General features: G+C 72.7%; 58 protein-coding genes and 1 pseudogene (2 of these 59 only partly in view). 38 read left to right on the top strand and 21 right to left on the bottom strand.

The window, feature by feature from the left end; all coding sequences use genetic code 11:
- On the top strand, nt 1-301 hold the end of the coding sequence (locus AB0K35_RS14095) for a thiamine pyrophosphate-binding protein (protein ID WP_238672127.1). It extends 1,454 nt beyond the left edge of the window; the window shows 301 of its 1,755 coding nt (coding positions 1,455-1,755); the start codon falls outside the window, past its left edge; the stop codon is at nt 299-301.
- 49 nt (nt 302-350) lie between these two features.
- Complete coding sequence (locus AB0K35_RS14090) at nt 351-1,454, top strand: iron-containing redox enzyme family protein (protein ID WP_363885499.1); 1,104 nt, start codon at nt 351-353, stop codon at nt 1,452-1,454.
- A 201-nt stretch (nt 1,455-1,655) separates the two neighbouring features.
- Here AB0K35_RS14090 and AB0K35_RS14085 read toward each other — a convergent pair whose 3' ends face one another.
- Nucleotides 1,656-1,886 (bottom strand): CDGSH iron-sulfur domain-containing protein, encoded by a 231-nt coding sequence (locus AB0K35_RS14085; protein ID WP_238672129.1) that lies wholly within the window; start codon nt 1,884-1,886, stop codon nt 1,656-1,658.
- A gap of 145 nt (nt 1,887-2,031) precedes the next feature.
- Between AB0K35_RS14085 and AB0K35_RS14080 the strand changes: the two genes are divergently transcribed.
- Both AB0K35_RS14080 and AB0K35_RS14075 read left to right on the top strand, forming a co-directional pair.
- Nucleotides 2,032-3,474, top strand: a complete 1,443-nt coding sequence (locus AB0K35_RS14080) for a hypothetical protein (protein WP_363885497.1) — start codon at nt 2,032-2,034, stop codon at nt 3,472-3,474.
- A gap of 222 nt (nt 3,475-3,696) precedes the next feature.
- Nucleotides 3,697-4,845, top strand: coding sequence for a SigB/SigF/SigG family RNA polymerase sigma factor (locus tag AB0K35_RS14075; protein ID WP_238672131.1), 1,149 nt, complete (start codon nt 3,697-3,699; stop codon nt 4,843-4,845).
- Between the two features lie 64 nt (nt 4,846-4,909).
- Here AB0K35_RS14075 and ctaD read toward each other — a convergent pair whose 3' ends face one another.
- The 5 genes from ctaD to AB0K35_RS14050 all read right to left on the bottom strand — a co-directional run bounded on the left by ctaD (nt 4,910) and on the right by AB0K35_RS14050 (nt 10,592).
- The gene (gene ctaD, locus AB0K35_RS14070; protein WP_363885495.1) at nt 4,910-6,901 is read right to left on the bottom strand and encodes a cytochrome c oxidase subunit I; all 1,992 of its coding nucleotides are present in this window, start codon (nt 6,899-6,901) and stop codon (nt 4,910-4,912) included.
- A gap of 125 nt (nt 6,902-7,026) precedes the next feature.
- Nucleotides 7,027-7,755: an STAS domain-containing protein gene (locus AB0K35_RS14065; protein WP_238672133.1), complete on the bottom strand. Its 729-nt coding sequence runs from the start codon at nt 7,753-7,755 to the stop codon at nt 7,027-7,029.
- A gap of 147 nt (nt 7,756-7,902) precedes the next feature.
- Nucleotides 7,903-8,349, bottom strand: a complete 447-nt coding sequence (locus AB0K35_RS14060; protein ID WP_238672191.1) for a DUF4383 domain-containing protein — start codon at nt 8,347-8,349, stop codon at nt 7,903-7,905.
- A gap of 96 nt (nt 8,350-8,445) precedes the next feature.
- A complete protein-coding gene (locus tag AB0K35_RS14055) occupies nt 8,446-9,585 on the bottom strand; it encodes a glycosyltransferase (protein ID WP_238672192.1) in 1,140 nt (379 codons plus the stop codon).
- 23 nt (nt 9,586-9,608) lie between these two features.
- On the bottom strand, nt 9,609-10,592 hold the full coding sequence (locus tag AB0K35_RS14050) for a glucosyl-3-phosphoglycerate synthase (RefSeq protein WP_238672193.1): 984 nt from the start codon (nt 10,590-10,592) through the stop codon (nt 9,609-9,611).
- 228 nt (nt 10,593-10,820) lie between these two features.
- On the opposite strand from AB0K35_RS14050, the gene AB0K35_RS14045 reads away from it, so the two are divergent.
- The 8 genes from AB0K35_RS14045 to AB0K35_RS14010 all read left to right on the top strand — a co-directional run bounded on the left by AB0K35_RS14045 (nt 10,821) and on the right by AB0K35_RS14010 (nt 20,059).
- Complete coding sequence (locus AB0K35_RS14045; RefSeq protein ID WP_363885493.1) at nt 10,821-11,831, top strand: Gfo/Idh/MocA family oxidoreductase; 1,011 nt, start codon at nt 10,821-10,823, stop codon at nt 11,829-11,831.
- Nucleotides 11,824-12,912 carry a zinc-binding alcohol dehydrogenase gene (locus AB0K35_RS14040; RefSeq protein ID WP_363885491.1) on the top strand — a complete coding sequence of 363 codons (1,089 nt, stop codon included), beginning with the start codon at nt 11,824-11,826 and terminating at the stop codon, nt 12,910-12,912. Before AB0K35_RS14045 ends, AB0K35_RS14040 begins: the two co-directional genes overlap by 8 nt.
- A 41-nt stretch (nt 12,913-12,953) precedes the next feature.
- Complete coding sequence (locus AB0K35_RS14035) at nt 12,954-14,756, top strand: ABC transporter ATP-binding protein (protein ID WP_363885489.1); 1,803 nt, start codon at nt 12,954-12,956, stop codon at nt 14,754-14,756.
- Between the two features lie 75 nt (nt 14,757-14,831).
- On the top strand, nt 14,832-17,123 hold the full coding sequence (secA2, locus tag AB0K35_RS14030) for an accessory Sec system translocase SecA2 (RefSeq protein ID WP_238672137.1): 2,292 nt from the start codon (nt 14,832-14,834) through the stop codon (nt 17,121-17,123).
- A 181-nt stretch (nt 17,124-17,304) separates the two neighbouring features.
- Complete coding sequence (locus AB0K35_RS14025) at nt 17,305-18,045, top strand: GAF and ANTAR domain-containing protein (RefSeq protein ID WP_238672138.1); 741 nt, start codon at nt 17,305-17,307, stop codon at nt 18,043-18,045.
- Nucleotides 18,046-18,313: 268 nt separating this feature from the next.
- Entirely contained in the window at nt 18,314-18,799 is a 486-nt protein-coding gene (locus AB0K35_RS14020; protein WP_238672139.1) for a DUF2231 domain-containing protein, read from the top strand.
- 231 nt (nt 18,800-19,030) lie between these two features.
- A complete protein-coding gene (locus tag AB0K35_RS14015; RefSeq protein ID WP_238672140.1) occupies nt 19,031-19,225 on the top strand; it encodes a DNA-binding protein in 195 nt (64 codons plus the stop codon).
- A gap of 75 nt (nt 19,226-19,300) precedes the next feature.
- On the top strand, nt 19,301-20,059 hold the full coding sequence (locus AB0K35_RS14010) for a methyltransferase domain-containing protein (protein ID WP_363885486.1): 759 nt from the start codon (nt 19,301-19,303) through the stop codon (nt 20,057-20,059).
- Nucleotides 20,060-20,240: 181 nt separating this feature from the next.
- On the opposite strand, the gene AB0K35_RS14005 is transcribed toward AB0K35_RS14010, so the two are convergent.
- Complete coding sequence (locus AB0K35_RS14005) at nt 20,241-21,191, bottom strand: DUF3500 domain-containing protein (protein ID WP_363885484.1); 951 nt, start codon at nt 21,189-21,191, stop codon at nt 20,241-20,243.
- Nucleotides 21,192-21,222: 31 nt separating this feature from the next.
- Complete coding sequence (locus tag AB0K35_RS14000) at nt 21,223-21,615, bottom strand: ankyrin repeat domain-containing protein (protein WP_091408367.1); 393 nt, start codon at nt 21,613-21,615, stop codon at nt 21,223-21,225.
- 64 nt (nt 21,616-21,679) lie between these two features.
- Between AB0K35_RS14000 and AB0K35_RS13995 the strand changes: the two genes are divergently transcribed.
- The 10 genes from AB0K35_RS13995 to AB0K35_RS13950 all read left to right on the top strand — a co-directional run bounded on the left by AB0K35_RS13995 (nt 21,680) and on the right by AB0K35_RS13950 (nt 27,498).
- Nucleotides 21,680-22,057, top strand: coding sequence for a signal peptidase I (locus AB0K35_RS13995; RefSeq protein WP_030490949.1), 378 nt, complete (start codon nt 21,680-21,682; stop codon nt 22,055-22,057).
- 111 nt (nt 22,058-22,168) lie between these two features.
- The gene (locus tag AB0K35_RS13990; protein ID WP_363885482.1) at nt 22,169-22,624 is read left to right on the top strand and encodes a cysteine dioxygenase family protein; all 456 of its coding nucleotides are present in this window, start codon (nt 22,169-22,171) and stop codon (nt 22,622-22,624) included.
- Nucleotides 22,625-22,665: 41 nt separating this feature from the next.
- The gene (locus AB0K35_RS13985; RefSeq protein ID WP_363885480.1) at nt 22,666-23,154 is read left to right on the top strand and encodes a rhodanese-like domain-containing protein; all 489 of its coding nucleotides are present in this window, start codon (nt 22,666-22,668) and stop codon (nt 23,152-23,154) included.
- 50 nt (nt 23,155-23,204) lie between these two features.
- Nucleotides 23,205-23,738 (top strand): winged helix-turn-helix domain-containing protein, encoded by a 534-nt coding sequence (locus tag AB0K35_RS13980; RefSeq protein WP_363885478.1) that lies wholly within the window; start codon nt 23,205-23,207, stop codon nt 23,736-23,738.
- 247 nt (nt 23,739-23,985) lie between these two features.
- On the top strand, nt 23,986-24,591 hold the full coding sequence (locus AB0K35_RS13975; RefSeq protein WP_238672145.1) for a winged helix-turn-helix domain-containing protein: 606 nt from the start codon (nt 23,986-23,988) through the stop codon (nt 24,589-24,591).
- A 41-nt stretch (nt 24,592-24,632) separates the two neighbouring features.
- Nucleotides 24,633-25,295, top strand: a complete 663-nt coding sequence (locus AB0K35_RS13970) for a uridine kinase (RefSeq protein WP_238672146.1) — start codon at nt 24,633-24,635, stop codon at nt 25,293-25,295.
- Nucleotides 25,296-25,459: 164 nt separating this feature from the next.
- Nucleotides 25,460-25,858, top strand: a complete 399-nt coding sequence (locus AB0K35_RS13965; protein WP_091408390.1) for a TraR/DksA C4-type zinc finger protein — start codon at nt 25,460-25,462, stop codon at nt 25,856-25,858.
- A gap of 48 nt (nt 25,859-25,906) precedes the next feature.
- Nucleotides 25,907-26,779, top strand: a complete 873-nt coding sequence (locus AB0K35_RS13960) for a DUF72 domain-containing protein (protein WP_363885476.1) — start codon at nt 25,907-25,909, stop codon at nt 26,777-26,779.
- Between the two features lie 112 nt (nt 26,780-26,891).
- Complete coding sequence (locus AB0K35_RS13955; RefSeq protein WP_238672149.1) at nt 26,892-27,077, top strand: hypothetical protein; 186 nt, start codon at nt 26,892-26,894, stop codon at nt 27,075-27,077.
- Entirely contained in the window at nt 27,070-27,498 is a 429-nt protein-coding gene (locus AB0K35_RS13950) for a DUF2267 domain-containing protein (protein ID WP_238672150.1), read from the top strand. The genes AB0K35_RS13955 and AB0K35_RS13950 overlap by 8 nt, the downstream gene beginning before the upstream one ends.
- Nucleotides 27,499-27,540: 42 nt before the next feature.
- Here AB0K35_RS13950 and AB0K35_RS13945 read toward each other — a convergent pair whose 3' ends face one another.
- Nucleotides 27,541-28,320 (bottom strand): DUF72 domain-containing protein, encoded by a 780-nt coding sequence (locus AB0K35_RS13945; protein WP_238672151.1) that lies wholly within the window; start codon nt 28,318-28,320, stop codon nt 27,541-27,543.
- Between the two features lie 157 nt (nt 28,321-28,477).
- Here AB0K35_RS13945 and AB0K35_RS13940 point away from each other — a divergent pair, with 157 nt between their 5' ends.
- Together AB0K35_RS13940 and AB0K35_RS13935 are read left to right on the top strand one after the other, a co-directional pair.
- Entirely contained in the window at nt 28,478-28,783 is a 306-nt protein-coding gene (locus AB0K35_RS13940; protein ID WP_238672152.1) for a hypothetical protein, read from the top strand.
- A 9-nt stretch (nt 28,784-28,792) separates the two neighbouring features.
- A complete protein-coding gene (locus AB0K35_RS13935; protein WP_363885473.1) occupies nt 28,793-30,070 on the top strand; it encodes a cupin domain-containing protein in 1,278 nt (425 codons plus the stop codon).
- Nucleotides 30,071-30,226: 156 nt separating this feature from the next.
- Here AB0K35_RS13935 and AB0K35_RS13930 read toward each other — a convergent pair whose 3' ends face one another.
- The 5 genes from AB0K35_RS13930 to AB0K35_RS13910 form a co-directional block, all read right to left on the bottom strand.
- Nucleotides 30,227-30,889, bottom strand: a complete 663-nt coding sequence (locus tag AB0K35_RS13930; RefSeq protein WP_238672154.1) for a hypothetical protein — start codon at nt 30,887-30,889, stop codon at nt 30,227-30,229.
- A complete protein-coding gene (locus AB0K35_RS13925; RefSeq protein ID WP_363885471.1) occupies nt 30,886-33,561 on the bottom strand; it encodes an FtsK/SpoIIIE domain-containing protein in 2,676 nt (891 codons plus the stop codon). The genes AB0K35_RS13930 and AB0K35_RS13925 overlap by 4 nt, the downstream gene beginning before the upstream one ends.
- Nucleotides 33,554-34,690, bottom strand: a complete 1,137-nt coding sequence (locus AB0K35_RS13920; protein ID WP_363885469.1) for a hypothetical protein — start codon at nt 34,688-34,690, stop codon at nt 33,554-33,556. The genes AB0K35_RS13925 and AB0K35_RS13920 overlap by 8 nt, the downstream gene beginning before the upstream one ends.
- 6 nt (nt 34,691-34,696) lie before the next feature.
- Complete coding sequence (locus AB0K35_RS13915; RefSeq protein WP_030332749.1) at nt 34,697-34,957, bottom strand: hypothetical protein; 261 nt, start codon at nt 34,955-34,957, stop codon at nt 34,697-34,699.
- A gap of 152 nt (nt 34,958-35,109) precedes the next feature.
- Entirely contained in the window at nt 35,110-35,502 is a 393-nt protein-coding gene (locus AB0K35_RS13910) for a hypothetical protein (RefSeq protein WP_363885467.1), read from the bottom strand.
- Nucleotides 35,503-35,641: 139 nt separating this feature from the next.
- Between AB0K35_RS13910 and AB0K35_RS13905 the strand changes: the two genes are divergently transcribed.
- From AB0K35_RS13905 to AB0K35_RS13895, 3 genes are read left to right on the top strand one after another with little or no spacing between them, the layout of a single operon-like run.
- Nucleotides 35,642-38,200, top strand: a complete 2,559-nt coding sequence (locus tag AB0K35_RS13905; RefSeq protein ID WP_238672158.1) for an ATP-dependent Clp protease ATP-binding subunit — start codon at nt 35,642-35,644, stop codon at nt 38,198-38,200.
- Nucleotides 38,197-38,409 carry a hypothetical protein gene (locus AB0K35_RS13900; RefSeq protein WP_238672159.1) on the top strand — a complete coding sequence of 71 codons (213 nt, stop codon included), beginning with the start codon at nt 38,197-38,199 and terminating at the stop codon, nt 38,407-38,409. Before AB0K35_RS13905 ends, AB0K35_RS13900 begins: the two co-directional genes overlap by 4 nt.
- Nucleotides 38,409-38,759, top strand: coding sequence for a DUF3140 domain-containing protein (locus AB0K35_RS13895; protein ID WP_238672160.1), 351 nt, complete (start codon nt 38,409-38,411; stop codon nt 38,757-38,759). Before AB0K35_RS13900 ends, AB0K35_RS13895 begins: the two co-directional genes overlap by 1 nt.
- A 57-nt stretch (nt 38,760-38,816) precedes the next feature.
- Here the strand turns inward: AB0K35_RS13895 and AB0K35_RS13890 are convergent, their stop codons facing one another.
- From AB0K35_RS13890 to AB0K35_RS13880, 3 genes are all read right to left on the bottom strand, one after another.
- Nucleotides 38,817-39,062: a hypothetical protein gene (locus AB0K35_RS13890; RefSeq protein WP_238672161.1), complete on the bottom strand. Its 246-nt coding sequence runs from the start codon at nt 39,060-39,062 to the stop codon at nt 38,817-38,819.
- 60 nt (nt 39,063-39,122) lie between these two features.
- The gene (locus tag AB0K35_RS13885) at nt 39,123-40,103 is read right to left on the bottom strand and encodes a LysR family transcriptional regulator (protein ID WP_238672162.1); all 981 of its coding nucleotides are present in this window, start codon (nt 40,101-40,103) and stop codon (nt 39,123-39,125) included.
- Nucleotides 40,104-40,186: 83 nt separating this feature from the next.
- Entirely contained in the window at nt 40,187-40,798 is a 612-nt protein-coding gene (locus AB0K35_RS13880) for a hemerythrin domain-containing protein (RefSeq protein WP_357363982.1), read from the bottom strand.
- A gap of 148 nt (nt 40,799-40,946) precedes the next feature.
- Here AB0K35_RS13880 and AB0K35_RS13875 point away from each other — a divergent pair, with 148 nt between their 5' ends.
- Nucleotides 40,947-42,275 carry a M20/M25/M40 family metallo-hydrolase gene (locus AB0K35_RS13875; RefSeq protein ID WP_124854659.1) on the top strand — a complete coding sequence of 443 codons (1,329 nt, stop codon included), beginning with the start codon at nt 40,947-40,949 and terminating at the stop codon, nt 42,273-42,275.
- Nucleotides 42,276-42,333: 58 nt separating this feature from the next.
- Complete coding sequence (locus AB0K35_RS13870; RefSeq protein ID WP_091408864.1) at nt 42,334-42,996, top strand: hypothetical protein; 663 nt, start codon at nt 42,334-42,336, stop codon at nt 42,994-42,996.
- Between the two features lie 69 nt (nt 42,997-43,065).
- On the opposite strand, the gene AB0K35_RS13865 is transcribed toward AB0K35_RS13870, so the two are convergent.
- The 3 genes from AB0K35_RS13865 to AB0K35_RS13855 all read right to left on the bottom strand — a co-directional run bounded on the left by AB0K35_RS13865 (nt 43,066) and on the right by AB0K35_RS13855 (nt 44,985).
- Nucleotides 43,066-43,257: a DUF5703 family protein gene (locus tag AB0K35_RS13865; protein WP_013734349.1), complete on the bottom strand. Its 192-nt coding sequence runs from the start codon at nt 43,255-43,257 to the stop codon at nt 43,066-43,068.
- 241 nt (nt 43,258-43,498) lie between these two features.
- Complete coding sequence (locus AB0K35_RS13860) at nt 43,499-44,569, bottom strand: SseB family protein (protein ID WP_363885463.1); 1,071 nt, start codon at nt 44,567-44,569, stop codon at nt 43,499-43,501.
- The gene (locus tag AB0K35_RS13855; protein WP_158629563.1) at nt 44,566-44,985 is read right to left on the bottom strand and encodes a YbaB/EbfC family nucleoid-associated protein; all 420 of its coding nucleotides are present in this window, start codon (nt 44,983-44,985) and stop codon (nt 44,566-44,568) included. The genes AB0K35_RS13860 and AB0K35_RS13855 overlap by 4 nt, the downstream gene beginning before the upstream one ends.
- A 92-nt stretch (nt 44,986-45,077) precedes the next feature.
- Here AB0K35_RS13855 and AB0K35_RS13850 point away from each other — a divergent pair, with 92 nt between their 5' ends.
- Genes AB0K35_RS13850 through AB0K35_RS13840 form a run of 3 tightly spaced genes read left to right on the top strand, consistent with a single transcriptional unit; the run spans nt 45,078 to nt 47,387 of the window.
- Nucleotides 45,078-45,410 carry a hypothetical protein gene (locus AB0K35_RS13850; RefSeq protein ID WP_238672166.1) on the top strand — a complete coding sequence of 111 codons (333 nt, stop codon included), beginning with the start codon at nt 45,078-45,080 and terminating at the stop codon, nt 45,408-45,410.
- A complete protein-coding gene (locus AB0K35_RS13845) occupies nt 45,407-46,468 on the top strand; it encodes a WXG100 family type VII secretion target (protein ID WP_238672167.1) in 1,062 nt (353 codons plus the stop codon). The genes AB0K35_RS13850 and AB0K35_RS13845 overlap by 4 nt, the downstream gene beginning before the upstream one ends.
- Nucleotides 46,469-46,481: 13 nt before the next feature.
- Nucleotides 46,482-47,387, top strand: coding sequence for a hypothetical protein (locus tag AB0K35_RS13840; protein WP_363885460.1), 906 nt, complete (start codon nt 46,482-46,484; stop codon nt 47,385-47,387).
- A gap of 13 nt (nt 47,388-47,400) precedes the next feature.
- Here the strand turns inward: AB0K35_RS13840 and AB0K35_RS13835 are convergent, their stop codons facing one another.
- On the bottom strand, nt 47,401-48,372 hold the full coding sequence (locus tag AB0K35_RS13835) for an aldo/keto reductase (RefSeq protein ID WP_238672169.1): 972 nt from the start codon (nt 48,370-48,372) through the stop codon (nt 47,401-47,403).
- 186 nt (nt 48,373-48,558) lie between these two features.
- Here AB0K35_RS13835 and AB0K35_RS13830 point away from each other — a divergent pair, with 186 nt between their 5' ends.
- The 6 genes and pseudogenes from AB0K35_RS13830 to AB0K35_RS13805 all read left to right on the top strand — a co-directional run.
- Nucleotides 48,559-49,611 carry an LLM class F420-dependent oxidoreductase gene (locus AB0K35_RS13830; protein WP_363885458.1) on the top strand — a complete coding sequence of 351 codons (1,053 nt, stop codon included), beginning with the start codon at nt 48,559-48,561 and terminating at the stop codon, nt 49,609-49,611.
- A complete protein-coding gene (locus AB0K35_RS13825) occupies nt 49,608-50,444 on the top strand; it encodes an undecaprenyl-diphosphate phosphatase (RefSeq protein ID WP_238672170.1) in 837 nt (278 codons plus the stop codon). Before AB0K35_RS13830 ends, AB0K35_RS13825 begins: the two co-directional genes overlap by 4 nt.
- A 179-nt stretch (nt 50,445-50,623) precedes the next feature.
- Nucleotides 50,624-52,069 carry a sugar porter family MFS transporter gene (locus AB0K35_RS13820; RefSeq protein ID WP_363885456.1) on the top strand — a complete coding sequence of 482 codons (1,446 nt, stop codon included), beginning with the start codon at nt 50,624-50,626 and terminating at the stop codon, nt 52,067-52,069.
- Nucleotides 52,070-52,244: 175 nt separating this feature from the next.
- A complete protein-coding gene (locus tag AB0K35_RS13815) occupies nt 52,245-52,547 on the top strand; it encodes an urease subunit gamma (RefSeq protein WP_238672172.1) in 303 nt (100 codons plus the stop codon).
- Nucleotides 52,548-52,557: 10 nt separating this feature from the next.
- Nucleotides 52,558-52,893, top strand: a pseudogene (locus tag AB0K35_RS13810) (urease subunit beta); the annotation flags it as partial.
- A 174-nt stretch (nt 52,894-53,067) separates the two neighbouring features.
- Nucleotides 53,068-54,624: the 5' portion of an urease subunit alpha gene (locus AB0K35_RS13805; protein ID WP_238672174.1), read on the top strand. The gene runs 162 nt beyond the window's last position; 1,557 of the gene's 1,719 nt are visible here — the first part of the coding sequence; its start codon is at nt 53,068-53,070; the stop codon falls past the right edge of the window.

Raw genomic sequence — 54,624 nt, 5'->3', positions numbered from 1 at the left:
GCGACAACCGTCGTCCGACCCGACCCACCGCCGCCCCGACGTGCCGTACGCCGGGTGGGCCCGGCTGCTGGGGCTGCACGGGGTGCGGGTGGACCGTCCGGAGCTGGTCGGCGCGGCCTGGGACGAGGCCCTCGCCGCGGACCGCCCCTGCGTACTGGAGGCGGTCGTCGACCCGGCGGTGTCGCTGGCGCCGCCGGAGCCCGCCTTCGCCGACCTGCGCGGCCTGTACGCCGAGGGCGCTCCGGCCCGGAAGGTCCGCGAGCAGGTGGAGGTCACCGCGAACGCCGACGACCTCGTTTAGCCACCCCGGACCAGGGCATGAGTAGCGGCCCGACGACGCTGGAGGTCCCATGTCCGAGCCCGCCGACCGCCGCTATGGTCCCGCGACCCTGCCGACGGCACGGGGTCCGCTCTCCGCAGCGGTCGTGGAGGCTCTGCGGCACCCGCCGCACGACCTGCCGGTCGATCTCGGCGTCGACGTCTACCCGCCGGACCCGTTCACCGACGAGGACCTGCAGCTCACGCTGTTCCTCTGCTACGAGCTGCACTACCGGGGCTGGGCCGGGGTGGACGAGTCGTGGGAGTGGCAGCCGACGCTACTGGCGCTGCGTGCCCGCTGCGAACGGGTCTTCGAGGCGGCGCTGCGCCGGCTGGTCGGCGCGCCGCCGGTGCCCGCCGCCGGGGTGGCGGCCGGCCTGGCCGAGCTGGTCGCGGAAGACGACGGTCCGGCGCTGGCGGCGACGCTGCAACGCCGCGCCGATCTCACCCAGTTCCGCGAGTTCGCCGCCCACCGCTCCGTCTACCACCTGCGGGAGGCGGACCCGCACAGCTGGGCGCTGCCCCGCCTCGGTGGCCCGGCCAAGGCAGCGCTCGTGGAGATCCAGACCGACGAGTACGGCAGCGGGCGGCTGGACCGGATGCACGCCGAGCTGTTCCGGAGCACCCTCGAGCGGCTGGGCCTGGACACCGGCTACGGGGCCCACATCGACGTGGCGCCGGCGGTGACGTTGGCGACCAACAACCTGATGTCGCTGTTCGGGCTGCACCGACGGTTGCGCGGCGCGCTGCTCGGGCACCTGGCGGCGTTCGAGATGACCTCCTCGCTGCCCAACCGTCGCTACGGCAACGGGTTACGCCGGCTCGGCTTCGACGAGGTGGCCACCCGCTTCTACGACGAGCACGTCGAGGCCGACGCGGTGCACGAGCAGATCGCCGCGCACGACATGTGCGGCGGCCTGGTCCGCGTCGAGCCGGCCCTCGCCTCCGATGTGCTCTTCGGTGCGGCGGCCGGGCTCGCTGTGGACCGGCTGTTCGCCGCGCACCTGCTGGACAGCTGGGCCGCCGGCCGCAGCTCGCTGCGCCCGCCGGCCCCGCCGGCCGTGCCGCCGACCGTCTCGCTCGCCGTGGCCGCGTGCGCCGCGGTGGCCCCGCCGGTCCGGACCGTCGTCGGCTGACGGCCGCGACGGGGATGCCGCGCCGCGGCCGGGCCGGGCGCGGTGCCCCGCCGACCCTGCGTGCCACCTTTGCTCTGCTTCAACCCGCGCAACGCTATGGACCTGGAACTGTTGCGTTCGTTGAAGCAGAGCAAAGGACGTGGGTCGGGGACGGCCTCTCGTCCCCACTCCTTCGTCACGAGGCGTGGCGAAGGAGCGGGGTCAGCCCTCGCGAGCGGTGCCCGCGCGGAAGTTGATCGCCTTGTGAGTGCCGTCGCAGAACGGCTTGAGCGCCGACTTGCCGCACCGGCACAACGCCACGGTGCCCCGCCGCGCGTCGATGCGCTCGCCGTCCGGGGTGACCAATGCGAAGTCGCCACGGACCAGCAGCGGTCCGTCCTCGTACGGGGTGATCGTGGCTGCGGCTGGCTCGCTGGTGTCGTCGGTGCGCATGGCCCCGGAAGTGCCCGTCCTGGCCCTGGCGAAACCCGAGCCGCCGAACGCCGGTGATGACCGGGGCACCCCGCTGACCAGCAGAATGTGCCGCCGGGTGGGTGATGCCCCGTTTGAACCCCATCGGGACGGGAAGCCGGGCCGCGTGGTGAGCGAACGAGGCAAGGTGGGGCCGGTGCACAAGGTGCACAAGGGGCTCACGGCCGATGGCGCCGGTCTCGCCGGCGACCGGGTCGTGGCCGTGGGCAGCTCCGCCCGGGTGCTGGTCGCCGCCACCGCCCGGGCACTGCGCGGAGTCGACTGCGCCGACCTCGGGCAGACCGGGCCGACGTCGCGGTTCCCCGGCGCCCCCGAGCCGGTACGCCGTGCCGCGGTCACCCGCGCCGCCGGCCGGGTCGCGCTCACCGTGGCCCAGACCGACGAGGTGGACGCCGCCCGGGTGGCCCGCTGGTTCGTCGACCAGTACCCCCGTCGGCGCTACCCCGGGGTGCTGATCGGCTCTCCGCACGGCGCGGCCGCTCACCTCGCGGTGGCCCTCGGCGTGCCGTGGCTACCGGCGGGCTTCGAGATGACGGTGCACTGGTCCGACGGCGGGGTGGACCGCCCGGCGGACGCCGCGGAGCATGGCGCCGCACTCGCCACCCGGTTGCTCGCCGGCAACGCCGACCTGCACCTGCGCCAGGTGCACTGCCCGGCGAGCCGTGGCGCGCTGACCGGGGCGACGGTCTCGCTGACCGCCGCGTGGAGGGCCCTACCGGCCGCGTACACGCGGTTCCTGGCCGACCTGCTGGTGCCGGGTGCCCCAGTGCTGCTGGTCAGCGACGCGCGCACCTGGCCGGTGCTGGAGCGCGGAGCGGCGCACAGCTTCCAGGTCGGCTGCCCGGGAAGCGGGCTGGACCCTGTCGACTTCCACCCCGACAGCCACGCGTTGCGACAGGTGCTGCGCTCCGTCGGCGGCGACGCGACCCGGTGGGAGCCGCCGGAGGTGTCAGTGCCGTCGGCGTACGCCGAGCACGGCGTCGACTCGGGCTTCGAGCTGGCCGCGCGGGACTGGTCCACCCGGCACCAGCACCCCCTGCACCGGGTGCTGGTGCCCCGGCCGTCGGCGCTGAGCGCGGGCGTGGCCGACCTGTACCGGCGATGGCTGCGGCGCGCCGGCAAGACCGGTGACCGGTTGGTGGTGGAGTGCGGTCGACTGCTTGACCCGTGGCAGGTGGTGCGGGCGGGGCTGGTGCCGTACTGGTGTGAGAACGCCACCCGACGCAGCGTCGACGAGGCCGAGTGGTGGCTGGCCGGCAGCGAGGCGTTCAGCTCGGTGGACGTGTTGCCCGAGCCGCCCGGGGTGCGCTCACCCGCGCTGGCCGGGCTGCCGCAGTGGCTGGCCGTCGCCGGGTTCGGTCGGCGGCGTCGGGCGTTGGACCGCACCACCGCGCGGGGGTACCCGGTCACCTCGGTGCCCACCCGCCGGGCCACCGAGGTGCTGCGCGCCCAGCCGTACGACCTGCCCGCGCCGCCCCCGCTGGCTGTCGCCGAGGCCCTCGCGGTGCTCCGCGACAGCGGCGGCCACCAGGGGTTGTTGGTCTCCTGAGACGGAGGACGCCGAAACATCCTCGCGAACCCGGGGTCCCGTGATTGAGTACCTACGGAGCGGGAACATCGCTGGCTGCGACGGCCTGATTGCGCTGCGTAGAGGCGGTGTCGCCCGCTGGCATCCCAGTCACTGACCCACTTTCCGGCCCGGTGCGTGGCTCGACCACGCGCACGACCGGTTTCCCGATCCGGGCGGGGGACCTTCCTGAGGGAGGCGCGGATGTTCGGACAGACGAGCACGACCACGACCACGACCCCACCACCACCCAACGATCGAGGGCTGGAGGATCTCGACGCGGCGGCGATGGCGTACGCGGCCCGGATCGCCGGGCTGCCGCCGGAGCGGCGCGGGGAGGCCCGGGACGACCTGGTGCGCTTCGCGCTGCCGTTCGCCGGTCGGCTGGCCCGCCGGTACCGGGGGCGGGGGGAGCCGCTGGAGGACCTGGAGCAGGTGGCCCGACTGGGGCTGGTCAACGCCGTCGACCGCTATGACCCGGAACGGGGCTCGTTCACCGCCTACGCCGCCATCACCATCGTTGGCGAGATCAAACGGCACTTCCGGGACCGAACCTGGGGCGTGCACGTGCCCCGTCGGCTCCGGGACCTGATCCTCGAGGTGGGGCAGGCCACCGCCGCGCTCACCAGCGAGCTGTCCCGGGCCCCGTCGGTGGCCGAGCTGTCCGCCCGGCTGGAGACCCCGGAGGAGGAGATCCTCGCCGCCCTGGAGTCGGCGGCCGGCTACAGCCCGGCCTCGCTGAACGCGCCGGTGGGTGGGGAGAGCTCCGCCGAGTTCGGGGACCTGGTCGGCGAATCCGACAATGCGCTGGAGTCCGTCGACGACCGGGTGACGGTGAGCGGCCTGCTGCACCGACTGCCCTGGCGTGAGCGACGGATCCTCGCGATGCGCTTCTACGGCAACCAGACCCAGGCGGAGATCGCCGCCCGGTTCGGCATCTCACAGATGCACGTGTCCCGGCTGCTGTCGCGGGCGCTCACCTGGCTGCGCCAGGCGATGCTCGCCGACGCGCCGCCGCCGTGGCAGAACGGCGCCGCCGAACCCGACCCTGGCAAGACCCGGATCTCGGTCAAGCAGGACGGCGACTCGGTGGTGGTCGAGGTCGGCGGCGAGATCGACCGCGACGGCGCGGACCAGCTGCGCCGGGCCATGCTGGAGGCGGTCACCGGCCAGCCCAGCGAGGTGGTCGTCGACCTGGTCGGCGCGGGTGGCTTCGACGCCGGTGGGATCGCCGCGCTGATGGCCGGCCGGGACGCGGCGGAGCGGACCGGGGTGCCGCTGCGGCTGACCCGGGTCCAGCCCGCGGTACGCCGCTCGCTCACCGCCGCCGGCCTGTCGCCCGCCCGGGACTGACGCACGCTGACAAGCGAAGGGCCGACACCCCGCTGGGTGTCGGCCCTTCTGCGCGTACCCCTGATCAGTGCTCTTCGGGGTTGCCGTCGCTGTGCGGGTGCCGCCAGCGCTCGTGCGGCTTCGGCGCGTCCTCGGCGTCCTGCGGCGGGTCGCTCTGCTCGAAGCTCGGCCGACGGACGCCCTCGGGCTCCGGCACGTCCACCGGCCGGGCGCCGGAGCGTGGCGCCGGCTGGTAGTCGACGGCGTCGCGGGCGCCGTGCGCGCCCTCGGCGGCCGGCGACTCCGGGACGTGGTGCTCCAACCGCAGTTCCTCGGCGAACTGCTGCGGCGGCTTGGTGGTGCGCTGCGGCAGGTCGCGGCCCAGGTCGGCGACGAGCGGGCCGTACTTCAGGTCGAAGGCGGGGCGCTCGGAGCGGATCCGGGGCATCCGGTCGAAGTTGCGCAGCGGCGGCGGGCAGCTGGTTGCCCATTCGAGGGAGTTGCCGAAGCCCCACGGGTCGTCCACAGTCACCATCGCCCCGTACCGCCAGGACTTCCAGGCGTTGTACATGAAGAAGAGGGTGGAGAGGCCGAGGATGAACGCGAAGATGCTGGAGATCGTGTTCAGCGTGGTGAAGCCGTCGGTGGGCAGGTAGTCGGCGTACCGGCGCGGCATGCCCTCGTTACCCAGCCAGTGGTGCACCAGGAAGGTGCCGTGGAAGCCGATGAACATGGTCCAGAAGTGCGCCTTGCCGAGCCGTTCGTCGAGCAGCCGCCCGGTCATCTTCGGCCACCAGAAGTAGTAGCCGCCGAAGAGGGCGAAGACCACGGTGCCGAACACCACGTAGTGGAAGTGCGCCACCACGAAGTAGCTGTCGTGGGTGTGCCAGTCGACCGGCGGGCTGGCCAGCAGCACGCCGGTGAGGCCGCCGAGCAGGAAGGTGACTAGGAAGCCGATGGCGAACAGCATCGGCGTCTCGAAGGTGAGCTGGCCCTTCCACATGGTGCCGATCCAGTTGAAGAACTTCACACCGGTGGGCACCGCGATCAGGTAACTCAGGATGCTGAAGAACGGCAGCAGCACCTGGCCGGTGGCGAACATGTGGTGCGCCCAGACTGTCATCGACAGCACGGTGATGGCGGCGGTGGCCAGCACGATGCCGGTGTAGCCGAAGAGCGGCTTGCGGGAGAAGACCGGAATGATCTCGGTGATGATGCCGAAGAACGGCAACGCGATGATGTAGACCTCGGGGTGGCCGAAGAACCAGAACAGATGCTGCCAGAGCATCGGGCCACCCGTGGCCGCGTCGTACACGTGCGCGTTGAGCAACCGGTCGGCGGAGAGCGCCAGCAGCGCGGCGGCCAGCAGTGGGAAGACGAGGATCACCAGCAAGCTGGTGAACAGCATGTTCCAGGTGAAGACCGGCATCCGGAACATGGTCATGCCCGGCGCGCGCAGGGTGAGGATCGTGGTGATCAGGTTGACCGCGCCGAGGATGGTGCCGAGCCCGGAGACGACCAGGCCGAGCACCCACATGTTCGCGCCCACGCCGGGGCTGTTGTCCACGTCGCTGAGTGGGCTGTACGCGGTCCAGCCGAAGTCCGCCGAACCCCCCGGGGTGACGAACCCGCCGACCACCATCAGCCCGCCGAACAGGTACAGCCAGTAGGCCAGCGCGTTGAGGCGGGGGAACGACACGTCCGGCGAGCCGATCTGGATCGGCACGATGTAGTTGGCGAACCCGAACGCCGCGGGCGTGGCGAACAGCAGCAGCATCACCGCGCCGTGCGAGGTGAAGAGCTGGTTGTACTGCTCGGGGGAGAGGAACTGCATCCCCGGTCGAGCCAGCTCGGCGCGCATCACCATCGCCTGCAGCCCCGCCAGCAGGAAGAACCCGAAGGAGGTCAGCAGATACAGCAGGCCGATCTGCTTGTGGTCGGTAGTGGCGAGGAACTTGATCAGGGAGTTGCCCGGGATCGGTGCCCGTACCGCTCCCGGGAACCCGCCGAAACGGGCCGGTGCCAGGATTGCCGGGCCCTGATCGCGACCGGGTTCCGTGGTTACCCGCTTGGGCATGGCTGCTCACCCCGTCGTGACGGCAGAAAGGACGGGCGTGCCTACCCGACCCTCGCACCATGTAACCAGGCCAGAGCGGTAAATTCGGTCAGAACGCTGGTACCGGGTGCAAGCGCCTCGAACGCTCAGGTTGCCGGCAGCATCGCCCAGACGGCCTTGCCCGGCCCGGTCGGCACGCTGCCCCACCGCTGGGTCAGCTCCCGGACCAGCATCAACCCTCGTCCACCCTCGGCGTGCAGGTCCGTCCCGCCCGCGCGGGCCTGGGCGCTGCTGCCGTCCACCACCGCCAGGTGCAGATACGGCCGGCGCAGGGTCACCGTCACCTGCATCGGTGTGCCGGCGTGGCGCACCACGTTGCCGACCAGTTCGCTGAGGACCAAAGCGGCCGGGCCGGACGCGTCGGGCAGGTTCCACCGCGTGCACGCCTCGGTGACCAGCTCCCGGGCCCGCCGGCAGGCCCCGGCGACCGGCTCCAGCCGGGTCCGCATCCGCAACGGGGACGTCGTGCCGGCCAACCGGGTCGCCTCAGCGCAGTCCGCGGAGACCGGAAGCACCCGGCACGTGGTCGACTCGGCCAGCCATCGTGCGGCGACCGGCGACGGGGAGCAGAGCAGCACCGGCACGGCCGGCCACTCCTCGGCCCGGCGGGCCGTCGCGGCGAACACGGACAGCGCCAGTCGGTCCTCCACGTTCACCCCGGCCATGTCGACCACCAGCGCCTCCGGCTGGTCGACCAGCGCGTCGCTGAGCGCCCGGTGCACCGAGCGCATCGTGCCCAGGTGCAGCGGACCGGTGAGCCGGACGACCGCCACCGGTGCCGTGGTACGCACCTCGCAGGTGATCCCGCTCGACATCGGCGCCTCAATTCGCTGCTGGGTCGGGATCTGCCAACTACCCGAGGCCGTTCCCGATCAAACCGGACCGACGTCGGGGCGAGGCAGGTCACGTCCCGCAACCCGCAGGTCAGGGACGGGCGCAACCGTTCGAGCCGGGGTCGGCGGTCAACGACGGGGCCGACCGGTCAGGACGCCCAGCGCGATCATGCCGACGCCGAGCCCCAGGTGCAGCCAGTCGTCGGCGTCGTTGACCGGCAGCACGTTCGCCCCGGTGTCGTGGTCCACCGCCAGCCCGTACAGCCAGAGCACCAGGTAGATCGCCCCGCCGCCGATCAGGAACGCCCGAGCGCCGGTGACCGTCCGGGCCAGCAGCAGGCCCGCCACCCCGTACGCCAGGTGCACCAGGTTGTGCAGCACCGACACCTGGAAGACGCCGAACAGGAACGCGCCCGAGTCGTGGCCGGCGAAGCGCAGCGCGTCCATGCCGGTGGTGATCCCCGGCACGAAGCCGAGCGCGCCGATCAGCAGGAACAGCACCCCCACCGTCGCCGCCGCGCGACGGACCGGCGGTTTGCCGTCGGCCGGGTTGGGTCGGGCCCGGGAGTGCGCCATCGGTCCGACCATTCCCGGCTCCTCGTCGCGCGGCGGGCATGAGCGCTGCCGGCTACCCGCTGACGCGACAGGCAAACCGTCCCGCCCCGCCGTCGGTCAGGCCGGCAGCAACCTCGGCGCGCTCGCCGACTGCCGGACCCGCTCGTACAGCTCGACGTAACGCTGCGCCATCACCGCGGGCGTGAAGCGCTGCGCTGCCACCCGCCGGCACTCGTCGGGGTCGAGCAACTCGGCGGCGAGGACGAGGTCGTCCAACTCCTCCTCGTCGGTGGTGAGCAGCCCGGTACGGCCGTGCTCGATCAGCTCCGGCAGGCAACCCCGGGCGGTGGCCACCACCGGCGTACCCAGGGCGAGCGACTCGACGACCGCCGTGCCGCCCGGCTCCTCCCACCGCAGCGGGAACAGCGACGCACGGGCGCTGGCGAGCAGGTCGTCGCGTTCCTGGCCGGCCACGGTGCCGACCCAGCGGACCAGGTCGCCGTCGACGTGCGGCGCCACCTCGTCGAGGAAGAACCGCACGTCCGGGTTCTGCCGGGCCTCGTCGCCGGCCGCGGCCAGGTCGGCCGGCCGATGGTACGGGCCGACGGGGCCGGCCAGCACCAGCGGAACACCGACCCGGTGCGCGAGCCGGGCACCCACGTCCTGCCCCTTGCCCGGGTTGATCCGGCCCAGGATGAGCAGGTGCTCGCCCTTGTCCGGTCGGGGCCGCCGGTCGGCGTCGACGGCGAGCGGCGTGGACAGGTGCACGTGCCCTACCGAGTGCTCCCGCAGCGCCAGCGGGGCGCGGGCCAGCTGCGACGCGGAGACGCCGTTGACCCGGACCCGGTCGCCGCCGTCCAGGCTGCCGTAGAGCGCCGGGTGCTTGGCCAGGTCCCAGTGCAGGGTGTGCAGGGTCGGCGGTCCGGCCGGCCCCATCGCGGCGAGGGTGGCCAGCCCGACCGCCTCGACGTGATCGTGCACCAGGTCGATGTCGTCGCGGGAGTGCAGCTCCCGGACCACCCCGGCCAGGTGCGCCTGGGCGATCCCGCAGACCTGGTTGTACGGCCGCTGCAACGCGGCGAACTGCCCGTCGGCGAAGACCGAGATCTGCTCGTCCACCGGCAGGGTGCTGCTGCCCACCGAGGCGAGCACCACCCGTACGCCGAGTCGTCGCAGCTCCGGCACCAGCGTGGCGATGACGTTCTCGATGCCGCCGTAGCCGGGCGGTGGCACCGACAGCCACGGGCCGGCGTTCATCAGCACGGTGAGGCTCCTCGCGCTCACGCGGCGGCCACCCTTCGGCGGGGCACCCGGTGGCGCAGTTCGGCCAACGGCGGGCGTTCCTCGATGGACACGTCGCTGACCACGATCTCGCGGTCCAGGTTCGGCAGGGTGTCCGAACCGCCGCGACGGAACTGGGTCAGCAACGCCTCCGGCGCCAGCCCGGGGGTGGCCCAGCCGCGCCGTTGCAGCCGGGACCAGGCGGTCAACATGATCTGCGCGGACATCCGGCCGAGGGCGGCGGTGTCCTGGTGGCGGTGCTTGCGCTCACCGAGGTCGACCTGCGCCAGCGCGTCCAGGCCGACCAGGTCGAGCAGGTCGATCATCATGGCCGTCTCCACCCCGTATCCGGAGACGAACGGCACCTGGGCCAGCACGTCCCGGCGACCCGCGTACTCGCCGGCCAGCGGCTGCACGAAGCCCGCCAGCTCGGGCCAGAAGAGGTTGAGCAGCGGCCGTGCCATCAACTCGGTCACCCGGCCCCCGCCGTCCTGCTCCACGCTGGCGGTGCCCACCAGGGGCCGGTGGTAGAAGCCCTTCACGAAGTCGACCGACGGGTCGGTCAACAGCGGGCCGAGCAGCCCACTCACGAAGTGCGGCCGGAACTCCCGCAGGTCGGCGTCGATGAACGCCACCACGTCTCCCTCGGCGGCGGCCAGTCCGGCCCAGAGCGCGTCGCCCTTGCCGGTGAGCCGCGGCAACCCCCGGGTCATCGCGTCCTGACTGACCACCTCCGCGCCGGCGGCCCGGGCCACCTGCGCGGTCCGGTCCGTCGAGCGGGAATCCACCACGATCAGCTCGTCGACCAGGGCCACCCGATCCATCAGGTGCTCCCGGATGGTCGACACGATCGCGCCGACGGTGGCCTCCTCGTTGCGGGCCGGCAGCACCACGCTGACCCGGGTCTCACCCTTGGCACGCAACAGCCGGCGGGCTGGCCAGTCCGCCGCGGACGTCGTCCGGTACGTAGCCCACGCCTCCACCACCGGCGACACGTTCGATGTCGTATCCCGCACGGGCACCCCTCCGTTCGTGCGTGGAAAAACCGAAATTGGTTGTTCCCATTCCTCATCACGCGCTAACCGCATTCTCGGCAACAGCTTGATCACAAAGGTGACGACAATTCGTTCCCGGGGGATGAACGTTTGATTGCGCACACCCCAGGGGACTGCTCCCATCGCACATGAAACGTCTTCGAAGGGGTGTGGGGGATGCGGAACTGTCGGGTGGGGCTGGTCGGGGCCGGCGGCGTGGCACAGCGTCACGCGCGGGTGCTGGCCGGGTTCGACGACGTCGAGCTGGTCGGCGTCACCGACGTGGCGCCGGAGGCGGCGTCCGCGCTGGCCGCACAGCACGGCGGGAGGGCCTGCGCCGACGTCGCCGAGCTGCTGGCCACCGATCTGGACGCCGTGTACGTCTGCGTGCCACCGTTCGCGCACGGCCCCGCCGAGGAAGCGGTGATCGAAGCCGGGGTGCCGATGTTCGTGGAGAAGCCCGTCGCTGTCGACCTGAGCACCGCCGAGCGGATCGCCGACCTGGTCGCGCGGCGTGGGCTGCGTACCGCCGTCGGCCACCACTGGCGTTATCTGAGCGTGCTCGACCAGGCCCGCGACCTGCTCGCCGACCGTCCGGTGCGGATGGTCAGCGGCGCCTGGCTGGACAAGGTGCCGCCGGTGGCGTGGTGGTCGCGGCGGGACCGCTCCGGCGGGCCGGTGGTCGAACAGGCCGCCCACGTGCTCGACCTGATCCGTGTGCTGGCCGGCGAGGTCACCGAGGTCACCGCGTACGGCAACGGCACCCCACCGCCGGTCGACGGCGCCGACATCGACTCGGTGACCACCGCCGCGCTGCGCTTCGCCGACGGCGCGGTCGGCACGCTCAGCGCCGCCTGCGTCCTCGGCTGGAAGCACCGCGCCGGCCTGGAGATCCTCGCCGACGGGCTGGTCCTCGCGATCACCGAGGAAGGGCTGTCGGTGCGCGACGCCAACGGCGAACGACACGTCCCCGCCGACCCGGAAGCCGCCCGGGTGGCGGTGGACCGCGCCTTCGTCGACGCCGTCCGCGGCATCGGCGACGACGTGCGCGTCCCGTACGCCGAGGCCCTCGCGACGCAGCGCCTGGCGCTCGCGGTGGCCGACTCGGCCCGTACCGGCGCCACAGTGCGGCTCGGCGCAGCGACCGCGCCGGCGGTGCTCGCCAGCGGGGTGACAGTCGATGCGTGACAAGGTCGTGGTGGTCACCGGCCCCGGCCGGGTCGACCTCGTCGAGCAGGACGCCGCCCCGCTGCGCCCCGGAACGTTCCGGGTCGAGACGCTGTTCAGCGGTGTCTCCGCCGGCACCGAGCTGAGCTACGTCAAGGGCACGAACCCCTACCTGAACGTCACCTGGAACGCCGACCTGGGCCTGTTCCAGCCGGGCGCGGCCAGCACGCCCTACCCGGTGAACCGCCTCGGCTACATGCAGGTCGGCCGGGTGGTGGAGAGCGAGACCCCGGCGGTCGCGGTGGGCACTGTCGGCGCGATGACGTACGGGCACCGCACCGGCTGGCTGGCCGACCCGGTCGCCGAGCGGTTCGTGGCGCTGCCCGACGACCTGGACCCGCTGCTCGGCGTCTACGTCGCGCACATGGGCCCGATCTGCGCCAACGGTCTGCTGCACGCCGCCGCCGACCTGCACGGCACCGATGTCCGCGCGCTCGGCGACGGGGTTCGCGGCCGACGGGTCGCCGTCGTCGGCGCCGGCGTCGTGGCGCTGCTGACCGCGTTGTTCGCCAGGCGCAACGGCGCAGCGTCGGTGGTGGTGCTCGACCCCACCCCGCAACGCCGCCAGGTGGCCGAGGCGCTCGGTCTGGAAACCCTCGACCCCGACGCGGACGACCCGGCGGTGGTGCTCAAGACCCGGTGGGCGCACACCGCCGGCGACCGGGGCGCCGACGTGGTGTTCCAGTGCCGGGGGCAGGCGTGGGCGCTGCACCTCGCCCTGCGTCTGCTGCGGCCCCAGGGCACCGTCATCGACCTCGCCTTCTATCAGGGCGGCGCGGACGCGGTCCGCCTCGGTGAGGAGTTCCACCACAACGGGTTGTCGCTGCGGTGTGCCCAGATCGGCCGGGTGCCGCGCGGGCTCGCGCCCACCTGGGACCGCGAGCGGCTCTCCGCCGAGACCGTCGACCTGCTCAGGACGTACGGCGACGCGATCCGCAAGCACCTCGTCTCGGCGGTGGTGCCGTTCGACGAGGCACCAGCCCTCCTCACCGACCTGGCCGACCGTCGCCGCCAGGAGCTTCAGGTGGTGCTCGCCGCCTGACCCGCCGTCGCCGCGTGCCCGGGGCGGCTACCGTTCGCGACATGAGCACCGTGCAGGACCGGCCGGTTCCCGGCGACACCTCGTACGACCCGCCGGCCGGCGGCAGCCCTGCGGGCCGGTCGGTCGGCCTGGCCGCGTTGCTGCCCTACCTGCGGGAACACCGCGGCACCCTGGTGGTGGTGGGCGCGCTGTCGCTGGTCGGCTCGGCGGCGTCGTTGGCGCAGCCGCTGCTCACCCGGTCGGTGCTCGAGCGGATCGGCGCCGAGCAGGGCGTGGCCCGGCTGGTGGCGGTGCTGGTGGCCCTCGTGGTGCTCGGCGCGGCGATCGGCGGGTTGCGTGACTACCTGCTGCAACGCACCGCCGAGGGAGTGGTGCTGGGCACCCGGCGCCGTCTGGCGGGTCACCTGCTGCGGCTGCCCATCGCCGAGTACGACAGCCGACGCACCGGTGACCTGCTCTCCCGGGTCGGCTCGGACACCACGCTGCTGCGGGCGGTCGTCACCTCCGGGCTGTTCGAGACGGTCACCGGGGCGGTGACGGTGGTCGGCGCCGGCACGGCGATGGTGCTGCTCGACCCGCTGCTGTTCGGCGTCACACTGCTCGGGGTGGCGCTGGGGTTGGCCTTCGCCGCCACCTTCGCCCGCCGGGTCCGGGCGCTGGCCCGGGTGGCCCAGGAGCGGATCGGCGAGATGACCTCGGCGGTGGAGCGGGCCATCTCGGCGGCCCGGACCATCCGGGCCAGCCGCGCCGAGACCCGGGAGACGGAGACCGTCACCGGCAGCGCGCGGGAGGCGTACGCGGCGGGGCTGCGGGTCGCCCGGGTGCAGGCGTTGGTCGGTCCGATCGGCTCGGTCACCGTGCAGGGGGCGTTCCTGCTGGTGCTCGGCATCGGTGGGGCGCGGGTCGCCGCCGGGGCGATCTCCGTCGGCGACCTGGTCGCGTTCGTCATGTACCTGTTCCTGCTGGCGCTGCCGCTGGGTCAGGTGCTGCGGGCGTACACCCAGTTGCAGTCCGGCCTCGGCGCGCTGCAGCGGATCGAGGAGATCCTCGCGGTGCCCGCCGAGGGCGCGGACGACCGGCCGACGCCCGCCGTCGCGACCCCGCGCCGTCCGACCCCGATGATCGAGTTCGACCGGGTGGGCTTCGGCTACCCCGGCGGCGAGCCGGTGCTGCACGAGGTCAGCTTCGCGGTCCCCGCCGGCACCCGGACCGCCCTCGTCGGCCCGTCCGGCGCCGGCAAGTCCACACTGCTGGCCCTGGTCGAGCGGTTCTACGAGGTGAGCGCCGGCGCGGTCCGCCTCGACGGCACCGACGTGCGGAACCTGCCCCGCGACGCGCTGCGGGCCCGGCTCGGCTACGTCGAGCAGGAGGCTCCCGTGCTGGCCGGCACGCTGCGGGAGAACCTGCTGATCACCACCCCGGACGCCACCGACGACCGGTTGCGCGACGTCCTCGACGAGGTCAACCTGGGCCACCTGGCGCAGCGCACCCCGCTGGGCCTCGACGTGCAGGTGGGCGAGGGTGGCGTGCTGCTCTCCGGAGGTGAGCGGCAGCGCCTGGCCATCGCCCGCGCGCTGCTCGCCGGCCCGCCGGTGCTGCTGCTCGACGAGCCGACCAGCAACCTCGACTCCCGCAACGAGGTCGCGCTGCGCCGCGCCATCGACGCCGTGGCCGTCCGCCGGACCCTGTTGATCGTGGCGCACCGGCTCGCCACAGTTGTCGACGCCGACCAGATCGTCGTCCTCGACGGCGGCCGGGTGGTGGCCGTGGGCACCCACGCCGAACTGACCGCCACCGACCCGCTGTACCGGGAACTCGCCAGCCACCAGCTGCTGGTCGGCTGACTGCGCCCCAGGAAGGCAGACTTGCCGGGCGGCCGGGCCGCGCGCGCCGCCCGGAATCGCGTACCGTTGCCGCTCATGGGTGTGTCGCAACGGTTCAAGAGCAAGTTCCGGCGGTTCCTCCAGCGCCCCGGCTCGACCGTGGATCTTGCTCCGCTGGAGAAACTGCTCCCGGCGATCGAGGCGCGCGAGGCTGAGCTCACCGCGCTCGACGACGCCGAGCTGACCGCGGCCGCGGGTGCCGCCGCCGGTTACGAGGAGATCTGCGCCGTCGGCCGTGAGGCCGCCCGCCGCGGCCTCGACCAGCGGCCGTACGACGTGCAGCTGCTCGGCGCGATGTCGCTGCTCTCCGGCAAGGTCGCCGAGATGGCCACCGGTGAGGGCAAGACACTGACCGCCACGGTCGCCGCGTACGGGCACGTCCGGCTCGGCAACGGCCCGGTGCACGTGCTCACCATCAACGACTATCTGGCCCGGCGCGACGCCCAGTGGATGGAGCCGGTCTACACCCTGCTCGGCCTCACCGTCGGCTGGGTCAACGAGGCCTCCACCCCGCAGGAGCGGCGCGACGCGTACGCCTGCGACGTCACCTACGTCTCGGTCAGCGAGGCGGGCTTCGACTACCTGCGCGACCAGCTCGTCACCGACGTGGAAGACCGGGTTCAGCCCGCGCTGACCACCGCCATCGTCGACGAGGCCGACTCGATCATGATCGACGAGGCCCGGGTGCCGATGGTCCTGGCCGGCGCGGTGCCGGGCGAGCAGGACCCGGTGCACGCCGCCGCCGCGCTGGTGCGTGGCCTGCGCAAGGGCAAGCACTACACGGTCGCCGAGGACGGGCGCAGCGTGGCGTTCACCTCCGCCGGCCTGGCCGCCATCGAGGCCAAGCTCGGCATCGACCTGTACGACGAGGAACACGTCGCGCAGCTCTCCGCTGTCAACGTGGCGCTGCACGCGCACGCCCTGCTGCACCGTGACGTGGATTACATCGTCCGGGACGGCTCCGTCGAGCTGGTCGACGAGATGCGCGGCCGGGTGGCCCAGCGCCGCCGCTGGCCGGACGGTCTCCAGGCCGCGGTCGAGGCCAAGGAGGGGCTGGACGCCACCGCCGAGGGTGAGGTGCTCGGCACCATCGCCATGCAGGCGTACATCGCGCTCTACCCCAAGGTCTGCGGGATGACCGCCACCGCGGTGCTGGTCGGCGACCAACTGCGGGAGTTCTTCGACCTTGAGGTCGCGGTGATCCCGCCGAACACCCCGTGCATCCGCGAGGACGAGCCGGACCGCATCTACGCCACCCGGGCGGAGAAGGACGAGGCGCTGATCGACGAGATCCAGCGCTGGCACGCCAAGGGGCGTCCGATGCTGGTCGGCACCCTGGACGTCAAGGAGTCCGAGGGCCTGGCCGCCGGGCTGAACGCCGCCGGGGTGCCCTGCGTCGTACTGAACGCCAAGAACGACGACGAAGAGGCCGCGATCATCGCCGAGGCCGGCGCGTACGGCGCGGTGACCGTCTCCACCCAGATGGCCGGCCGAGGCGTCGACATCCGCCTCGGCGGCAGCGACCAGACCGACCAGGAGCGGGTCGCCGAGCTGGGCGGGCTCTACGTGATCGGCAGCGGCCGGCACGACAGCCGCCGGGTGGACGACCAGCTGCGCGGTCGGGCCGGCCGGCAGGGCGACCCGGGTGGCTCGGTCTTCTTCGTCAGCCTGGAGGACGACCTCGTCGTCCGGCACGCCGCCGACTCGGTGCCGGCCTCGCCGCGGATGAACGCCGACGGTCTGGTGACCGACGAGCAGGTCGACTACGCGGTGGAGCACGCCCAGCGGGTCGCCGAGGGCGTCAACCACGAGATCCACCGCAACACCTGGCGCTACAGCGTGGTGATCGAGCAGCAGCGCAAGGCCCTGGCCGCGCGCCGGGAGCGGCTGCTGACCAGCGACGTGGCCGCGGTCATGCTGCTGGAGAAGGAGCCCGAGAAGGCCGGCGAGATGGACGAGGACCTCCTCGCCCGTGCCGCCCGGTCGATCGCGCTGTACCACCTGGACCGGCTCTGGGCCGAGCACCTTGCCGAGCTGTCGGAGGTCCGCGAGGGCGTGCACCTGCGCGCGCTGGGCCGGCTCGACCCGCTGGACGAGTTCCACCGGGCCGCGGTGCCGGCGTTCAACGACCTGATCCCCGAGATCGAGGCCCGCACCATCGCCACCTTCACCGAGACCGAATTCGATGAGGACTGGCAGCCCGACGACGGCACCCTTGTCCGGCCCACCGCCACCTGGACGTACCTGGTGCACGACAACCCGTTCGGGTCCGAGCTCGACCGCCTGATCGCGTCGATCGGGCGGCGACTCAGCGGCGCCTCGCGCTGACGTACCGACAGTCGGGGCCCCGATCGCGCCTCCGCGCGCGACCGGGGCTCCGATTTACGCCGTTTCGACCCAGGTTTCTCAGGGTAGTAGGGCTGGTCGGTCGAGTCGGGAGAGAGCAGACGATGACACAGGTGACGATGCTTGCCGGGCAGGCACGAGACGGCACGGAGGCTGCGAACCGGTGAACCTCGACACGCGGGAACCGGTGACGCACACCCTCGGCGTCCTGGAAGCAGCCGCACTCTTACGGGAGCTGACCGCCGGGCTGATCGCCCTGACCGACTTCGATGAGGCGCTGCTGGCCCTGGTCCGGGTCACCCGGGACGCCGTCGCCGGAGTGCGCTGGTGCGGGTTCACCGCCCTACGGGCCGGCGAGCCGGCCGGGGTGGCCGCCTCCGACGAGGGGCTGGCCGGGCTGGACGACCTGCGACACGGGCCGGACACACCGGCGATGAGCGCGATCCACCGGCGCGAGATGATCCTCGCCGCCGACCTGACCGGTGAGCCCCGCTGGCCGGCCTGGACGGCGCACGCCCGCGACCTCGGCGTACGCGGGGTGATCTCCGCACCGGTCGACATCGACGACCAGGTCATCGGGGCGATCAACCTGTACGCCGCCGCGCCGGACCTCTTGACCCCGCAACACCAGTTGACCGCCATGCTGCTCGCCGAACACGCAGGTCTGCTGCTCGCCGCCGTCCGCGACCGCAACCGACAACTCACCCTCGCCGGTGAACGGGACACCTCACTCCTGAACGACGGGGTGGTCGGCCAGGCCGTCGGCGTGATCATGACGCAGCGCGGGTGCCCGCCGGCCGAGGCCCTCGACGTGCTGCGCACCGCCGCCACGTCGCTGGACATCCCGCTGCGCGAGGTGGCCGAGCGCCTGGTCCGGACGGTCTCCCGCCAACGCGACAACTGACCCGGTCCGCTGGGCCGCGTGGGTCGCTGGGCCGCGCGGGCCGCGTGATCCACTCGGGTTTCTGGAAATCGGGGTGTCATGGGCCGACGGATGCCCCGACTTCCTGAAAGCCGAGTGGATCACCGCCAGTCTGGCCGTCCGGCCTCGGCGAGCGCGGCCACGGTGCCCGTTCTCCCTGCCGGCGGCGAGTCGGGCGGCATCGTTTCGCCTCGACCGACCCCGGGTAGCACTCTGGTCAGGTGAGCTGCGCCGACCTGGGGGAGGACCGATGCAGAGCCGGCTGCGGGTGCAGGGGCACCCGATCCAACCGATGCTGGTGACGTTCCCGCTCGGGCTGTTCGTCAGCGCCACCGTCTTCGACCTCACCGACGTGATCGGGGGGCCCGCGTTCCTCGGCGAGGTCGGCTACTGGACCGGCGTCGCCGCCCTCGTCGCCGCCGCGCTGACCGCAGTGGCCGGCATGGTCGACCTGTGGGACGTGCCGGGCGACCGGACCCGCCGCACCGCCGTCGCCTTCAACCTGGTGAACGCGGTGATGGCCGCCATGTTCCTGCTCACCTGCCTGGTCCGGTCACACTCCCCGCAGCGCGGCGCGTCGGTCGCGATCCTGGTCACCGAACTGGTCGCGCTGGCCGTCGGCGGGGTCGGCGTGCACCTGGGCGCCCGGCTGATGCGTCAGTTCGACAGCGGCCGCGCCGAGGCCGGCGGCCTGGACGCGCTCGCCGGCTCCACCGGCGAGATCGCCCGCCCCTGACCCGACCTGCCGGCGGTCTCGTCGCTGACCCCACCCACCGAGCGGGCCCGCTCACCGGACCCGCTGGACTCGCCATTGACGCCACCCGTGAGACCGTCCGCCATGCGCCGGCCCGCCGGGCGCGCCGGGCGCGCCGGACGAGCCTGATCCGCCGGGCGCGGCGTCTGGCCGGTAAGTGGGCCTGGTGCGCGGGGCCGGTATCCGTGCGACTGGTCGGTCTACCATCCCCGGATGACCTCCTCTCCGGACACGCTTCCGAAGATCGGCGCGCCCGCCACCCGGGCCCTGCATGATGCCGGCTACACCGCGCTGCGCCAGCTCGCGGGCGTTCCCCGGGCGGACCTGGCCAAGCTGCACGGCCTGGGCCCCAAGGCGCTCGGGATCCTCCAGGCCGCCCTTGAGGAGCACGGGCTCAGCCTCGGGTGAGTTCCACCGCGGGCACCCGACCGGGCGGCGGCAAATGGGTTGCCGGCCGGGTGACCGTCCGCGAGGCTGACCGCCATGACCGCTGAGCGTGACGCCGAAGACTTGATCGCGGAGGCCGCCGCTGCGCCCGTCGATGGTTGGGGCTTCGGTTGGCTGGCCGGGCGGGCCACTGAGGAGCGTCCACCCTGGGGGTACGCCAGGCTGGTCGCCGAGCGGATGGCGCGGGCCGATGCGGCGCTGGACGTGGACACCGGCGGCGGGGAGGTGCTCGCCGAGGTGCCGTGTCCACCGAAGCTGCTGGCGGCGACTGAGGCGTGGCCGCCGAACGTGGAGGTCGCCCGCCGGACCCTGCGTCGGGTCGGCGCGTCGGTGGTCGCGGTCGCGTCGGACGGGCCGCTACCGTTTCGCGACGCCTCGTTCGACCTGGTGGTCAGTCGGCATCCGGTGCGTACCGACTGGGTTCAGACGGCGCGGGTGCTGCGGCCGGGTGGGACGTTCCTGTCGCAGCAGATCGGGGCCGGCACGATGCGGGAGCTGAGTGAGGCGATCCTCGGGCCGTTGCCGTCGCCGACCCAGCGGCACCCCGAGCACGCGGTCGCCGCCGCCGAGGCAGCTGGCCTGCGGGTGGTCGACCTGCGTCGGGCCACGCTGCGGGCGACCTTCGCCGACATCGGCGCGGTGGTCTGGTTCCTACGGAAGGTGATCTGGACGGTGCCCGGGTTCACGGTCGACCGCTACCGCGCGCAACTGCGCGCCCTGCACCACCGCATCGCCACCGAAGGCCCTTTCGTCGCCCACGCCCAACGCTTCCTCGTCGAGGCCCTCCGCCCCTGACCAAGCCCCCAAGCCCTCCGCCCCTGACGAACACCCCACCCCCGCCGATCTTGCACTTTCGGTGCCCGCGAAAGCCGCCTACCCGGGCAATTCGACCGCCGAAACTGCAAGATCGGCGAGGGCGGGGGGCGGGGGGCGAGGGGCGAGGGGCGAGGGCGAGGGCGAGGGCGCGGGGTGCGGGTTAGTGGTGGTGGGTTTGGTGGTGGGTTGCCAGGACGTCGGCGCCGAAGTCGCTGGCGGGGCGGCGTAGGACGGTGTGCGCGTGGTTGCCGTCCGCTGTGGTGTTGTCGTACTCGATCAGCAGGTCGTCGCCCTGCACCCGGTAGTAGTGTCGCCGCCCGGGGTGGGTCGGGCCGGCCCAGGCGAAGTGCAGCGGGCCGGCGTCCAGGCGGGTCGCCTCCCGGATGGCCAGCTCGGGCGGAAGCCGGTCGAGGTAGAGGGCGACCACCTGGTCGAGCAGCGCGCGGCCGGTCGGTCCGAGTCGCTGCGCCGGTACGCCGAGGGGCTCCAGTGGCGCGTCGACCCGCCCACGGGTGGCGCTGATGATGTCCGCCGGTGCCTCGTCGGCGATGATCGCGGCGGCCCGCTCGGCCGGGCCCAGCGCGTCGAGCAGGGCGCGGGCCAGGTCCTCCTCCACGCCGAGTGGGCGGGAGACCGGCCGGCCGGCGTAGCGGACCGCGGCAGGGTTGGCGCCGAAGAAGATCGGCGCGGGGGAGACCTGACCGTCCACCACTGTCATGTTCACCGACAGGTGGTGCCCTTCGAGTCGCCACGCCCAACGGTCGTCGCGCGCCGGGTCGCCGAACACGGCCACCCAGTAGTCGGCGCTGTGCCGCCCGCGCTGCCAGCCCTCGGCCCGGTCCAGCACCTCCTCCAGCGAGATGATCGCCATCGCCTGTGCGTACGCCGAGGGGCTGAGCGCGGTGGCCAGCAACCGGTGCGCGGCCTTGCGGGCGGTGACGTCGAGTTCGGCGAGGCAGACGCCCGGTCGGGGTCGGGGCCGGTATTCCAGCCAGCGTCGGGCCGCCTCGTCGTCGAACGAGTGCATGGCGCTCTCGCGGGCGGCGGGGTCGAGCGCGGTCAGCAGCGCGGTGCCGGCGGACCGCATCTGCTCCGGTAGAGGATCTTCCACCGACCCTGTATACCGGCCGGCCGTGCCGGTGTCAGCCGACGCGCAGCAGCTCGGTCATCTCCGGTAGGTCGAAGAAGCGCGCGGTCTCGACGGCCGAGGGGTTGCCGTGTGCCGGATCGGCGCCGGCGGCGAGGAGCGCGCGGACCGCCTCGGTGCTGCTGCGGAAGACCGCCGCGGCCAACGCGGTCTGACCTCGGTCGTTGGCCCGGGTGTGGTCGGCGCCGCGGCTGAGCAGGGCGGCCACCGTGTCCGGGTGGGCGTGGTACGCGGCCAGGATGAGCAGCGTGTCGCCCTTGTCGTTGGTGAGGTTGACCGGCAGTCCGGCGTCGATCTGCGCCGCCAGCTCGTCGGTGGCGCCGGCTCGGGCCAGGTCGAACATCCGGTGCGCGAACGCCAGCGTCTCGGCGTCGAGGTTCTCGGTCACCGGTCCAGGTTAGCCACACCTGTCCTGATAGGTTGCTCGGCCGGCGCGCTGGGGGAGAGGTCCGATGGGTGAGACGGTGTACGTGGGCAACGCGGGAGTTGACGGCGCCACCAACGCCGGTTGGCTGCTCGGGCACTTCGCGCCGCCGGGGGAGATCCGGCACAGCACCGACGTCGAGGTGAAGTGGGGCGTGCATCCGCCTGGGCAGGCCCGGTCGCGGTGGGCGACCGGCGAGGTGCGCACCACTCTGCTCGTACTCGTCGAGGGGTGTTTCCGGGTGGAGTTGCCGGACCGGACGGTTCGGCTGGCCGCGCCGGGCGACTACGTGGTGTGGGCCCGTGGGGTGGACCATTCCTGGTTCGCCGAGCGCGCGTCGGTGGTGTTGACGGTGCGCTGGCCCTCGTTGCCGGGCTACCGCGCGGACCCGCCCGTGCTGCGTTGATTCACCCGGGCGGCTGACCTGCGTCCCACCAGGCGGAATTACCTACTAAACCTATAGGCTTTACCGCCTAGAGTACGAGGGCACCCCGCCGAACGACCGCGAGGAACCGCCATGACGCAGCACCGTCCGGAGCCCGACCTGCTCACCGTTGCCCGCGGCTGGGCCGACCCGGCCGGTTGGCCGGTCGCGCTGCGTTTCGACAGCGCCGAGCGCTGGTACGCCCGCCTCGCCGTCAGCGACGAGCACGAGGTGTGGGCGCTGAGCTGGCTGCCCGGGCAGGGCACCGACCTGCACGACCACGGCGGCTCCTCCGGGGCGTTCCGGGTGGTCAGCGGCGTGCTCACCGAGGTGACGGTCAGCGCCGGTCGACTACGCCCCCGACTGCTGCCGGCCGGCACGGGCCGCCGCTTCGGCGCCCGGCACGTGCACCAGGTGACAAACCGAGGTGTCGACCCGGCGGTCAGCGTGCACGTCTACCGGCCGGCGCTGCTGCGGATGACCCGCTACCACCTCCTCGACGGGCGGCTGCGGGTCTCCGAGGTCGCCGAGGCCGGCCGGTCCTGGTAGCCGCGCGCACCGAGAAACCCTGTCACCGGAAGGAACCGAGAATGCAGACAACCGCCGAGCACTGTCCCGCCCCCGTGCCGCCACCGGGCTCCCGGGGCGTCGACGAGATCCTGGCCGCCGCGCGGGCCCGGCTGCGCCGGCTGGACCCGGAGCGGGCGCACCTGGCGTACCGGAGCGGGGCGCTACTCGTCGACATCCGCCCGGCCGCGCAGCGGGCCGCGCACGGCGTGGTGCCGGGCTCGCTCATCGTCGAACGCAACGTGCTGGAGTGGCGCTTTGACCCACGCTGCGCGGCCCGGCTGCCACAGGCCGTCGACTACGACGTGCCGGTGGTGATCCTCTGTCAGGAGGGCTACACCTCGTCGCTGGCCGCCGCCGCGTTGCAGGACGTCGGCCTGCACCGGGCCACCGATGTGGTCGGTGGGTTCGCGGCCTGGCGGATCGCCGGCCTGCCGGCCCTCGGCCCGACCCCGCTGCACCACCCCTCTCCCCTCGCGCCCCCGGTCAACGCCGGCTGGGCGCGCCGCTGACCGTCGCGCCACACCCGGCGTGGCGCGCGTACCGCCACTCAGGAGGCACCATGTCCGTCGTCGCCATCCCCACGCGCCGCCACCCCGGCGTGCGCCCGCCGGCCCGTCCGCGCACCAGCCCGACCCTGACCATCACCCTCGACCTCGTCCCCGGGCCGCTGAGCCCCCGGCTGGCCCGGCTGGTGCAGCTGCTCGGCGAGCTGGCCGAGTCGGGGGAGGGTCGACTGCGTGCCGTGGAGGACCCCGCGCCGGTGCCACCACCGGCCCCGCGCCCCGCCGCGCCGGACCACGTCCGCATCCTGGCCGGCTCGCGGATGGTCCGCCAGGGCGACCGGGTCATCGCGCTGACCCGCATCGAGTACGAGCTGCTGCTGTTCCTGGCCGAGCGGCCGCGCCGGGTCTTCACCCGCCTGCAACTGCTCTCCAGCGTCTGGGGCTACGAGCACGCGGTGGCCCGGACGGTGGACGTGCACGTCCGGCGGCTGCGCGCCAAGCTGGACGGCTCGGAGGTGGTCACCACCGTCTACGGCGTCGGCTACCGGCTGGCCGACGAGGCCCCGATCAGCGTGGATCACAGCAGCTGAGCCCTGGTCCGGCGGCGATGTGACCGCCTGGTGAACCGGTCGGGGACCCCCGTAACGGGGCATCTCGACGACTCTGCTGTAATCATCAGGCCTCGTACGCAGAGCGAGCATTTGGCTCCGATGTGTTCGTCAATTGTCACATTCATGCAACGCAGCCGCCTCTTGACCCTCGCCCAGGCGCCGGGAAGCATCGATGAAGCGGCGTCCCGGGCCGTGGGGAGATACCCGGACCAGCCCAAGGAGGACCATGTCGGTCAGCCCCGCCTCGTCGCGCGCCGGATGGCATACGTCCCAGCCCGCGGTGCCCGGTCGACCCCCCGGCGGCCAGCGTCGCCCGGCGAACACCGCCGCGCCCGTGCTCACCGTGACGCTGTCCATCCCGCTGGCCTGTGAGGAGTCGCTGACCCCGGCGGCGCGTCGGCTGTTGGAGGCCGCTCGCGAGATGCTGGAACGGGGCGAAGGGGTGATCATCGGCTCGGTTCCGGCCGAACGCCGCCCCGACCAGGCGCCCGCCAGCCGGTCGCCGGCCCGCCCGATCAGCTCGACCATTCCGGCCCTGCACATCCTCGCCTCGTCGCGCTCGGTGCTGCGCGACGAGGAGCCGCTGCCGCTGACCCGGCTGGAGTTCGACCTGCTGCTGCACCTGGTCGCCCACCCACGCCGGGTGTTCACCAGGCTGCAACTGCTCAACGCCGTGTGGGGCTACGAGCACGCCGGCGTGCGCACCGTCGACGTGCACGTGCGTCGGCTGCGCGGCAAGGTCGGCGTGGACGTCCCGCTGGTCACCACCGTCTACGGCGTGGGCTACCGGCTGGCCGACGACGCCCGGGTCACCATCGACCGCAGCGGCTGACCGGCGGCACCGACGTACCCGGCGCGGGGCAGGATGGTCCGGTGCGCATCCGCCCCATCTCGCCCGACCTGCTCGTCACCGAGCTGACCGGCCGGCTGGCCGACGCGGCTACCCGCGCCGCGAACGCCGCCGCCGGGCCCGCGCGGCTGCGGGTGGCAGTGGACGGCGCACCCGCCGCCCGCGTCGACGAACTGGCCGCGGCGCTGGTCGACCCGCTGCGTGCCCAGGGCCATCCGGTGCTGCACGTCCGCGCCACCGACTTCCTGCGCCCCGCGTCGCTGCGCTTCGAGTTGGGGCGCACCAACCCGGACTCCTTCTACGAGGCATGGGTCGACGAGGCCGGGCTGCGCCGGGAGGTGCTCGACCCGGCCGGTCCGGGTGGCAACGGCCGGCTGCTTCCGTCGCTCTGGGACGCCGACGCCGACCGGGCCAGTCGCGCCCCTTACGTCGACCTGGCACCCGGCGGCGTCGTCCTGGTCAGCGGCTCGCTGCTGCTCGGCGGCGGCCTGCCCTTCGACGTGACAGTCCACCTGGAGCTGTCCCCGGCGGCGCTGCGTCGGCGTACCGAACCGGCCCAGCAGTGGGCGCTGCCGGCCTTCGACCGGTACGCCGAGGAGGTCGTCCCGGCGAGCTTCGCCGACGTCGTGGTACGCGCCGACGACCCCCGCCGACCGGCGCTCGTGCAGCCCGGGGCGAACGACTGACGACAACCGAGAATTTGTCGGTTTGTACGGCTGGTCCGGCGGGTACTCGCCCGGCTCACAGAGCGCGGGTGATCGCTCGCGCACCGAACGCGACCGTGACCGGGGCCCCGCGCCGCCGGCACCCGGTTCACCTTGAGCCACAGGCCCAGGAAAGGCAGGCAGCGATGCTCGTCCACGACACGGTCGGTACGACCCGGTCCCAGACGGAGATCGACCAGATCCGACAGTCGCTCCAGGCGCGCTACGACGAGCTGACCGCGGAGTACGACCAGGCGGTGCTCCAGAGCCAGGTGCTGCGGCTGGTGGAGGTCGGCGACACCGCCGGCGACGACCAGGCCGACAGCGGCACCAAGACGGCCGAGCGGGACACCGCCCAGTCCCTGTTGCGTACCATCCTCGACCGCCGCGCCCAGTACGAGCACGCCCTCGGCCGGCTCGAGGAGGGCACCTACGGCTGGTGCGAGGGCTGCTCGGCGGCGATCCCGGTGGAGCGGCTGGAGATCTTCCCGTCCGCCACCACCTGTGTGACGTGCAAGCAGACTCGCGAGCGGCGGGCGGCCTGAGCCACCCCAGCGGTTGCCGGTCGGTCCGCGACGCGATGGACTTCCACAATGGGTGACATCCTCGTGGGCACCGCGTCCTGGACCGACCGCACACTGCTGGACTCGGGGTGGTATCCGCAGACCGCCGACACCCCGGAGAAGCGGCTGGCCTACTACGCCCGGCAGTTCCCGCTGGTCGAAGTGGACGCCACCTACTACTCGCCGCCCGCCGAGGCGACAGCGCGGCTGTGGGCCGAGCGCACCCCGGCCGGCTTCACCTTCAACATCAAGGCGTTCAGCCTGCTGACCGGGCACCCCACCCGGGTCAGCGCGCTCTACAAGGACCTGCGCCCGGAGACCGACAAGAAGAACGTCTACCCCGACGACCTGCCCGCGCAGTCGTACGAGGAGGTCTGGACGCGCTTCCTGTCCGCGCTGGACCCGTTGGTCGAGGCCGGCAAGCTTGGCGCGCTGCTGTTCCAGTTCCCACCCTGGTTCACCATCAAGCGGGCCAACAAGCAGTACCTGCTGGAGGTGGCGAAGCGCTGCGCGCCACTGCGCCCGGTGTACGAGTTCCGGCACGCCTCCTGGTTCGACGGCGACAACGCCGACGAGACCCTGGCCTTCCTGCGCGAGCACAAACTGCCGTACGTCTGCGTGGACATGCCGCAGGGCCACCGCTCGTCGCTGCCTCCGGTGCTGGCCGCCACCGCTGACCTCGCGGTCGTGCGCTTCCACGGGCACAGCGACAAGTGGACAAGTAAGGACATTCACGAGAAGTTCGGCTACCACTACTCCAAGCGGGAGCTGGCGGACTGGGCGCCGAAGCTGCGCGAACTGGCCGACGAGGCCGGGCAGACCCACGTGCTCATGAACAACTGCTATCGCGACTACGCGCAGACCAACGCGACGACCCTCGCGGGCCTCCTCGACGCCGGGTGACCTCACCCGATCCGGGTGGGGACGACTCACCCCACCCACAGGGAGGGTGGACGCGGTGGGTACGGCCGCCCCGTGGACGGCCGACGCCGGAGACGACACGGAGGTGACGGGGATGACGGTTCGAGTGGTGACGGATCGACGGCGTGGTGCCGTCCTGCACGTGGTCGGCACGCCCGACAACGCCCGGCGCGCCCCGCAGGGCAGCCCGGTGCGGGCCCGCCGCGGCCCGGTGGGGCCGCCGCGTCGCGCCGACGACCGACGGTGGGACAGCACGGAACGGGGGTCGACCGATGGCTGACGCGATGATCTCAGCGTTCGAGTCCTCGCTGGACAAGACGAACCTCATTCTCAAGGACATCGAGAACGCCTACGGCTGGCCGAAGGACCGGCGCAACCAGTCGTACGCGGCCCTGCGCACTGTGCTGCACCTGCTGCGAGACCGGCTGCCGGTGAACGAGAGCGTGGAGTTCGCCCAGCAGTTGCCGGTGCTGGTGCGGGGGATCTACTTCGACGGCTGGGTGCCGTCCGACGTGCCGATCAAACTCAACCGCGACGACTTCCTCTACGAGGTCCGGCAGGGCTTCCCGTACGACGCGGAGGGCGGCGCGGAGCGGGTGACGCAGGTGGTGCTGGACACGCTGCGCCGTCATGTCACCCAGGGTGAGTGGCAGGACGTGAAGGACACAATGCCCAAGGACCTTGCCACGATGATGCCGTGACGGCCTGACAGCGCGAGCCCGCCCGACCGTTGTCGGGCGGGCTCAGTCGTCGGCAGCGGCCGCCTCGGCGGCGGTCGGTACCCGGGACACCGGGTGCCCGGCCCTTCGGGCCAGCGCGGCGAACGCGACGGCGTCCACGATCGCGGCCCCGCCCGGATCGTTGTTGAAGTAGACGTACGCCGGCTCGTCCGGCCCGAAGGCGTCGGCCAGCCGGCCCACCCAGGATCGCAGCGCGGCCCGACCGTAGCGGGGCCACGGCCGCGCCCGCCCCTCGTGCAGCCGCAGGTAGCCGAAGTCGGTGGTGCGCCAGCGGGGAGCGACCGGGCGTCCCAGTCGGTCCGCCCAGACCAGCGCGGCCCGACGCCGTTCCAGCACCGCCCGGGTGGCGTCGGTCCACCAGGAGGGGTGCCGGGGTTCGACAGCGACCCGCACCTCCGCCGGAAACAGTCGCAGCGTCGCGTCCAGCGCCTCGACGTCCGCCCGCAGGTTCGGTGGGAGTTGCAGCAGCACCGGGCCGAGCCGGTCACCGAGCGCGGTGGCGCGGCCGAGGAACCGGGCCACCGGCTCCGCCGGGTCGCGCAGCCGCTTGATGTGGGTGAGGTAGCGGCTCATCTTCACCGCGATGCAGAAGTCCGCCGGGGTCCGTGCCCGCCAGGCGGCGAAGGTGTCCCGTTCGGGCAGCCGGTAGAAGGCGTTGTTGACCTCGACAGTGGCGAACCCGGCAGCGAAGTGCTCCAGCCAGAGTCGCTGCGGCAGCCGCTGCGGGTAGAAGCGGCCGCGCCAGTCCCGGTACTGCCAACCGGACGTGCCCACCAGGATCACCACCCCATCCTGGCACTCTGCGCCGCCGCTCGTGAACTGCCCGTGTCGCAGTGGTTCGGCGTCTACGGTGAGGGTTAGAGAAGATCGCGCGTGGGGTACCACCCGCAGCACGACGGACCCCGGCGTATGGCGGGGCGGCACACCCGAGGGAGTACCGATGGCACTCAACGATGACGACATGCAGACCACCGGCGGCGGCGGCGCGGAGGGTCCCGCTGACGGCGGTGCGACCCCCGGTCAGCACGACGGTGGTGCCGATGGCGGCGCGGAGGGTCCCGCCGATGGTGGTGCCACCCCGGGTCAGCACGACGGTGGCGCCGACGGCGGCGCGGAGGGTCCCGCCGATGGTGGTGCCACCCCGGGTCAGCACGACGGTGGCGCTGACGGCGGCGCGGAGGGTCCCGCCGATGGTGGTGCCACCCCGGGCCAGCAGGACGGTGGCGCTGACGGCAGCGCCCGATAGCGGCTCGCCATGACCTACCTCGACCCGCCGGGCGGCCACCACGGCCGCCCGGCGGTTCCGTCCGCTGAGGCCACCGCCGCGCTGGCCCGCTGCGTCTCGGTCGAACCGGCCAAGTTCGCCGCCGCGCACTGGGGGCGCACCCCGCTGCTGTCCCGAGCCGCCGAACTGCCCGACCCGGCCGGCTTCACCGATCTTCTCAGCCCCGCCGACGCCGACGAGTTGCTGAGCCGGCGTGGTCTGCGTACCCCGTTCCTGCGCGTCGCCAAGGACGGCCAGTTGGTCGCTGCGTCACGCTGGACCGGCGGCGGCGGCGCGGGCGCCGAGATCGGCGACCAGGTGCTCGACGAGCGGGTCCTGGAGCAGTACGCGTCCGGGGCCACACTGGTGTTGCAGGGGCTGCACCGGATCTGGCCGCCGCTCGTCGACTTCGCCCGCGACCTGGGCCTCGCGCTCAACCAGCCGTTGCAGATCAACGCCTACCTGACCCCGGCCGGCAGCCAGGGCTTCGCCACCCACTACGACACCCACGACGTGTTCGTGCTTCAGGTCGACGGCCGCAAGCACTGGCGGATCCACCCGCCGGTGCTACCGGACCCGCTGGAGAAGCAGCAGTGGGGTGGGCGCGCCGACGAGGTCGGTGCCACCGCGCAGGGCCCGGCCGCGCTGGACGTGGTGCTCGCCCCCGGTGACGCCCTCTACCTGCCCCGGGGGTGGCTGCACAGCGCACAGGCGCAGGACACCAGCTCGCTGCACCTGACAGTGGGCATCCGCGCGCTCACCCGTTACAACCTGGTCGAGGAATTGTTGACGCTGGCCGCCGAGGACCAGCGGCTACGGGCCAGCCTGCCGTTCGGCACCGACGTCGCCGACCCGGACGCCATCGAGCCGGAGCTGACCGAGACCGTGGAGGCGTTGCGGGACTGGCTGCTGCGCGCCGACCCGGTCGCTGTCGCCGCGCGACTGCGGCAGCGGGCCTGGCCGGCCGCCCGCCCGGCCCCGATCCGACCGCTCGCCCAGGCCGACGCGCTGGCCACCCTGGACGCCGACTCCCGGGTCACCCTGCGGCCCGGCCTGCGCTGGCAGTTGGTGCCGCACGACTCGGACACTGTGGCGCTGCGGCTCTTCGACCGCACCATCACCCTTCCGGCGACCTGCGAGCCGGCCGCGCGCGCCCTGCTCACCGGCACTGTCACCCGGGTCGGTGACCTGCCCGGCCTGCCCGACGACGCCGACCGGGTCACCCTGGCCCGTCGACTGCTGCGCGAGGCCGTCCTGGTCCCGGCCTGAGGCCGGCGGTTGATCGACCGTCCCGGCCGGACGGGCTCGTCGGCCGTGATCGACTCGGTTTTCAGGAAGTCGCGGTGTCCGCGAGGCAGGGACAGCACGGTTTTCGGGAAGCCGAGTCGATCAGGGCTCGCCGCGCGGCGAGGCCGTGCCCCCGGGTCAGCGGCCGAGGACCAGCAGCAGCACTGTGGTCAGCAGACCGGCGCCGATCACCACGGTGATCGGTCGGGGACCGAGCACCGCGTGTCGGCGGTCGGCCAGCACCCGGGCCGGCACCAGACCGACCAGCGGCCCGAGCAGTGTCACCACCAGCGCGAGCACCGGCAGTCCGACGGCCAGGTCGCCGCCGTACCCAACGCCGAGCGCCCGGGCACCGGCGCCCAGCGCGTACGCCAGCACACCGCCGGCCACCCCGCAGAGCGCCAGTAGCGGGTTGACCGAGCCCGGCAGCTCGCCCGGCTGGCCGGCCCTGTCGAGCAGGTCACGAGCCTTGGCGAGCAGCAGCACCGGGTCGGTGGCCCCGACGCCGTTCGCCGGGGCGGGCGGGCCGCCGAGGCGGCGGGCACCGAGGCGGGAGCGGACCTGCTGCCACAGGTGGGCCACCTCGGCGTCGACCCGTTCCTGCTGCTCACGGGCGGCGACCAGCTCCTCCTCGGCGCTCTGGAGCTGCTCGGCCGCCTCGGCGACGGCCCGCTCGGCGGCAACGCACTGCCGCTCGTGCCAGGTGTGCGCCTCGGCGCGCTGCTCGCGCACCCGCGCGCTGAGGTCGGCCAGCCGGCGCAGTTGCGCCGCGTACGTCTCGCTGGTCACCGGTTCGTTCATCGTGTCGGTCCATACGGGATGATCACCTGACCGGTGCGGTGCACCGCCCGGTCGAAGAAGAGCCCCCGCCAGGGGCGGGGATACCAGTCCGGGCCGCCGGTGCCCGGATAGAGCGACGAGCCCAACTCGCCGCCGTGCGCGTCAAGGGCGACCCAGGCGCCGATCTGGTCGGTACGGGCGGCCGGCCCACCGAGATCGGCGCGCATCCGGGCCACACCCCGCCACCAGGCCAGCACGTGTGTGCGCCGTTCCGGCCCGTCGTGCATGATCCGGCGCAGCTGCTCCAGGCCGGTACGCCGACCCGCGCGGGCGGCCAACGCACCCGCTGCCGCGTCGACAGCGAACAGCAGCAGGTAGTGCGGGCTTCCCGGGCCGCCGAGCCCGTCGGCCGTCTCGGCCATCAGCTCGCCCACGGTCTCCTCGTCGTACCAGGCGGCGTCGTCGGCCAGGTCGTCGTAGAGGGCGCGGGCGATCGGGTCGGCGTCCGGGTCGAGGCAGGCGATGGAGAACCGGGCGGTGCCCGGCGGGTGCTGGCGGGCCAGCGACCGGGCCGCCGCGTCGAGCACCGCGCACGCCTCGTCGACGCGGGTGCCGAGCACCGCGAGGTTGCGGCCCGGGGCGCGCGGCAGCCGCAGCGACGCCGAGCGGGACTGCACGTCGATGATCTCGCCGAGCAATGCCACCGGGTTGCGCGGCGCGGTCCCGTCCGGCGGTGCGGCGAGCGCCCGGAAGTCCGGGGCGTCCGCCAGCCGGGGGATCGCGTCGCCGTCGAAGAGCCGGGCCGGCGCCGCGTCGGGGGCGCGCATCCGCCACAGCCGGTGCTGCAACCCGCTCCAGGTCTCCCAGTCGCTGGCCGACGGGATGCGGGCCACCTCGTTGCCCTCCACCATGCCCGACTCGGCGTTGACCACCGCGTGCCAGCGCGGCAGCGACTGCGCCGCGTCGTTGCGCTCGGCGAGGATGCGCAGCGCCTTGGGCAACGCGATGCGCAGGGTGAACTGGGCGACCAGCGCGGGGCGACCCCACAGCGCCTCGATGCCCCGCACGTCCTGCGAGGCCAGGACCAGGTGGATGCCCTGGGACCGGCCGCGGCGGGCCAGGTCCTCCAGCAGGTCGGCCGCCTCCCGGGCGACCACGTCCCGGCCGGCCAGCAACATCTGGAACTCGTCCACCACGGCGACGATGCGTGGCCAGTGCCCGGTCGGGTCGACCGCCCGCAGCTCGGCCAGTTTGGTCACCTCGTGCTTCTTGGCCGCGTCGGCGCGTCGGCGCAACTCCTCGGTGAGGAAGCGCAGCAGCGCCAGCCCGAACTCCCGGTCGGTGTTGACGTTGATGCCGACCAGCCGCATGTGCGGCAGCCAACTCGGGTCGCGCCGGCCCTGCGCGAACCGCGCGAAGGAGACTCCCTCCTTGAAGTCCAGCAGGTAGAACTCCAGCTCGGCGGGGGAGTAGCGGGCGGCGAGGGCGCCGATCCACGCGAAGATCAGGTTGGTCTTGCCGGTGCCGGAGGGCCCGCCGATCAGCGCGTGCGGTGGGTAGTCGCCAAGCGTCAGCCGTACCGGCCGGCCCTGTGGGCCCTCACCGATCGGGGCGGTCAGCCCGTCGGCGGAGTCCTCCCGCCACATCAGCTCGGGCGGGGGCAGCAGGTCGCTGAAGGGGGTCGGCGGGGGGCCCGCGTTCACCCGGGCGGCGACGTCCCGGCAGGTCTCGGTGACCAGCGCCGCCGGTGGCGGTGGGTCCAGCCGGACCGGCAACCCGGCCGAACCGCCGATCCGCGCGCCGGACACGCCGGCCACCACCCGGGTCACCGTCGGGTCCTCCGGCAACGGCACACCGTGCACCACCAGGTGTACGCCGCAGGCCGCGCCGGCCCGCACCACCCGGTCCAGTTGCCCGCGCTCGTGCCGGTTCAGCTCCTCCCCGCCGAGCAGCACCGCCACCCGCCACGGCTCTGGTCGTCGGCCGGTCGCCGCCGCCAGTTCGCGCAGCGACGCGTACTCGCCGGCGAGGACCGTCTCGTTGATCCGGCGGATCTGCTCCACCAGGTCGTCCAGCAGCGGGCCCAGCCCGCCCGGGCCGACGAAGGTGAGCAGCCCCGCCGTGCCCAACGGCGCGAACCCGGCCAGTCCGCCGCCGAGCTGATCCGGGTCGTACCCGATCAGTCGTACCGCCCCGGGGTTGGCGCGGCCGACGGCCCGCAGCAGCAACGAGGAGACCACCGCGTCGCAGCCGGCGCGGTCGTCCCCGGAGAGGTGGACGTGCCCGGCGTCGAGCAACGGCACAAGCGCGGGCACCGGGTCGACGCCGTCGATCCGGACCGTGCCGACCCGCAGCGCACCGGGCGGCTCAGCTCGACGGGCGGGCGTCGGCGCCCACCCGGCCCAGTCGGCCCCGGCGCAGCCTGGCGCCTCCTGCCGGGCCGCGTCGGCGGCCCGCCGGGCCAGCTCCGCGATCCGGGTGGAGTAGCGGGCGTCGATCTCGGCGATGCGGCGGTCCCGTTGGGTGCCCACCCGCTGCGGTACGGCGGCCGCCGCCCGCTGGACCCGGGCCAGTCGTTCCCGCCCGGCGGTCAGGTCGGCCTGGGCGGCGGACAGCCGGGTACGGGTGGCGCCCAACGCCTCGGCGAGGGTGGCCCGGACCCGGCTGGCAAGCTGACCGCGCCGGTCAGCCATCGGAGCCCCGATGCGTCGGGGCGTCCCGCCAGGGGCTGCCCGAGCGCGGGGGCAGCCCACCGGGGCGCGGCGGCGGCCCGTCCGCGCGCGGCGGCAGGCCACCGGAGCGCTGCGCGTCGGCGCTGCCCGGCCGCTGTGCCGCACCGCTCGGGCGGGAGACCGCACCGCTCGCGCGGGGGACCGCGCCCGGTCGCCCGGTCCCGCCCGGTTGTTGCGCGCCAGTCGACTGCCCGGCCCGCGCCGGCTGCCCCGCCCCCGCCGGTTCTCTCGCCCCCGCCGGTTCTCTCGCGCCGTCGGCCGGCAGGTCCCGGCCGAGGCGGGCGAGCAGCAACCCGGTCGCCACCCCGGCGGTCACCGCCGAGTCGGCGGCGTGCGGTGGCTCCCCGGAGGCGCGCGGTGGCGGCATCCGGCACACCCGGGTCAGCAGCGTCTCCAGCACCGGCGGCGGCAACCCGGGCAGCAGATCGCGGACGCGTCCGTCCAACTCGCCTCGCAGCCGCCCGAGGTCGGTGGCGCGCGGCGGGTGCCCGAGCAACTCGCCGGCCAGCTCGCGCAGCAGTGGCGGCGCCAGCGCCGCCATGCCCAGCCCCACGTCGGCCGGGGCCCGGCGCAGCTCCTTGCGGAGCCGGTCCCGGTCGCCGGAGCGGACACCACCCACCACTCGGCGCAGCAACTCCTGGGAGTCGTCCACCCGCTCGTCGGGTTCGTCGTCGGCGCCCTCGCGGCCGCCGGTCAGCTCGGCCACCCGCACCGACCACCAGCGGCGCATCCGCACCTGCTCGGCCGGCTCCGGCGCGACCGCCGCGGGCCCGGACGCCGGTGGCGTGTCGTGTCGGGGAGCGCGTTGCTCAGGGCGGGGCGCCGGGGCGCCGTCGGCGCCGAGCCCGATCGCCGTCAGGTAGGCCGACAGCTGTTCCTGGGCCACCCGCAGCGCGTAGCCGGCGCTCTCGGCGTGCTCGGTGGCGGCGGACAGCTCGGGCACCCCCATCGGGTTGGCCGACTCCTGTCGTACCCAGCGCAGCCGCTCCGCGGCCAGGCCGAACTTCTCCAGCGCCTGCCCGAGCAGCGCCACCGGGAACTCCTCGGTGGCGGCACGGACCTGCCCGCCGACATCCTCGATGATGGACACGGCGGCCTACAGGGTGGAGACGTAGAGCTGCGCCTGCTCCACCGCGACAAGTGTCGCGGCGAGACACTCCTCCAGCTCCTGGCTGGCCTGTGTCAGCGACGCCTGGGCCGCCTCCACCGTCTCGTGCCCGCTGCCCTCCAGCGCTCCGGCCAGGGTCTGCTGTGCCTCGGAGAGCTTCTCGCCGGCCGCCTGCACGGCTGTCTGCCCGTCTCCGATCTGTTGGAGGGCGACATCGATGGCAGCCTTCAGCTCGGCGACGCTCGCCACGGCGGAACCTCCTGGGGGCGGGGAGATCTCCATTAGAGCCTATCGGCGGTTCCGAAAGAACATCCGCCCTGTCGGTGTTCCTGCCCGCCTGTCCGGAAGGCCCTCGGAAGTGCCGGGAGTCCGATCTGTGGGAGTCCCAGTGCGAGAACTTCTCAGTTACTGGTCGGGTTCTCGCGGAGCCAGCGCGGGCCGTACACCTCGGCGCCCAGCGCCGTCACCCGCCCGCGCAACTCCCGGTCGGCGGTGACCACCAGCCGTCGACGCCGCGGCGCACTCTCCACCAGCTCGACCACCGTGTCGTCGCCGGAGCCGGCGGCGGAGACCACCCGAACACCCTCGGTGCCCGGCACGTCCCGCGCGGCCCCCTCGACCACCAGGACCACCTCCACCGGAGCGGTCAGCCGGGCCGGCAACCCGATTGTCGCCACCGGGGCGAGCGAGTCACGCAACCGGGCAGCGGCCCCGGCACGGTCACGCCACCACCCGTTCGGGCGCGAGCCCACCACGTTGGCGCCATCCACGATCAGCAGCGGGGTCTCATCCATCCCGTCAGCCTGCCACCATCGCCCGGCCCTGACCCGACGCCACTCCCGAATGCCGGTCCTCCGCCACCTGCGGCGTTTGTCGGGGCGCGCGCCGGGTAGCCCCTGCCGACCGTGCCGAGCCCTACTGCGGAGGACAGACATGATGGGACCCGGTGACATCGGCTCCGACCCGTGGGACGAATTCCTGGCCAGGTACTTCGGCCGGGGCGAGGGAGGGCGCCGACCGCCGCACCGGGTCGACATCACCCGACTGATGACGGCCGACGCCCGGGAGATGCTCGCCGACGCGGCCCGCCGGGCCGCGCAGCGGCAGAGCAGCGACCTGGACACCGACCACCTGCTCTGGGCGGCGCTGCAACGCGAGCCGCTGCGTGACCTGGTACGCCGGGCCGGGGCTGACCCGGACACCCTGCTCAACGCCCTCGGCGGAAAGGGCGACGGCGCGCCGCGCGGGGAGGTACCGCCCAACCTGTCGTTGACCCCCGCCGCCAAGCGGGCGCTGCTCGACGCCCATCAGCTGTCCCGGGCGATGGGCGCCAACTACATCGGTCCCGAGCACATCCTGATGGCGCTGCCGCTCAACCCGGAGTCGCCGGCCGGGCGGATGCTGGCCGCCGGCCGGATCCAACCCGAGTCGTTGCAGGCCGCCAACGCCGAGCGCGGGCCGATGACCGGGCCGAAGCCGGACCGCGGCACCCCCACCCTGGACCAGTACGGGCAGGACCTCACCGACCTGGCCCGCAACGACCAGATCGACCCGGTGATCGGGCGGGCCGACGAGATCGAGCAGGCAGTGGAGATCCTGTCCCGGCGGACCAAGAACAACCCGGTGCTGATCGGCGAGGCCGGCGTCGGCAAGACCGCCATCGTCGAGGGGCTGGCCGAACGGATCTGCGACGGCGACGTACCGCAGACCCTGCTCGGCAAGCGGGTCGTCCAGCTCGACCTGGCCGGCCTGGTCGCCGGCACCCGCTACCGGGGCGATTTCGAGGAACGGCTGAAGAAGGTGATCGACGAGATCCGGGCGCACCGGGACGAGCTGATCATCTTCATGGACGAGATCCACACCCTGGTCGGGGCCGGTGGCGCCGGCAGCGAGGGCGGGATGGACGCGTCCAACATGCTCAAACCCGCCCTCGCTCGCGGTGAGCTGCGGGTGATCGGCGCGACGACGCTGGACGAGTACCGCAAGAGCATCGAGAAGGACGCCGCCCTGGCCCGGCGCTTCCAGCCGGTGCTGGTGCCCGAGCCGAGTGTCGACGACACCATCGCCATCCTGCGCGGGCTGCGCGACCGGTACGAGGCCCACCACCAGGTGCGCTTCACCGACGAGGCGCTGGTCTCGGCCGCCGAGCTGTCCGACCGGTACGTCACCGACCGGTTCCTGCCGGACAAGGCCATCGACCTCATCGACCAGGCCGGCGCCCGGGTGCGGTTGCGCACCCGCACCCCCGCGTCCGACGTGCGCGAGCTGGAGCAGGAACTCGACGAGGTACGCCGGGACAAGGAACAGGCCGTCACCGACGAGCAGTACGAGCGGGCCTCCGCGCTGCGTGACCGGATCGCCGAGTTGGAGGAGAACATCCGTCGCGCGAACGGCGAGGACGGCTCGTCCAACTCCCAGGTGCCCGAGGTGGGCCCCAAGGAGATCGCCGAGGTGGTCTCCCGGGCCACCGGCATCCCGGTCAGCCAGCTCACCGAGGAGGAACGCGACCGGCTGCTGCGCCTGGAGGGTCACCTGCACCAGAAGGTGGTCGGTCAGGACGACGCGGTCACCGCCGTCGCCGAGGCGGTGCGCCGTTCCCGGGCCGGGCTGGCCGACCCGGAGCGGCCGATGGGCAGCTTCCTGTTCCTCGGCCCGACCGGTGTCGGCAAGACCGAGTTGGCGCGGGCCCTGGCCGAGGCGTTGTTCGGCGAGGCGGACCGGATGGTCCGGGTGGACATGAGCGAGTTCCAGGAGCGGCACACAGTCAGTCGGCTGGTCGGCGCGCCGCCCGGATACGTCGGGTACGAGGAGGCCGGTCAGCTCACCGAGGCGGTGCGTCGCCGCCCGTACGCGGTGGTGCTGCTCGACGAGATCGAGAAGGCCCACCCGGACGTGTTCAACATCCTGCTCCAGGTGCTCGACGACGGGCGGCTCACCGACAGCCAGGGTCGCACTGTGAACTTCAAGAACACGGTCCTGATCATGACGAGCAACCTCGGTTCCGAGCTGATCACCGGCGCCCAGCGCTCGGTCGGCTTCGGCAGCGGGGACGTGGGCAGCGAGCAGGAGAGCAACGAGCTGCGGGAGCGGCTCATGCGCCGCCTGCAGGAGAACTTCCGCCCGGAGTTCCTCAACCGCATCGACGAGGTCATCATCTTCCGCCGGCTGGAAGCCGAGCAGCTGCGCGACATCACCGCGCTGCTGCTGGAGGAGACCCGCCGCCGGATGCACGCCCAGGACCTGCAGGTGGAGTTCACCACCGCCGGCATCGACTGGCTCGCCGAACACGGCTACCAGCCGGAGTTCGGTGCCCGCCCGCTGCGCCGGGTGATCCAGCGGGAGGTGGACAACCACCTGTCCCGGATGCTGCTGGAGTCGGCGATCTCACCGGGGCAGAAGGTCACTGTGGACGTCCGCGACGGCGCGCTCAGCTTCGACGTGACAGCGGGCGAGCGGGGGTACACCGCCGCCACGACCACACACCCGCGATGAGCGGGCCGGCGCGAAGGGACGAACACGAGGACCCGCACCAGCCCGCGGAGTCCGCGACACCCCGGGACGAGGACGACCATCCCGACCCGATCCTGGCGCCGCCCACCGCGAACCCCCGCCGCACGCGGGTGCCCGCGGAGGGACTGCATCCGAAGACCGACCAGGACGACCCGGAGACGTCCGGGCCGCCGCCCGGAGAGGAGACCTGATGGTACGCGAAGCGCGGCTCGACCCCGAGGTGGAAGTGCTCTGGGAGGACTTCCACGCCGAGGTCAACGTCCCGTCGGAGCAGCTGCGGACCTGGCTGCTGACCCGGGGTTCGGGGGAGGAGTCGTTCAGCCCGAACCCGAACCTCGACCTGCCCCAGCCCGGCCGGGAGATCCTCAAGGTGCTCAACAAGCGCAAGGTGGACCTCACCCCGGAGGACATCGAGGTGATGCGGGAGGCGGTCGAGCGGATCCGCGAGTTGATGGACGCCAAGCCGTCGCGCGGCAACGCCGACGACAGTTGGCGGCACTCTTTGCTGGACCTGGGTCACGACCCGCTCGTCGAACTCTGAGCGAGGTTCACCCGCGACGGTGCCGTCCCGAACCCGGGACGGCACCGTCGCGGCGCGCTACTGGCCCTGGTCGGGCTCCAGGCTGCCGATGGTCAGACCCGCCGCGTCGGCGGCGGCGTCCCGGTCGCCGCGGGTCTGGTCCTCCCGGGTGAGCAGGTTCGCGTACTCGGTCACGTCGGCCGGGTCGGGCACCGTCGGCAGGCGGCGCAGGAACGCCTCCACCTCGCGGGTGGCGGCGGTGTGTGCGGCAGCCGCCTGGCGTAGCAGTTCGCGGTCGTCGGCGGGCGGGTAGAGGTCGGTCATGTCCGCCAGATACCCGGCCCACGGCGGTTCGCACCGCCAGCGGCCGGGAATACCGGCAGATCAGCCCGGTCGTACCCCGCTGGGGTGCCGGACGCCGAACCCCGGGTTGTGGGGCAGCCAGGCCAGGTACGCCGGGTGCGGCGCCAACGAGTCGACGTACGCCGCCTTGGCCGTTGCCAGCACCAGTTCCGAGCCCTGGGCGGCGGGGGAGTCCGGATGCCAGCCGAGCAGCAGCCGCCAGCGCAACGGCGTCCCGGCGAGTTGACGGGTGACCAGACCACTCACCGGGCGAAACGTCGCCTGGCACAGGGCCACCGCCACGCCGGCTTCCACCAGGTCGACGCAGCCGCGGATGTCGGTCTCGTACACCTTGCGGGGGGTGAAGCCGGCGCGGGCGCAGGCGGCGGCGAAGCAGTCGGCGAAGCAGCCGTCCCCCGGCGCCGCGACCCACTGCTCGTGGCGCAGGTCGGCCAGGCGGACCTCGTCCTGCGCCGCGAGGGGATGGGTCTCCGGCAGCAGCACCAGCACCGGGTCGACGGCCACCTCCTGCCAGCTCAACCCGAACCCGGCCGACGGGCTGGCGTCACCGCACACACCGGCCAGCGCGAAGTCCAGCCGGCCGCCGGCCACCAACTGCGCCAACTCGTCCACCGACCAGGACGCGTACGTGGTGATCTGGGCGGGCGGCTGCTCGGCCGCCAACCGGTGCACCAACCGACCCAGGATCGGGCTGTTCACCCCGCCGAACCGGTAGCACGGCGGGGTGTCGCCGGCCCCGGCCAGCCGGGCGGCCTCGTCCTGCAACCCCTTCATCGCCGGCAGCAGCACCCGGGCGCGGGCCAGCACCAGCTCACCGAGCGCGGTGGGTCGAGCCCCGCGCCGGTCCCTGTCGAACAGCGGGCCGCCCAGCGTCCGTTCGATGCGTTGGAGCTGGGCGGTGAGCGCCGGCTGGGCCAGGCCGAGCGCCGAGGCCGCCTTCGTCACACTTCCCGTCTCCGCGATCGCGCAGACCACCCGCAGGTGACGCAGCTCCAGGTTCATAGGGTGACGGTAGGACCACGTGTCTGCTGGCGGAATAGCCCGAGCGGATCGGTGATAATGAATGCATTGCCGGCGGTCGCCGGTCACCGGTCGCGCGGTGGCTCCGGCAGGTCCGCCAGGTACGTCGGCCGCCGGGTCACCGCGTCGAGGACCTTGTCCACCACCCCGACCGCCGGCTCCACGATCCGGTTCCACGGAGGGGTGGCTGGCGTGCCCGGGTGCGGTCGGGTCGGCGCGGCCTCCTCGGCGATCTCCAACCGGTTGCCGAGCCGGATCAGCTCCTCCTCGGTCGCGACAGCGCGCAGCTCGGTGACCAGCGCGCCGACCCCGTCGACATGCCGGCGGACCCGCTCGGCGACCTCGGTCAGCGCCTCGTCCGTCAGCCCTTTCAGGGCGCTCAGCAGGCCCGCGTCGGCGTTGATCTCCGCGTCCACCCGCTCGGCGGCCGTCGGCAGCGCCGCGCGGACCGCCGGCAGCAGGTACTGCTCCTCGGCGGACAGGTGCCGCGACAGCGCGGCGGTGAGCACCGCCAACCCCTCCTGCGGCGTGGTGTCCGGGCCGGAGAGCTGGTCCAGCAGCGCCAGCAGTTGCCGGTGCTCCCGGTCGACGATGTCGGCGATGCTGCGACCGGCGGGTCGGTAGCCCTCCTCGGGTGCGGGCGCGGGCGGCAGCGGCGGCAGGGGAACAGCGGACATGGTGCCCTCCTCGACTGGCGGGCGGAAGCTCCGGCAGGGACGTTCGGTCGTGGGCGGCGGTACCCGAACGCGGCCAACGCGAAACCGACCCGTCGATGCGTCCACCCGCGCCGGCCTGTCGAGCGGCCCGGGCTGGTATGAAGAGGCGATGACGAGCGATGCCGCCTCCGCCCTGCCCGACCCCACCGCAGAGGTCGTGGACCTCTGCCGCGACCTGCTGCGCATCGACACCACCAACACGGGTGACAACGACACCAGCGTCGGCGAGCGCCGCGCGGCCGAGTACGTGGCGGAGAAGCTCGCCGAGGTGGGCGTGGAGTCCGTCCTGCACGAGTCCGCGCCGGGCCGGGCGAACGTGGTGGCCCGCATCCCGGGCACCGACCCGAGCCGGGGCGCGCTGCTGGTGCACGGCCACCTGGACGTGGTGCCCGCCGACGCCGACGAGTGGTCGGTCGGCCCGTTCTCCGGCGAGCTGCGCGACGGCTACCTCTGGGGCCGGGGCGCCATCGACATGAAGGACTTCGACGCGATGGTGCTCGCCGTCGTGCGGCACTGGCAGCGCACCGGCGTACGGCCCCCACGCGACATCGTGCTCGCGTACACCGCCGACGAGGAGGCGGGCAGCGACTACGGCGCGCGGTTCCTGGTGGACAACCACCGGGGCCTCTTCGACGGCTGCACCGAGGCGATCGGTGAGGTCGGCGGCTTCTCCTACTCGGTCAACGACAGTCAGCGGCTCTACCTCATCGAGACCGCCGAGAAGGGCATCGACTGGCTGCGGCTGCACGCCAAGGGCCGCCCCGGGCACGGCTCGATGATGCACGACGACAACGCCGTCACCGCGCTCGCCGAGGCGGTCGCCCGAATCGGCCGGCACCGCTTCCCGGTGGTGGTCACCGACACCGTGCGGGCCTTCCTGACCGAGGTCTCCGACCTGCTCGGCATCGAGTTGGACCCGGACGACCCGGAGACGGCCATCGCCAAGCTCGGCCCCATCGCCAACATCATCGGCGCGACCATCCGCAACACCGCCAACCCGACCCGGTTGAGCGCCGGCTACAAGGACAACGTCATCCCCGGCCGGGCCACCGCCACCATCGACTGCCGCAGCCTGCCCGGCCAGTCCGAGCTGCTGGAGCGGCAGCTGCGCGAGCTGGTCGGCCCGGACATCGCGATCGAGTACGTCCAGCGGCAACCGGCACTGGAGACCACCTTCGACGGTGACCTGGTCGAGGCCATGTCGGCGGCCCTGCGCGCGGAGGACCCGGGAGCGCGGCCCGTTCCGTACATGCTCTCCGGGGGCACCGACGCCAAGGCGTTCTCGCAGCTCGGCATCCGCTGCTTCGGGTTCGCCCCGCTGCGGCTGCCCGCCGACCTGAACTTCTCGGCGTTGTTCCACGGCATCGACGAGCGCGTTCCGGTGGACGGACTACAGTTCGGCGTGCGGGTTCTCGACCGGTTCCTCCGCACCTGCTAGTCGTGTCCGGCGGTGGCCGTCGGCGCGCAACCTCCCCATCGTGAAGGGACTGCCCCACATGACCGACCAGCATGGTGAGCTGGACGCCGCTCTCGAGCGGGTGATCGAAGCGGCCCGCCACCACCTGGCCGCCGTACGCGCCGCGCAGGGCCGCGTCGACGACGACGACGTCTGGCAGGCGTACGTGGCGTTGAACAACGCCTCCTTCGCGTACGACGAGCGACTGCTCGACGCCTTCGGCGAGGTGACGCCGTGGGATGTCGACTCGATCGACCCGGACGAGGCAGACGAGCGTTTCGGCGGAGGCGAGGGTGCCGAGGCCAGCGACCCGCACCCCCGGGTGATCTCGGTGCGTCAGCGTCGTGACTACCGGGTGCCGAGCGTCGCCGCGCTCCTGCGGGTTGCCGAGGCGGCCCGCCGCGAGGGCACCCCGGAGGACGACGAGCCGGCCCCGGTGGAGGGCGTCGGCGAGGCGGTGCTGGAGCTGCTGCAGAGTGGTGACGGCTCGCTCGGCGCGTTGGACGTCCCCGAGTTGGAGCCGCTCGACGGGGTGGTCATGGTCAGCGAGGTGGGCACTCCTGTCGATCTGGAGTCGTTCGACGACGACGACGCGGTCGGCCCGTTCCAGCCGGCTGCCGACGACCGGCTGGTCGGTCGGCTCGACGAGCACCCGTTCCTGGAGCTCGACGACGACCACGACCACGCCGGGCATCAGCACTAGGCCGGGCACCGGCACTAGGCCGGGTGCCGCCCGGGGCCGACTCCGGCCTCGGGCGGCACCGCCCGGTCGTCAGTACGACAGACCCGGCTGCGGCTGGTTGACCCGCCGACGACGCAGCACCACCTGCCGCGTGCCGTCCCGGTACAGCCGCACCCGGGCCAACTCCCATCCGGAGAACTCCGCCTGGATCGCCAACTGCGCCGCGGCGGTCAACCGGTCGACGTTCGGCGGCAGCCGCAGTGGCGCGTACTCGTAGTCCATGCCCTCCATGCTGCCCAGCCCAGCGGCCGTTCGCCACCCCCTCCGGAGTGACCAACGACGCCACCGCAGGCGGTTCGTCCCGCCCCGCCCCTCCGTGCCGCCCCGCGTCCCCGTCGCGCCGATCTTGCAGTTCCTGTCGCCGAGATGAGTGGAACGCTCCGTATGTCGCGACAGCAACTGCAAGATCGCGGGAGAGGGGGCATCGCGGGAGAGGGGGCGTCGTCGCGGCTGGGCAGGGGCGTCAGGCTGTGGGGACGTTCGCCGTCAGCAGGGCGGCGAGGGCCGGGGCGGCCAGGGCGAGCGCCCGAGGGCTGCCCGGGTCGACCGCCAGCCCCCAGGACCGGTCCGGCCAGTCCTCGAACAGTTCGGCGCAGGGCAGCGCCACGAACGGCACCCCGTCCCCGGCGAACGCGGCGAGCGCCCCCGGCGAGGTGAAGACCGGCAGCAGCGGCGCGCCGGTCGCGTCGCCGACCACCGTCCACGGGAAGTCGGCGTCCGGCGTCGGTTCCCCGGCGAGGGGGACGCACACGGTGGCACCGGCCAGCGCTGCGAGGTAGCCGGGCAGGTCACGTCGGTCGACGGCGGCGGCGAGCCGCCCCACCACTGCCGGCTCCGCCGCCTCGGCGGGTGTCGCCCCGGCCGGAGCCGCCCCGACCTGGGCCACCTCGACCCTTGCCGGCCGGGCAACCGGCAACGCTTGCGTTCCGGGGGCGACCGGCACCGCTGTCGTTCCGGGTCCGACCGGCACCGCTGTCGATCCGGGGGCGGCTGGCACCGCTTCCGGTTCGGGGGCGGCCGGCACCGCTGCCGTTCCGGGGGCGACCGGCACCGCTTGCGATCCAGGGGCGGCCGGCGGGGCTGCCGGGCCACGGCCGGCGGTTGGCGGCTGCGCTGGGCCTGAGCCAGGGCCGGCGGCTGGCGGCTCGGCTGGGGCACGACGCGCGTTTGGCGGCGCTGTCGGGCCAGAGCCGGCGTCCGGCGGCACCGGCCGGCAGGAGAGCGTGCCGGGTTCGTCGGTCAACACCTCGGCGGCGGTACGGGTCACGAACACACTGAGCCGCTCCACCTGCTCCGGAGTGCGCGCCGCCTCGTACCACCAGCCCTGCTCGCCGGTCGGGCGGTGCCAGCCGAGCGCGGCCAGGCGTGCCTCGTCGTGGCCGGGGCAGATCACCCGCACCACCTGGCGGCGCACCAGCAGCCGGATCCCGCGCGAACCGGCGGAGAGCTCCAGGTCGGTGTCCCGGTCGCAACGGGCGACGGTGTCACGCAGCCGAGCGGCGATCTCCGGCCAGGTCGGCGACGGCGACGTCACGCCGGAGCGCCCGGCAGGCGGTCGTCCAGCCGCCCGAGCCGGGCCACTGTCTCCTCCAGCCGGCCCAGCGCCGAGAAGTCTCCCGGCGTGCCGAACAGGTCGCCGAGCCCTGCGCCGAGCGCGACGTCCAACCCCTCGGTGTGCTCGTCGACGTGCCCGGAGGCGACCTCACGAGCCCGCCGGTACGCGTCGAGCACCAACTCGGCCACCCCTTCCGTGCCGGCGCGCAGGGCGGCGGGCGCGAGGGTGAGGCCGGTCAGCGCGCCGGTGGCGTCGACGGTCGCCGAGACCAGGCCGCTCTCGTCGACAGCGGTGCCGGACAGTTCGGCCAGGTCGTCGCGGAGGCCCGCGAACCGGCGTTCGATGTCGGCGATCCGCCCGGCGAGCGCGTCGAACGCGGACGTCGGGTCCGTCATGAGATTCCTCCCCGTGGATCGTGCGACCGGGTGGTGCCCGGTGGCCGGGAGATCGTATCGTCGGTGCGCTCGACTCATGGGGGAGGAACGGCATGCCACCGGATATCGATGTCGACGTGCAGGCGGTCCGTCGATTGGAGACAGCCGCCAAGCAGGTCGCCAGCTCGCTGGCCGCGCTGCAGGGGCAGATCCTCTCGGCCGGCGACGTGCCGTCGGGCGCCTTCGGCCATCTGCCGTTCGCCAGCGACATGCTCCGCGACAAGTACGCCGAGCAGGTCACCGGCGGCAAGGAGTTGTTCTCCGCCGCGAGCGCCGCGTTCGGCCGGGTCGCCACGGCGCTGGGCGACACGGTCGAGGCGTACGAGCACAACGAACGGGACCTCGACGCCGGGTTCAAGGCCATCCAGTCGGGGCTGCCCGGATGAGCGGCCCGGCCGGCAGCGCCGTCCAACTGTGGAACGGCCTGGACAGCGCGCTCTCCGGGGTGCAGGACGCCGTCGACAGTGTCTGCCGCACCCTGGCCTGGCCGCTGATCCAGCTCGTCGAGCTGGTCGACGGCGAGCCCGCCGTGCTGCGCGCGAAGGCCGCCGAGTGGGACGCGCTGGCCGCGCAGGTACGCGACCTGGCGCAGGGGCACCGCGGGGCCCGGGAGTCCGCGCAGGGCGGGTGGCGCTCACCGTCCGGTGTGGCGTACGGCCAGCGGTTGGCCGAGGTGGAGCAGCAGCTCCTCGACGTCGCCGAGCAGTTCGCCGCGACCGCGGAGTACCTGCGCAGTGTCGCCGACGGCCTGCAGACCGTGCACGACGTGCTCGTGGACCTCTGCGTGGAGTTCGTGAACTTCCTCCTGGTGACGCTGGTGACGGCGTTGCTGATGGCCCCGGTGACCATGGGCGCGTCCTGGGCGGCCGGCGTGGGCGTGGCCGTGACCAGGGGCCTGATCGTGTTTTCCCGGGCTCTGAAGGTCATGCGGCCACTGGCGACACATCTTCAGAAGGTCATCCGCCTGCTGCAGCGGGTCATGCTGTATCTGCGCAAGCTGCAGGCGCACCTGGACAAGCTGGTCAAGATGCAGGACAAGCTGCTCACCGGCCGGAAGTACGCCGACAAGCGGCACGCCGCCGGCAAGGCCGACAAGTGGTTCCACAAGATCTTCGACCCGACGAAGGGCACCTACAAGCTGGGCAAGTCGGGTTCACCGTTCGACATGGGCACCCTTGAGCGGGCCGCCGCGCTGCGGGCGCACGGGGTCGCCGACGGTGCCCGGGTGGTCGCCCGGGACTGGGCGACCCATCTGCCGTGGAACGTGCCGAACTCGGTCGTGCACGGCGTCACCTGGGGGACCGTCGCGTTGACCAGCGGGCTCTCCGTACCCGGCAGCGAACAGGTCGGCGATCAGATCGACCAGGCGGTGCAGGGCGGGGCGGACTGGATCGACCAGAATGTCTTCGGGCAACCGCCGGCGGGTCAGCCGGCGGGCCGCTAGGGAGGAACGCGTGATGTCAGGGGAGCGGGGCCGCCTCGGCCGGTTCACCGACGCCGTGCTCGGCGGCGCGCGGGCCGCCCGGGACAAGGCCCGTGAGCTGCGCGACGAATTTCGCACCAGCGACGAACCCGAACGTGCTCTCGTCGCGCCACTGCTGCCCGGGCAGGAGCTGCGCTATGTGGGGCTCGGCCCGGTCCGTGCCCCGCAGACCCACAAGGCCGGTCGGCAGCTCGCCGATGTGATGGCCGACGAGTTCGTCGACTCGCTCGACCCGAAGGTGCTGTTCGGGCTACTCAACATCGTCAACCCGGTGGTCTGGGTGGACGCGGTGCTGACGCCGGTCCGGATGGCCGCGGGCGTGCTGCTGCTGCCGGGCAACGCTGGCGCCCTCGCGGCGGGGGTGCCGGAGGCGGCCGAACCGGAGCCGGCCCCGCCACAGCAGCGGGCGCCTCGGGTGGTGATCCCGCTCACGCCGGAGCAGGAGGCGTTCCGCGCCCTGTTCCGGCTGAGCCTGTACCGCCCGCTGGCCGACCAGCTCGCCGAGATCGCCTACCGTCGCCGGTTCGTCTTCAGCGGCGACCTCGCCACCCTCGCCGGCAGCCTGCTGCTCTTTCTGGAGCGTTACACGGGCACACCGCTGGCGGTGACCGACACCCACCTTCACCTGCTGCGGATGGGGCCCCGCCCGGACGCCGACCGGCCCGACCGGCGTCAACCGCGGGTGCTGTGGAGCGTCGAGCGCGGCCGGGTGGCCCGGATCGACTCGGAGGGGGGCGTGGGCGGTCTGACGCGTTTCCCGTCCACCATCTTCTTCGACGACGGCTCGTGGATCCGGATCGTCAACCCGGCGACCCGCGACGACCAGTCCCGGTTCCTGACCGCTATCCGCGAGCTTGCCGGGAACCGCCCGGCGCCGTGACCCGGCCGGCGGGTCAGCCGTCGCGTTCGGGGTAGCCGACCGGCACCGCGGAGACGTCGTCCAGCGCGGTGGTGATCTCCTCGGGCAGGGTGATCCGTTCCACCGCGAGCGCGCCGAGGAGCTGCCCGACAGTGCGCGCGCCGAGGATCGGCGCTGTCACGCCGGGCCGGTCCCGGATCCAGGCCAGGGCCACCTCCAGCGGCGACACCCCCAGCCCACCGGCCGCGGTGGCCACCGCCTCCACGATGCTGGAGCAGCGCGGCTCCAGGTACGTCGAGACGAACGGCTCGAAGTGCGGCGACGCGGCCCGGGAGTCGGCCGGACGGCCGTGCCGGTACTTGCCGGTGAGCACGCCCCGCCCCAGCGGCGACCAGGGCAGCACGCCGAGGCCGAGCGCGTCGCACGCGGGCAGCACCTCCCGCTCCACGCCCCGCTCCAGCAGCGAATACTCCACCTGGGACGCGACCACCGGCGCCCGCCCCGGCCAGGCGGTCTGCCAGGCCGCGGCCCGCGCGGTCTGCCAGCCGGAGAAGTTCGACACCCCGACGTAGCGGACCTTGCCGCTGGCCACCGCGTGGTCCAGGGCGGCCAGGGTCTCTTCGAGGGGGGTGTCCGGGTCGTACCCGTGCACCTGGAACAGGTCGACGTGGTCGGTGCCGAGCCGGCGCAGCGACGCGTCCAGCGTGCGCAGCAGGTGCCCCCGGGAGCCGTCCCGACGTCGGCCACTGCCGGGGCGTAACCCGGCCTTCGTGGCGATCAGCAGCTCCTCACGGGGGACGAGGGAGCCCAGCAGCGAGCCGATCACCGACTCGGCGTCGCCGTCGCCGTACACGTCGGCGGTGTCGATCAGGTTGCCGCCCGCGTCGAGGTAACTCTTCAGCTGAGCGGCCGCATCGTCGGCGTCGGTGTCCCGGCCCCAGGTCATGGTGCCGAGCGCGAGCCGGGAAACCGCCAGCCCGCTTCGGCCGAGCGGTCGCTGTTGCATGGGTGAACCTTATTTCGAACCTGCCGCCACGGATATCCTCGCTCCCGTATCTCTGCCGGTTCTGCCGGTTCCGCCGCCTCGGGCTGCCCCGATGGAGGGGGGATCAAAGGGGTCGAGCCGGTGATCGAGTCCGTTATCGGCATTGCGTAACCTGGGGCGACCTGTGCCACGGATGGGGGAGGACCAGTGCGACTCGGGCTCAGTCTCGGATACCAGACGGCGTGGAGCACACCGGCCGACCACCTGGCGCTGGCCCAGGAGGCGGACCGGCTGGGCTATTCGGTGGTGTGGGCGGCGGAGGCCTACGGCTCCGACTCGCCCAGCATGCTGGCCTGGATGGCCGGCCAGACCGAACGGATCGACGTCGGCGCCGCGGTGATGCAGATCCCCGCCCGTACGCCGGCGGCCACCGCCATGACCGCCGCCACCATCGACGCGCTCTCCGGCGGCCGGTTCCGACTCGGCCTGGGTGTCTCCGGCCCGCAGGTCTCCGAGGGATGGCACGGCGTGCGTTTCGCCAAGCCGCTGGCCCGGACCCGCGAGTTCGTCGACATCGTCAAGCTGGCCATCGCCCGCAAGGAGGTGGCGTACGACGGCGAGCACTACACGCTTCCGCTGCCGGACGGCCCGGGCAAGGCCCTGCGACTGGGCTTCCGCCCACCCCGCGAGCACATACCGATCTACCTGGCCGCGGTCGGCCCGAAGAACCTGGAGCTGGCGGGCGAGATCGCCGACGGCTGGCTGGCAGTGTTCTACGCCCCGGAGTTCGCCGAGGAGCAGCTCGCCTCGGTGCGCGCCGGGCGGGCCAAGGTCGGCAAGGAGTTGGCCGGTTTCGACGTGGTGCCGTCGGTGCCCGTGGTGATCGGCGACGACGTGGCCTCCTGCGCCGAACTCGTCCGCTGGTACGCCGCGCTCTACGTGGGCGGGATGGGCAGCCGGCAGCAGAACTTCTACAACCAGCTCGCCACCCGGATGGGCTACGGCGACGCCGCCCGCGAGGTGCAGGACCTGTACCTGGCCAAGCGCCAGCGCGACGCCGCCGCCGCCGTACCCATGGAGTTCATCGACCGCACCTCGCTGCTCGGCCCGAAGGAGCGCATCGCCGAGCGGATGCGGGAGTACGCGGCGGCCGGCGTCACCACGCTGTCGGTGACCCTCTTCGTGGCCGACCGGGACAGCGGTGTGCAGACCCTGCGTACCGTCGCCGAGGCTCTCGACCTCTCGGGAGTTGGCGAGTGACCTGGGTCGAGGCAATCGTTCTGGGCATCGTCCAGGGACTGACCGAGTTCCTTCCGGTCAGCTCGTCGGGGCATCTGCGGATCACCTCGGCGATCTTCTTCGACCGCGACGCCGGCGCGTCGTTCACAGCGGTCACCCAGCTCGGCACCGAAGCGGCAGTGCTGATCTACTTCGCCAAGGACATCTGGCGGATCACCCGGACGTGGCTGGTGGGCATCCGGGACAAGTCGGTGCGCTCCAGCCTCGACTACCGGATGGGCTGGTACGTGATCGTCGGCTCGATCCCGATCGGGCTGTTCGGTTTCGTGTTCAAGGACCAGATCAAGACCGCCGGGCGCAACCTGTGGGTGGTGGCGACCACGCTCATCGTGTTCGCGTTCGTGTTGGCCTTCGCCGAGTACTGGGGGCGGCAGACCCGCACCCTGGAGAACTTCCGGATGAAGGACGGCATCGTGATGGGTTTCGCCCAGGCCATGGCGCTGGTGCCCGGGGTGTCCCGTTCCGGCGGCACCCTCACCGCCGGCCTGCTGCTCAACCTGACCCGCGAGGCGGCGGCCCGGTACTCGTTCCTGCTGGCCATCCCGGCGGTGGTGATGTCCGGCGTGTTCAGCCTCGGGGACGTGTTCGAACCATCCGCCCCGGGCACGTCGGTACCCACGGTGGCCCAGACGATCGTTGCCACCGTCATCGCCTTCGGCATCGGTTACGCGGCCATCGCCTGGTTGTTGCGCTACGTGGCGCACCACACCCTGTACGTCTTCGTGCTGTACCGGGTGGCGCTGGGCACCCTGGTCCTGGCCCTGTTGCTGACCGGCGCTATCGACGCCACCTGATCCGCCCGCGCGTCCGCCGGCCTCCGTTCCCCGCCCGGGGATCGGAGGCCGGCCCGTTTGCGGTGTCCACCGGATGGTGCCGTACTTCATCCTATTTCGGTCGAACCACCTCAGAGCGCACCTAGTCTTTCTGTGTCCGGGTTGATGTCAGGGACGAGACTTGCGGGAGAGGGGCGACCGTGACCGCCAGCGGCGCGAAGCGCGGGCGGGGTGGGCCGCCACGGCGCAACCTCATAGCGGTCCTCGCGATCGTCGCGCTCTCCGGCGCGCTCTTCGGCTACGACCAGGGCGTCATCAGCGGGGCGCTGCGCGACATCCGCCAGACCTTCGACGCGGACACCTTCGCCGTCGAGGTGGCGGCGAGTTGGGTGACCCCCGGTGCGCTGGTGGGTGCGCTGCTCGGTGGACACCTCGCGGACCGGGTCGGCCGCCGGGGAGCACTGTGGGTCGCCGCCGCCGCTTTCGCGGTGGGCACCATCGTCCAGGCGTTCGCACCGGTGATCGGGGTGATGTTCGGTGCCCGGCTGATCCTGGGGCTGGGCATCGGGGTGGCCTCGGTCGCCGGCCCGATGTACGCGGCGGAGGCGGCGCCGGAACGCATCCGGGGCAGCCTCCTGGCGCTCTACCAGTTCTCCACCACGTTCGCGATCTTCATCGGCTACCTCGCCGACGAACTGTTCGAGGCGGGCAGCTCCTGGCGTTACCTGCTCGGGGCCGCCGCGCTGCTGGGGGTGGCCCTCGCCCTGGTCACCACGGTGATCCCCGACTCGGCCGTCTGGTATGTCGGGCGGGGCGACCGGCGGCGGGCGGAGGCGTCGCTGCGGGCGACGGTGCCGCCGGAGAAGGTGCCCCAGCGGCTGCACGCCGTGCAGGAGAGTCTCGCGGCCGGCAAGGCGGGTTGGCGCGAGGTGCTCTCGCACGAGTGGCGGCGGCCGTTGGTGCTGGGTGTGGGCCTGGCCCTGTTCCAGCAGCTGACCGGGATCAACGGGATCATCTACTACGCCGACGAGATCTTCTCCGCCGCCGGATTCCACACCCCTCAGGCGCAGCTGGCAGCCACCACCTGGGCGATCGGCGCTGTCGACTCGCTCTTCACGCTGGTCGCGGTCGCCTTCCTGGACCGGCTGGGCCGCCGTCCACTACTGCTGGTCGGCCTGCTGGGCATGGCGGTGTCGCTGGTGGTGGTCAGCGTCAGCTTCGCGAAGATGGATCCGGGGGCGCAGGCGACCGGAGCGACCGGGCACCACCCCACCGACGCCGGCATCTTCCTGCTGGTCGGCGTGGTCATGTTCGTGGCGTTCTACGCGATGTCGATCGGCCCCGCCGCCTGGACGGTCATCAATGAGATCTTCCCGGGCCGCATCCGGGGCCGATGCGTGGCGGTCGCGTCCGCCACCCACTGGGGCACCGAGTACCTCGTCACCCAGTTCTTCCTGAGCATGCTCGACGCCCTGGGCCGGTCGGGTGTGTTCGCGCTCTTCGCCGGCACCTGTGTGCTCGGCTTCCTGTTCATCTGGCGGTACCTGCCGGAGACGAGGGGCAGGACCCTCGAGGAGATCCAGCAGATGTGGCAGAACGACGCCCGTGTTCGGCGCTCGCACCGTGCCGGCGCGGGGTCCCGCTAATTCTCGGCTTCTGACCCGTGGCGCAGCGGGCAGGGCGTACGGTCGAGCCGAAGCCGCCCAAAAACGGATCTGTTGGACAAACAGCTCATTCCGGATGAGCGTCGGTGCTCGCCCGGTGGGAATCCGCTCGGCGGGATGGCGGCCCCCGACCGACCGTCGCAGAAGGACCAGGACAGTGCATCTGACACCACGGGAATTCGACAAGCTGACGATCCTCTCGATGGCGATGGTCGCCAATGCCCGCAAGGCCAGGGGGGTCAAGCTCAATCACCCCGAGGCCGTCGCGGTCATCTGTGCCGCCGCCCTCGAGGGCGCCCGGGACGGCAAGACCGTCGAAGAGGTCATGAACGAGGCCCGCAGCACCCTGAGCGCCGACGACGTGATGCCGGGCGTGGCGGACATGCTGCCCATGATCCAGGTCGAGGCGGTCTTCACCGACGGCTCGCGACTGGTCACCGTGCACTCACCCATCCGATAGGGAGCAGGACATGGCCAACCAACATCCCGGCCCCAACTCGAAGCACGTGCGACCCATCGGCGGCTACGTACTCAGCGATCAGCCCCTGGAGCTGAACGCGGGCCGGCCGGTCACCGAGGTCGTCGTCCAGAACACCGGTGACCGTCCGATCCAGGTCGGCTCGCACTTCCACTTCTTCGAGGCCAACCGAATGCTCGCCTTCGACCGTGAGGCGGCCTTCGGGCGGCGGCTGAACATTCCGGCGACCACGTCCATCCGCTTCGAGCCGGGTGACAAGAAGACGGTGCAGCTCATCCCCTTCGGCGGGCAGCAGCGCGTGTACGGCTTCAACGGTCTGGTGCAGGGGTGGAGCGGCAGCGAGTCGACCCCCAGCTATCGACCCGACCGCACCGAGGCGATCCACAACGCCAAGACCCGCGGCTTCAAGTTCAGCGCGGAGCAGCAGGACGACCCCAAGGGCAAGAAGAAGTAGATCGACTAACCCGCAGGGCTGCGCGCCTCGGGCAGGAGAGAAGATTCGATGAGCCAGATTTCCCGGCAAGAGTATTCCGGCATGTACGGCCCCACCACGGGCGATCAGATCCGGCTCGGCGACACCGACCTGTACATCGAGATCGAGAAGGACCTCCGGGTCCTCGGCGACGAGGTGATGTACGGCGGGGGCAAGACGCTGCGCGACGGCATGGGCGTCAACAACCAGTACACCAACGCGCAGGGCGGCCTGGACCTGGTCATCACGAACGTGACCATCCTCGACGCGACCCTCGGCGTGGTCAAGGCGGACGTCGGTGTCAAGGACGGCAAGATCGCCGGCATCGGCAAGGCGGGCAACCCGAACGTCATGGACGGGGTCACCCCCGAGCTGATCACCGGTCCGGGCACCGAGGCGATCTCCGGTGAGCACCTCATCCTGACCGCCGGGGGCATCGACACGCATGTGCACCTGGTGACGCCGCTTCAGGCGTACGCCGCCCTGAGCAACGGGGTGACCACCCTGTGGGGCGGCGGCACCGGCCCGACCGACAGCACCAACGGCGTCACCATCACCCCCGGTCCGTGGAACATCCACGCGATGATGCGGGCCTTCGAGTCCATCCCGATCAACATCGGCCTGATGGCGAAGGGCAACAGCACCGGCCGCGCGCCCCTGGTGGAACAGATCATGGCCGGCGCGCCGAGCTTCAAGATCCATGAGGACTGGGGCGCGCCGCCAGCGGTGATCCGGGCCTGCCTGGACGTCGCCGACGAATTCGACGTGCAGGTCAGCATCCACACCGACACCCTCAACGAGAGCGGCTACCTCGAGGACAGCATCGCCGCGTTCGAGGGCCGGACGATCCACACCTTCCACACCGAGGGCGCCGGTGGTGGGCACGCGCCGGACGTCATCAAGGTCGCCGCTCAGATGAACGTGTTGCCGAGCTCGACCACGCCGACGGTGCCCTACGGCATCAACAGCCAGTCCGAGCTGTACGACATGATCATGGTCTGCCACAACTTCAATCCGCAGGTCCCCTCGGACGTGGCCTTCGTGGAGAGCCGGATCCGGACCGAGACGATCGCGGCCGAGGACGTCCTGCTCGACGAGGGCGTCATCTCGATGATGCAGAGCGACTCGCAGGCGATGGGCCGGGTGGGCGAGACCTGGTTGCGGACCATCCAGCTCGCCGGGCAGATGAAGACCGCCCGCGGCAAGCTCGCCGAGGACTCCAGCGCCAACGACAACTTCCGGGTGCTGCGGTACGTGGCCAAGATGACCATCAACCCGGCGATCACCCAGGGAATCTCGCACGTGCTGGGCTCGGTCACACCCGGCAAGATGGCCGACCTCGTGCTCTGGGAGCCGGCCTTCTTCGGTGCTAAGCCGAAGCTTGTCCTCAAGGGCGGCATGATCGCCTGGTCGATCATGGGTGACCCGAACGCCTCGCTGCCGACGCCGCAGCCTGTCTACTACCGGCCCTCGTTCGCCGCGTACGGCAGTCAGCTCGGCAAGACCTGCGTGACCTTCGTGTCGCGGGCCGCGCACGAGGCCGGCATCGCCGAGGAGCTCGGCCTGCAACGGCAGGTCATGCCGGTG

The organism is Micromonospora sp. NPDC053740 (genome assembly GCF_040677775.1).
Lineage (GTDB): Bacteria > Actinomycetota > Actinomycetes > Mycobacteriales > Micromonosporaceae > Micromonospora > Micromonospora alfalfae.
This window is presented reverse-complemented; position numbering and strand designations above follow the sequence as displayed.

Bases quoted from the DNA above. Each gene is read 5' to 3' on its own strand.
- AB0K35_RS14020 (WP_238672139.1), top strand. From the start codon at position 18,314: ATGCAGAGCCGGCTGCGGGTGCAGGGGCACCCGATCCAACCGATGCTG.
- AB0K35_RS13995 (WP_030490949.1), top strand. From the start codon at position 21,680: ATGGGTGAGACGGTGTACGTGGGCAACGCGGGAGTTGACGGCGCCACC.
- AB0K35_RS13855 (WP_158629563.1), bottom strand. From the start codon at position 44,985: ATGACGGACCCGACGTCCGCGTTCGACGCGCTCGCCGGGCGGATCGCC.
- AB0K35_RS13955 (WP_238672149.1), top strand. From the start codon at position 26,892: ATGACGGTTCGAGTGGTGACGGATCGACGGCGTGGTGCCGTCCTGCAC.
- AB0K35_RS13960 (WP_363885476.1), top strand. From the start codon at position 25,907: ATGGGTGACATCCTCGTGGGCACCGCGTCCTGGACCGACCGCACACTG.
- AB0K35_RS14035 (WP_363885489.1), top strand. From the start codon at position 12,954: ATGAGCACCGTGCAGGACCGGCCGGTTCCCGGCGACACCTCGTACGAC.
- ctaD (WP_363885495.1), bottom strand. From the start codon at position 6,901: ATGCCCAAGCGGGTAACCACGGAACCCGGTCGCGATCAGGGCCCGGCA.
- AB0K35_RS14060 (WP_238672191.1), bottom strand. From the start codon at position 8,349: ATGGCGCACTCCCGGGCCCGACCCAACCCGGCCGACGGCAAACCGCCG.
- AB0K35_RS13895 (WP_238672160.1), top strand. From the start codon at position 38,409: ATGGTACGCGAAGCGCGGCTCGACCCCGAGGTGGAAGTGCTCTGGGAG.
- AB0K35_RS13990 (WP_363885482.1), top strand. From the start codon at position 22,169: ATGACGCAGCACCGTCCGGAGCCCGACCTGCTCACCGTTGCCCGCGGC.
- AB0K35_RS14065 (WP_238672133.1), bottom strand. From the start codon at position 7,755: ATGTCGAGCGGGATCACCTGCGAGGTGCGTACCACGGCACCGGTGGCG.
- AB0K35_RS13875 (WP_124854659.1), top strand. From the start codon at position 40,947: ATGACGAGCGATGCCGCCTCCGCCCTGCCCGACCCCACCGCAGAGGTC.
- AB0K35_RS13940 (WP_238672152.1), top strand. From the start codon at position 28,478: ATGGCACTCAACGATGACGACATGCAGACCACCGGCGGCGGCGGCGCG.
- AB0K35_RS13870 (WP_091408864.1), top strand. From the start codon at position 42,334: ATGACCGACCAGCATGGTGAGCTGGACGCCGCTCTCGAGCGGGTGATC.
- AB0K35_RS14040 (WP_363885491.1), top strand. From the start codon at position 11,824: ATGCGTGACAAGGTCGTGGTGGTCACCGGCCCCGGCCGGGTCGACCTC.
- AB0K35_RS13890 (WP_238672161.1), bottom strand. From the start codon at position 39,062: ATGACCGACCTCTACCCGCCCGCCGACGACCGCGAACTGCTACGCCAG.
- AB0K35_RS13845 (WP_238672167.1), top strand. From the start codon at position 45,407: ATGAGCGGCCCGGCCGGCAGCGCCGTCCAACTGTGGAACGGCCTGGAC.
- AB0K35_RS14085 (WP_238672129.1), bottom strand. From the start codon at position 1,886: ATGCGCACCGACGACACCAGCGAGCCAGCCGCAGCCACGATCACCCCG.
- secA2 (WP_238672137.1), top strand. From the start codon at position 14,832: ATGGGTGTGTCGCAACGGTTCAAGAGCAAGTTCCGGCGGTTCCTCCAG.
- AB0K35_RS13900 (WP_238672159.1), top strand. From the start codon at position 38,197: ATGAGCGGGCCGGCGCGAAGGGACGAACACGAGGACCCGCACCAGCCC.
- AB0K35_RS13905 (WP_238672158.1), top strand. From the start codon at position 35,642: ATGATGGGACCCGGTGACATCGGCTCCGACCCGTGGGACGAATTCCTG.
- AB0K35_RS14090 (WP_363885499.1), top strand. From the start codon at position 351: ATGTCCGAGCCCGCCGACCGCCGCTATGGTCCCGCGACCCTGCCGACG.
- AB0K35_RS13965 (WP_091408390.1), top strand. From the start codon at position 25,460: ATGCTCGTCCACGACACGGTCGGTACGACCCGGTCCCAGACGGAGATC.
- AB0K35_RS13950 (WP_238672150.1), top strand. From the start codon at position 27,070: ATGGCTGACGCGATGATCTCAGCGTTCGAGTCCTCGCTGGACAAGACG.
- AB0K35_RS13840 (WP_363885460.1), top strand. From the start codon at position 46,482: ATGTCAGGGGAGCGGGGCCGCCTCGGCCGGTTCACCGACGCCGTGCTC.
- AB0K35_RS14010 (WP_363885486.1), top strand. From the start codon at position 19,301: ATGACCGCTGAGCGTGACGCCGAAGACTTGATCGCGGAGGCCGCCGCT.
- AB0K35_RS13885 (WP_238672162.1), bottom strand. From the start codon at position 40,103: ATGAACCTGGAGCTGCGTCACCTGCGGGTGGTCTGCGCGATCGCGGAG.
- AB0K35_RS13850 (WP_238672166.1), top strand. From the start codon at position 45,078: ATGCCACCGGATATCGATGTCGACGTGCAGGCGGTCCGTCGATTGGAG.
- AB0K35_RS13925 (WP_363885471.1), bottom strand. From the start codon at position 33,561: ATGGCTGACCGGCGCGGTCAGCTTGCCAGCCGGGTCCGGGCCACCCTC.
- AB0K35_RS13975 (WP_238672145.1), top strand. From the start codon at position 23,986: ATGTCGGTCAGCCCCGCCTCGTCGCGCGCCGGATGGCATACGTCCCAG.
- AB0K35_RS13935 (WP_363885473.1), top strand. From the start codon at position 28,793: ATGACCTACCTCGACCCGCCGGGCGGCCACCACGGCCGCCCGGCGGTT.
- AB0K35_RS14075 (WP_238672131.1), top strand. From the start codon at position 3,697: ATGTTCGGACAGACGAGCACGACCACGACCACGACCCCACCACCACCC.
- AB0K35_RS13880 (WP_357363982.1), bottom strand. From the start codon at position 40,798: ATGTCCGCTGTTCCCCTGCCGCCGCTGCCGCCCGCGCCCGCACCCGAG.
- AB0K35_RS13985 (WP_363885480.1), top strand. From the start codon at position 22,666: ATGCAGACAACCGCCGAGCACTGTCCCGCCCCCGTGCCGCCACCGGGC.
- AB0K35_RS13930 (WP_238672154.1), bottom strand. From the start codon at position 30,889: ATGAACGAACCGGTGACCAGCGAGACGTACGCGGCGCAACTGCGCCGG.
- AB0K35_RS13910 (WP_363885467.1), bottom strand. From the start codon at position 35,502: ATGGATGAGACCCCGCTGCTGATCGTGGATGGCGCCAACGTGGTGGGC.
- AB0K35_RS13980 (WP_363885478.1), top strand. From the start codon at position 23,205: ATGTCCGTCGTCGCCATCCCCACGCGCCGCCACCCCGGCGTGCGCCCG.
- AB0K35_RS14015 (WP_238672140.1), top strand. From the start codon at position 19,031: ATGACCTCCTCTCCGGACACGCTTCCGAAGATCGGCGCGCCCGCCACC.
- AB0K35_RS13865 (WP_013734349.1), bottom strand. From the start codon at position 43,257: ATGGACTACGAGTACGCGCCACTGCGGCTGCCGCCGAACGTCGACCGG.
- AB0K35_RS14055 (WP_238672192.1), bottom strand. From the start codon at position 9,585: ATGAACGCCGGCCCGTGGCTGTCGGTGCCACCGCCCGGCTACGGCGGC.
- AB0K35_RS14045 (WP_363885493.1), top strand. From the start codon at position 10,821: ATGCGGAACTGTCGGGTGGGGCTGGTCGGGGCCGGCGGCGTGGCACAG.
- AB0K35_RS13835 (WP_238672169.1), bottom strand. From the start codon at position 48,372: ATGCAACAGCGACCGCTCGGCCGAAGCGGGCTGGCGGTTTCCCGGCTC.